A 55,404-nucleotide genomic window follows, 5' to 3' on the forward strand; every position below is an offset into this window, starting at 1 on the left:
AAGTACCAGCTCAAACCCCGCGACTGGGACGCCGCCACCCGCGAGGGCCGCACCATCGCCCCCCTGATCACCCGCCTCAACACCATCCGGCGGGACCACCCCGCGCTGCACCGGCTGCGCAACCTCCGCTTCCACACGACCGACAACGACGCGGTCATCGCCTACAGCAAGCGCACGGGCTCCGACGTGGTGCTGGTGGTCGCCAACCTCGATCCCCATCACACCCAGGAGGCCACGATCTCGCTCGACATGCCGCAACTCGGGCTCGACTGGCACGACTCGGTGCCGGTGTGCGACGAACTCACGGGTGAGGGTTACCACTGGGGCAGGGCGAACTACGTGCGGCTGGAGCCCGGCCGGGCGCCCGCGCACGTCTTCCACGTCCGGCGGCCGTCCGCCGCCGGGTCGCCGAACGGAGGGCCGGCAGCGCCATGACCGTCAACGAGCCAGTGCCGGACACCTTCGAGGACACCCCGGCCAAGGACCGCGACCCCGACTGGTTCAAACGAGCCGTCTTCTACGAGGTCCTCGTCCGCTCCTTCCAGGACAGCAACGGCGACGGCGTCGGCGACCTCAAGGGCCTCACCGCCAAGCTGGACTACCTGCAATGGCTGGGCGTGGACTGCCTCTGGCTGCCCCCGTTCTTCAATTCGCCGCTGCGCGACGGCGGCTACGACGTCTCCGACTACACCGCCGTGCTGCCCGAGTTCGGCGACCTCGCCGACTTCGTGGAGTTCGTCGACGCCGCCCACCAGCGCGGCATGCGCGTCATCATCGACTTCGTCATGAACCACACCAGCGACGAGCACCCGTGGTTCCAGGAGTCGCGCAAGAACCCCGACGGCCCGTACGGCGACTACTACGTCTGGGCCGACGACGACAAGCAGTACCAGGACGCCCGGATCATCTTCGTGGACACCGAGGCGTCCAACTGGACCCACGACCCGGTCCGGGGGCAGTACTACTGGCACCGCTTCTTCTCCCACCAGCCGGACCTCAACTACGAGAACCCGGCCGTGCAGGAGGAGATCCTGGCGGCCCTGCGCTTCTGGCTGGACCTCGGCATCGACGGCTACCGCCTCGACGCCGTGCCCTACCTGTACGCCGAGGAGGGCACCAACTGCGAGAACCTGCCGGCCAGCCACGAGTTCCTGAAGCGGGTGCGCCGGGAGATCGACGCGCAGTACCCGGACACGGTGCTGCTGGCCGAGGCGAACCAGTGGCCGGAGGACGTGGTCGACTACTTCGGGGACTACCCGAGCGGTGGCGACGAGTGCCACATGGCGTTCCACTTCCCGGTGATGCCCCGCATCTTCATGGCCGTGCGCCGGGAGTCGCGCTACCCGGTCTCCGAGATCCTCGCCAAGACCCCGGCCATCCCGTCCAACTGCCAGTGGGGCATCTTCCTGCGCAACCACGACGAGCTGACCCTGGAGATGGTCACCGACGAGGAACGCGACTACATGTGGGCGGAGTACGCCAAGGACCCCCGCATGCGGGCCAACATCGGCATCCGCCGCCGCCTCGCGCCCCTGCTCGACAACGACCGCAGCCAGACCGAGCTGTTCACCGCCCTGCTGCTCTCGCTGCCTGGCTCGCCGATCCTCTACTACGGCGACGAGATCGGCATGGGCGACAACATCTGGCTCGGCGACCGCGACGCGGTGCGCACCCCGATGCAGTGGACCCCCGACCGCAACGCCGGCTTCTCGACCGGTGACCCCGGGCGGCTCTACCTCCCGACGATCATGGACCCGGTCTACGGCTACCAGGTGACCAACGTCGAGGCGTCCATGGCCTCGCCGTCCTCGCTGCTGCACTGGACCCGCCGGATGATCGAGATCCGCAAGCAGAACCCCGCCTTCGGCCTGGGCACCTTCACCGAGCTGCCCTCCTCGAATCCCGCCGTCCTCGCCTTCCTCCGCGAGTACGAGGACGACCTGGTGCTCTGCGTGAACAACTTCGCGCGGTTCGCGCAGCCCACCGAGCTGGACCTGCGCGAGTTCGCGGGGCGCCACCCGGTGGAGCTGTTCGGCGGGGTGCGCTTCCCCGCCATCGGCGAGCTGCCGTATCTGCTGACTCTCGGAGGCCACGGCTTCTACTGGTTCCGGCTCACCCGAGTCGCATCCCGCATCGGCCGCCGCGTGTGACGTCGGGCCGAGGAAAGGACGCGTCACCATGCCGAAGACCGCATCCCTGCGCACCAGACGCGGACGGCTCGCCGAGCCGATGGCGTCGCTCGGCGAGCTGCTGCGGGAGTGGCTGCCGCGGCAGCGCTGGTTCGCGGGCAAGGACCGGCCCGTGGCCGAACTCGGCCTGCTGTCCCTGACCGAGCTGTTCCCTGGCTGTCTGCACCTGCTGGTGCACACCGGGGACGGTCCGGCGTCCGCCCCCGGCGGCGCCCCGCAGGCCGGCGACTGCTACCAGTTGCTGCTCGGCGTGCGCGAGCAGCACTCGTCGCGGCTCGGCCGGGCGCTCATCGGACAGGTGCAGGACGGCCCGCTGGCCGGGCGGACGGTCTACGACGCGCTGCACGACCCGCGCACCGCGCAGCTGCTCCTGGAACGGCTGCGCACTCCGGGCAAGGCGGGCCCGCTGCGCTTCGAGTGCGACCCGTCCCGGCCGGTGCCCGCCGGGCTCGCGCCGCGGCTGCTCGACGCCGAGCAGTCCAACTCGTCCCTGGTCTACGGCGACGAGTTCATCCTGAAGCTGTTCCGCCGGGTCCAGCCGGGCGTCAACCCCGACCTGGAGGTGCCGGACGCGCTGGCCCGGCAGGGCTGCGGCCGGGTGCCGGCGCCGGTGGCGTGGCTGCGCACGACGAGCCCGTACGAGGCGACCCTCGGGGTGCTCCAGCCCTTCCTGCCCGGTGCCTCCGACGGCTGGACCCTGGCGCAGAACGCGCTCGCCGCGGCGGACGACTTCACCGCCGAGGCGCACGAGCTGGGCCGGGCCACCGCCGACGTGCACCTCGCCCTGGCCTCGGCCTTCCCGACCGGTCCCGCCGGCGAGAACGACCGTACGGCGAGCGCGATGACCGAGCGGCTGACCACCGCCGCGCACCACGTGCCGGCGCTCCAGCCGTTCGTGCCCGGCCTGCGCTCCGCCTTCGCGGCCCTGGCGACCTGCGACTCGGGGCCGCCCGCCCAGCGCATCCACGGCGACCTGCACCTGGGTCAGGTGCTGCGGGCCGGCCGGGACTGGTTCGTCATCGACTTCGAGGGCGAGCCGTCCCGTCCGCTCGCCGAACGGCGCAGTGCCCACTCCCCCGTGCGGGACATCGCGGGCATGCTGCGCTCCTTCGACTACGCCGCCCGGCAGCGCCGCCCGTGGCGCCCGGAGTGGGCCCGCCGCTGCCGGGAGGCGTTCTGCGCCGGGTACGCCGCGCGGGCCGGCTGGGACCCGCGCAAGAAGCACGGCCTGCTGCGCGCCTACGAGACGGACCGCGCGGTGTACGAGGTGCTGTACGAGGCCCGGCACCGCCCCGACTGGCTTCCCGTACCCATGGCGGCGATCGAACGACTCGCCGTGAGAGGAGACTGACATGGTGGCCCTGCGCGACACGTCGCTCCCGGAGCCGTCGGGGCCCGCCCCCGCGGTCACCGCGCCGGCCGGCACCGCCCCGCCGCTGGACCCGCACGATCGCGGCCGTCTCCTGGCGGGCGCCCACCACGACCCGCACGCGCTGCTCGGCGCCCACCCCGTGCCAGGCGGTGTCGCCTTCCGGGCGCTGCGCCCCTTCGCGCGCGAGGTGAGCGTGGTCACCGGCGGCGAGCGGCACGCCCTGGTCTCGGAGGGCGACGGCCTCTTCTCCGCCGTCCTGCCGCTGACGGAGATCCCCGCCTACACCCTGGCCGTGGCCTACGAGCAGGGCGAGCACGTCACGGACGACCCGTACCGCTTCCTGCCCGCGCTGGGCGAGCTCGACCTGCACCTGATCGGCGAGGGCCGGCACGAGGAGCTGTGGCAGGCGCTCGGCGCGCACCCCATGGAGCACGAGGGCGTGGCCGGCACCCGCTTCACCGTCTGGGCGCCGAACGCGCAGGGCGTGCGGGTGGCCGGGGACTTCACCCACTGGGACGGCACCGCGTTCCCGATGCGCTCCCTGGGCTCGTCCGGGGTGTGGGAGCTGTTCCTGCCGGGCATCGGCGAGGGCGCCCGGTACAAGTTCGAGATCCACTCCCGCCACGGCCACCGCTTCCTGAAGGCCGACCCGATGGCCCGCGCGGCGGAGGAGCCGCCGAACACGGCGTCCGTCGTGACGGCCTCGCACTACACGTGGGACGACGCCGAGTGGATGCGCACCCGCGGCGACACCCCCGTGCACGAGGCGCCGTTCTCGGTCTACGAGGTCCACCTGCCGTCCTGGCGCCCGGGCCTCACCTACCGCGAGCTGGCCGACGTGCTGCCGGCCTACGTGACCGACCTGGGCTTCACCCACGTGGAGCTGATGCCGGTCGCCGAGCACCCCTACGGGCCGTCCTGGGGCTACCAGGTCACCGGCTTCTACGCGCCGACCGCGCGCCTGGGCTCGCCGGACGACTTCAAGTACCTGGTCGACGCGCTGCACCGGGCCGGGATCGGCGTGATCATGGACTGGGTGCCGGCCCACTTCCCGAAGGACGACTGGGCGCTGGGCCGGTTCGACGGGGAGCCGCTGTACGAGCCCGGCGACTCCCGGCGCGCGGAGCACCCGGACTGGGGCACGTACACCTTCGACTTCGCGCGCACCGAGGTGCGCAACTTCCTGGTCGCCAACGCGGTGTACTGGTGCGAGGAGTTCCACATCGACGGCCTGCGCGTCGACGCGGTCGCCTCGATGCTCTACCTGGACTACTCGCGCGAGGACGGCGGGTGGGAGCCGAACGCCCACGGCGGCCGGGAGGACCTGGCGGCCATGGCCTTCCTCCAGGAGATGAACGCCACCGTCTACCGGCGCTGCCCCGGCGTGGTGACCATCGCCGAGGAGTCCACCGCGTGGGGCGGGGTGACCCGGCCCACCGACACCGGGGGCCTGGGCTTCGGCCTGAAGTGGAACATGGGCTGGATGCACGACTCGCTGGAGTACGTCGCCCACGAGCCGGTGCACCGCAAGTACCACCACCACGAGATGACGTTCTCGATGGTGTACGCGTACAGCGAGAACTACGTGCTGCCGATCTCCCACGACGAGGTCGTGCACGGCAAGCAGGCGCTGGTGTCGAAGATGCCGGGCGACTGGTGGCAGCGGCGCGCCAACGTCCGCGCCTACCTCGCCTACATGTGGGCCCACCCCGGCAAGCAGCTCCTCTTCATGGGCCAGGAGTTCGCGCAGGGCGCCGAGTGGTCGGAGAAGCAGGGCCCTGAGTGGTGGCTCCTTGACGAGGGCTACCACTCGGCGGGTGACCACCGGGGCGTCCAGGACCTGGTGCGCGACCTCAACGACCGCTATCGGCGCACCCCGGCGCTGTGGCAGCGCGACACGGACCCGGCGGGCTTCCGGTGGGTGTCCGTGGACGCGGCCGAGGACAACGTCTTCGGTTTCCTGCGCCTGGACGCGGAGGGCACGCCGCTGCTCGCGGTGTCCAACATGTCCCCCGTGGTCCGGCACGACTACCGGCTCGCCGTGCCGGACGACGTGGTCGCCTGGCAGGAGGTCCTCAACACGGACGCCGCGCGGTACGGCGGCGGGGACGTGCGCAACCCGGATCCGGTGAAGCCGGAGGACGGCTGTGTGCGGATCACGCTGCCGCCGCTGGCCACGGTGTGGCTGATGCCGTCCGGTCTGTGAGCCGCCGTTCGTGAGTCGCCGTCCGGCCGCCGCCGCGGCGGCGGCCAGGTGTCCGGGAGCCCTCAGCGGGGCATCCGGGCACCGACGACCGCGTGTCAGGTCGTCGCCGCGAGCGGACTCACAGGAAGGGCGGCACCAGGTGCGCACCGTCGGAGTGGAGGAGGAACTCCTCCTGGTGGACCCCGTGACCGGCGAGCCGCGGGCGCAGTCCGCCGCCGTGCTCGCCCGGGCCGCCCGGGACGACGCCGAGGGCGACGTCTTCGAGAAGGAACTGCACGAGCAGATGCTGGAGTTCGCCACGCATCCGCAGTCGGACATGAACCGGTTGCACGAGGAGATCGCGCGCTGCCGCAAGGAGGCCGCCGGGCACGCCGACTCCATCGGCTGCGCCGTCGCCGCGCTCGCCACCTCGCCGCTGCGGGTCGCGCCCGCCGTCACCATGAACCGCCGCTACCGCTGGATGGAAGAGCAGTACGGCGTGGTGGTCCAGGAGCAGCTGGTGATGGGCTGCCACGTCCACGTGTCGGTGGACTCCGACGAGGAGGGCGTCGCGGTGATCGACCGGGTGCGGCCCTGGCTGCCGGTGCTCACCGCGCTCAGCGCGAACTCGCCGTTCTGGCAGGGCCAGGACTCCGCCTACAGCAGCTACCGCAGCCGCGTGTGGAGCCGCTGGCCGTCGGCCGGGCCGACGGAGCTGTTCGGCTCGGCGGAGTGCTACCACCGGCGGGTCGCCGACATGGTCGCCACCGGCACCATCCTCGACGAGGGGATGATCTACTTCGACGTCCGGCTCTCCCGGCGGTATCCGACGGTGGAGTTCCGGGTCGCCGACGTGTGTCTGGACGCCCGGACGGCCGCCCTGCTCGCCGCCCTGGCCCGCGCCCTGGTGGACACCGCGGCCCGTGAGTGGCGGGACGGCGTCGAGCCGGCCGCGCCCAGTGTCAGTTTGCTGCGCCTGGCCGCCTGGCGGGCCGCCCGGTCGGGGCTGACCGAGGAGCTGCTGCACCCGGCGACGCTGCGGCGGATGCCGGCGACGGCCGTGGTGGAGGCCCTCCTCGATCATCTCGGCGAGGCACTCGCCGCGAGCGGCGATCTCGACCGGGTGCGCGAGAGTGTGGCCGCGCTGCTGCGGGACGGCAACGGCGCCCGGATCCAGCGCGAGCTGTTCGAGCGCACCGGCAGTCTGCGGGACGTGGTCGCGGAGTGCGTGCGCCGCACCCTGGCCACCTGACCGGCGTTCGCGCGCGAAGGGCGCCCCGGCGTTTCGCCGGGGCGCCCTTCGCGTCGGTCCGTGCCGTGCCGCGGGTCAGCCGCCCACGGACCAGGTGAAGCCGCCACCGGAGGCGCTGACGGCGATCAGGATGCCCATCAGGACCAGATCGGCGATGCCGAGGATGATGCCCGCCTTGGCCATCCCCCCACCACCCTTGGCGCCGGACTGGCGCAGGCCCACGGCGCCGAAGATGATCGCGAGCGGACCCAGGATGATGGGCAGGATGAGCAGGCCGGGGATACCGCAGCACAGACTCGCGATGGCCAGACCGTTCGTGCGCGACCTGGACGACGCGGCCGAGGAACTGCCGTAACTGGTCATCAGACTCTCCATGTGAGGTTGTCGACACGGACGCCCCCTTGCGGAGCGCTCCCTGATGTGTTGTGTCCATCGTGTGCCCGGCCGTTTCCCCGGTATTCCGGCCCACGGCCCGCATTCCGGGGCGCGTAGGCTCGGCCGGCACGGGAACCCACCTGTGGAGGAAAGGCAAGGAGAGGACGTCGACGCCCGGCACCGGCCGGGCCGGGAAGGCGACATGGCAGCCGAGCCGCGTTGGGACAGGACACTGACTTCCGAGGAGATCACGAACCGCACCGCCAGCTTCACCGGGGAGCTGCACAACGTGACCGGTGCGCGCCTGGTGGCGGAGGACTTCCTCTGCGACCTCGCGCGGGTGGCGACGCCCTCGGCGCCCGAGCACTGGGACGACATCCTCCTCGTGGTCACCGAGCTGGCGGCCAACGCCGTGCAGTACGCACCGGGCCCCTTCCAGCTGCGGCTGCGCCGCACCTTCGACGGCGTGCACGTGGTGATGCACGACACCAGCACGGTCGAGCCCGCGCCGCGCCCCTTCCATCCCAGCCAGGGCGGCGGCGGCATCGGGTGGCATCTCATCCACACCCTGTCTGACCAGGTGAGCGTGGTGGCGGGCGAGCGGGGCAAGGACATCCACGTCTTCCTGCCCTGGTGACGCCCCGCGGAAGGGTCGGCCGGCGGGGGTTCAGCCGGCCTCCGCCGCGCGCAGCGGCACCAGCGCGCTGATCGTCTTGCCCCCGCCGGGCCTGAGGCCGACGGCGACCTCCCGGGCCAGCCGGACCACGAGCGGCCAGCCGTACCCGCTGCCGTGGTGCCGGGTGGGGAAGGCGGCCCCGCTGCGGGGCAGCACCTCGCTGTGGTCGTGGACCGCGATCCGTATGCCCTCGGGGACGGCTTGGGCCTCGAAACCGGCCAGTCCCTCACCGTGCCGGATGGCGTTGGTGACCAGCTCGGAGACGACCAGGAGCAGGTCGACGACGTCCTCGTCGCGGGCCCTGCGGCCGGGACCGTCCCAGCTGTCGCGGACCACTGACTCGGTGTGCGCGCGGGCCGCCGCCGCGCTGTGCACCCGGCCCGGCGCCGCAGGGGGCGCGGCGGTCTCCGAGGCGGCCGTGGTGATCCCGTCGGTTGGTTCCATGTCTGTGGTTTCCCTGGATTCCCTGGGTTTCCGCGGTGCAGTCGTCCGGCACCGGGTCAGCTCGCGGAGGTCTCCCGCGGCGGCAGCCGGTGGTAGTAGTCACCGACGGCGGCCAGGTACGCGCGGTCCATGGTCTCGCTGTCGGTGCGGAACCGGGGGGCGGCCTTGACCTCGCTCCGGGTGCAGGCGACCGTGACCGTGCGGGCCGTGAGGTCGACGGCGTGCACCATGCCGACCGGGATCAGCACACTGCGGCCGAACACCCAGACGCCGGTGTCGACGACGAGGTGCGGCATGCCGAAGTGCTCGGCCTGGCGGTCCACCTGGCCGATGGTGCCGTCGCTCGCGGCGACGGTGCAGCCCGTCAGGTCCGCTCCCGCCGCGAGCCCGCTGTCCACCGTGTATGCCCAGATGCTCTCCATCGGCATCGTGCCCTTCCTCCCGTGTCACCGGCGACTTCTCGGGCCGGTCGCACGCCCTGGGCCGGACCGGCTCCACAGCAGCGGATACCCGGCCCGGCGCGCGGCATTCGGCCCGGTCCGTACCGGCGGCCCACCACCGCCGACGGCTCTTTGTCCCCACCGGCCGCCTGGGTTAGCCTCTGACGTATTTTCTCATCGAGCGTCTCCGTGACATGCGGAAATGCCCGAATGGAACGAGGATGCGCATGACCAGCGACACCACCGGGACCGTCGACGCGGTTCCGGCAGATCAGGAGCTGCGGCGCCTCCTCGCGGGCCTGACCGCCGTGCGGGACGGGGACTTCGGCCGGCGCCTGCCGGACGACGCGGACGGCCTGATGGGCGACATCGCCAAGGTCTTCAACGGCATGGTCGACCAGCTGTCGGTGTTCACCTCCGAGGTCACCCGGGTGGCCCGGGAGGTCGGCACCGAGGGCACCCTCGGCGGCCAGGCCAAGGTCCCCGGGGTGTCGGGCACCTGGGCCGACCTGACCGACTCGGTCAACGCCATGGCGGGCAACCTGACCACCCAGGTCCGCGACATCGCCCAGGTGGCCACCGCGGTGGCCAGGGGCGACCTCTCCCAGAAGATCACCGTGGACGCGCGCGGCGAGATCCTGGAGCTGAAGAACACCATCAACACGATGGTCGACCAGCTCTCCGCCTTCGCCGACGAGGTCACCCGCGTCGCCCGCGAGGTCGGCACCGAGGGCAACCTCGGCGGGCGCGCCCAGGTGCGGGGCGTGTCGGGCACCTGGAAGGACCTCACCGACAACGTCAACTCCATGGCCAACAACCTCACCGGCCAGGTCCGCTCCATCGCCCAGGTGGCCACCGCGGTGGCCCGGGGCGACCTGTCGCAGCGGATCACCGTGGAGGCCAAGGGCGAGGTGGCCGCGCTCGCCGAGGTCATCAACACGATGGTCGACACCCTCTCGGCCTTCGCCGACGAGGTCACCCGCGTCGCCCGCGAGGTCGGCACCGAGGGGCGCCTCGGCGGCCAGGCGCACGTGCCGAACGTGGCCGGCACCTGGAAGGACCTCACCGACAACGTCAACTCGATGGCCAACAACCTCACCGGCCAGGTGCGCAACATCGCGCTGGTGACGACCGCGGTGGCCCGGGGCGACCTGTCGAAGAAGATCGACGTCGACGCGCGCGGCGAGATCCTCGAACTCAAGACGACCATCAACACGATGGTCGACCAGCTCTCGGCCTTCGCCGACGAGGTCACCCGCGTCGCCCGCGAGGTCGGCACCGAGGGGCGGCTCGGCGGCCAGGCCGAGGTGGAGGGCGTCTCCGGCACCTGGAAGCGGCTCACCGAGAACGTCAACGAGCTGGCCGGGAACCTCACCCGCCAGGTCCGCGCGATCGCGGAGGTCACCAGCGCCGTCGCCGAGGGCGACCTGACCCGCTCCATCAACGTGGAGGCGTCCGGCGAGGTCGCCGAGCTGAAGGACAACATCAACGCGATGGTGCAGTCCCTGCGCGAGACCACCCGGGCCAACCAGGAGCAGGACTGGCTCAAGACCAACCTCGCCAAGATCTCCGGCTTGATGCAGGGGCACCGGGACCTCCCGGTCGTCGCCGAGCTGATCATGGACGAGCTGGTGCCGCTGGTCTCCGCCCAGTACGGCGCCTTCTACCTCGCCGAGGAGGGCGAGCAGGGCCCGGAGCTGCGCCTGGTCGGCTCCTACGGCTACCCGGACGACGCCTCCCGGCCGACCCGGATCGCCTTCGGCCGCACCCTGGTCGGGCAGGCCGCCCGCAGCCGGCGCACCATCGTCGTGGACGAGCTGCCGCCCGGGTACGTGACGATCTCCTCCGGGCTCGGCCGGGTGGAGCCGACCGCGCTGGTGCTGGTGCCGATGGTGGTCGAGGGCCAGGTGCTCGGCGTGATCGAGCTGGCCTCGGTCGTGCCGTTCACCCAGATCCACCGGGACTTCCTCGCCCAGCTGATGGAGACCATCGGCGTCAACGTCAACACCATCGTCGCCAACGCCCGCACCGACGAGCTGCTCGTGGAGTCGCAGCGGCTCACCGCCGAGCTGCAGGCCCGCTCCGAGGAGCTCCAGGTCCAGCAGGAGGAGCTGCAGCGCTCCAACGCCGAGCTGGGCGACAAGGCGTCGCTGCTCGCCACGCAGAACCGGGACATCGAGGCGAAGAACCTCCAGATCGAGCAGGCCCGCCAGGAACTGGAGGCCCGCGCCCAGCAGCTCTCGCTGGCGTCGAAGTACAAGTCGGAGTTCCTGGCCAACATGAGCCACGAGCTGCGCACCCCGCTCAACAGCCTGCTCATCCTGGCCCAGCTGCTCGCCCAGAACCCCTCCCGCAACCTCACCCCCAAGCAGGTGGAGTACGCGGGCATCATCCACTCCGCCGGCTCGGACCTGCTCCAGCTGATCAACGACATCCTGGACCTGTCCAAGGTCGAGGCCGGGAAGATGGACGTCTCCCCGGAGCGGGTGACGCTGCGCCAGCTCATCGAGTACGTCGAGGCCACCTTCCGGCCGATGACCACGCAGAAGGGCCTGGAGTTCACGGTGCGCACCACCACCGGCGCGCCGGCCGACCTGCTCACCGACGACTCCCGGCTGCGCCAGGTGCTGCGCAACCTGCTCTCCAACGCGGTGAAGTTCACCGAGCGCGGCGGCGTGGAGCTGGCCGTCGAGCCGGCCTCGGACGACGAGGTGCCCGGCGGCGTGGTGCGGGGCGGCGCGGTGGTGGCCTTCCGGGTCAAGGACACCGGCATCGGCATCTCGGAGCAGAACCTGGAGTCGATCTTCGGCGCCTTCCAGCAGGCGGACGGCACCACCAGCCGCAAGTACGGCGGCACCGGGCTCGGCCTGTCCATCACCCGGGAGATCGCCCAGCTGCTCGGCGGCGCCGTCACGGTGGACAGCCTCCCGGACCGGGGCAGCACCTTCACGCTGTACCTGCCGGTGGCCCGGCCCGACTTCGAGGAGCTGCTCGGCCGGGGTCTGGAGCGGCACGCCCCCGTCGAACTGGCCGCCGACGTGCTCAGCCGCCCGCTGCCTGCGCCCGAGCCGGCCGGCGGGCACCGGCAGCGTCCGCGCCGCCTGCTGGTGGTGGAGGAGCGCCCGCGGGGCCTGCTGACCCTGGTCGCGGAGAGCGTGGTCGCCGACCTCTCGCACGGCCGCGACGACGCCGGCGCCCGGCCCCCGCTCGACGTGATCACGGCGGTGGAGGCGCAGGAGGCGGCCGGCGCCCTGGCCGCCGAGCCGTGCCACTGCGTGGTCCTTGAGCTGGGCATGCCGGACGGCGAGGCTTCCCGCTTCCTCGACGCGCTGGCCGGCGATTCCGCGCTGGCCAGCGTGCCGGTGCTGGTGCACAGCGGGCACCGCGCGGACACGGTCCTGGAGGAGAGCCTGCGGGCCGGCGCCAAGGGCGGCACGCTGGAGTTCCTGTCCAGTCTGGACGAGCTGCGCGAGCGGATCGCGCTGCACCTGGCCGCCGAGGAGCCCGGCGACGTGCTGCCGCTGGTGCGCCCCGAGGAGCCGCTGCGCCTCGCGCCGCCGCTCCCGGTGGACCACGCGTCCTCGGGCCGCACGGTCCTGGTCGTGGACGACGACGCCCGCAACCTCTTCGCGCTCAGCGGCATCCTGGAGCTGCACGGCTTCCGGGTGCTGCACGCGGAGAACGGCCGCCGGGGCATCGAGACGCTGGTGGACCACCCGGAGGTGGCGCTGGTGCTGATGGACGTGATGATGCCGGAGATGGACGGCTACACGGCGACGGCGGAGATCCGCCGGATGCCCGGGTACGCCGAGCTGCCGATCATCGCGGTCACGGCGAAGGCGATGCCCGGCGACCGGGAGAAGTCCCTCGCCTCGGGCGCCAGCGACTATGTGACCAAGCCGGTCGACACCCAGGACCTCATCGCCTGCGTCCGCCGCTGGCTGCCCGCATGAGCACGGCTGCCCCCGACGGCCGCGACCTGTGTGACCGAGGAGCATGGTGAAGGTGAGCATGGACGAACAGCCGGCCGGCGGCGGGCTGCCGCTGTCGCCCGTGGGCCGGCTGGCGGCCACGGTGGACCGGCTCAGCAGCGAGGTGCGGGCCGCCCAGGCCGAGGCCGAGGGGCGGGCCCTGATCGAGCTGGCCAAGGGCGTCCTGGTGGCGCGGCTCGGCTGCGGCCCGGCCGAGGCGGCCCGGCAGCTGACCGAACTGGCGGAGCAGTCGCGGGCGACGCTCCTGGAGTTCGCCGTGGACGTCATCAACCAGGCCGCCCGCGACCGGATGTCGGAGATCACGGACGCCTTCCTCGCGGCCACCGCCGCCGCGCAGGAGGCGGGCGGTCCGGAGGGCGGCGAGACGCGGGGCGGGTCGGCCGCGGTGCGGCTGCGGGCGGCGGAGAGCGGCGCGCTGGCGGCCGACGACGCCCAGGCCGCCGCCGACGCCCTTCTCGAACAGGCGCTGCGCCCGATCGGCGCGGTCGCCGTGGCCGTCTGGGCGGTCGCCCCGGACGGGTCCCTCACCCTGGCGGGCAGCGCCGGCTTCTCCCCCGCCGAGGCGGCCCGCTGGCGGTACGTGCCGCCGGACGTGGCGACGGTGGCCCGTGTGGGGCTGACCGAGCGGACGGGGCGGTGGATCACCTCCCTCGCCGAGACCGGGCTGCCGAGCCTCGGCCGGCACCAGTACCCCGAGGGCGGCCGGGTCGCGGTGCCCGCCGGGACCGGCGGCCGGATCCACGGCGTGCTGGAGATCGCCTGGCCCGAGCCGCTGGCGCCGCAGCCGCGCGCGGTGGTGCGCCAGGTGGAGGCGCTGGCCGAGCTGTGCGCGCACACCCTGGAGACGCACACCCCGGCGCCCGGCAACGGGCAGGAGCCGCGCGTGCTGCCGGACGCGGCGGAGCTGATGGACCTGGCCGACGGGCTGTACGACCCGGCGCTGGTCCTGGTCCCGCACCTGGACGCGGCCGGGAACCTCGCGGACTTCCGCATCCAGCACGTCAACAAGCGCTTCCTCGACCCGGCGGGCCGGCCGCGGGCCGTCGTCGGCGGCGCGCTGCTCCTGGAGGCCTATCCGATGGCCGCCGGGGACAGCGAGCTGTTCCGCAGCGTGGAGCGGGTCTACGCCACCGGGGAGCCGTTCCGGGCCCGGCGGATGAACCTCACCGCCCTGGTCGACCAGGTGCCGCTGTCGGCGACCGCGGACATCAGCGTCAGCCGGCACGGCAACGCGGTGCTGCTCATCTGGCGCATCGAGGACGAGACGGCCCGCCTCGCCAGCCTCCTCCAGCACGCCCAGCGGCTCGGCCGGATCGGCGGCTTCGAGGAGAACCTGCTCACCGCGGAGATCACCTGGAACGGCCAGCTCTTCGACCTCTACGGCCGCCCGCGCACCAGCACCCCGGTGCCGCTGGAGGAGCTGGCGGCGCACGCCCACCCGGACGACGCGGTCGTCATCGGCCGCTTCCGGCGCACCCTGCTGCACCACCGGCGCCCGGCGTCGGCGGCCTTCCGCCTCCAGCGGCCCGACGGGGTGACCCGGCACGTGCGGGTGGTGGCCGAGCCGGTGCTCGACACCGACGGCCGGCTGCTCCTCGTACGCGGTGCCTACCAGGACATCTCCGCGCAGCACTGGACGGAGGTGGCGCTGGCCGCCACCCGGGATCGGCTGGCGCAGAGCGAGCAGCAGGCCATCGAGCGCAACCGGCTCACCCTCCAGCTCCAGCACGCCATCATGCCGCCCTCGCACACCCCGCTGAGCACGCCGGACCTCCAGGTGGCGGTGCGCTACCGGCCGGCCGAGACCGAGCAGCTGGTCGGCGGCGACTGGTACGACGTGGTCCGGCTGCCGGGCGGGCGGGTGCTGCTGTGCGTGGGCGACGTGGCGGGGCACGGCATCGAGGCCGCGACCAGCATGGTGGTGCTGCGCAACGCGCTGCGCGGCCTCGCGGTGACCGGCGCCGGGCCCGGGCAGCTGCTGTCCTGGCTGAACATGGTGGCGCACCATCTGACCGGCGGGGTGACCGCGACGGCGGTGTGCGGCCTGTACGACCCGGAGCGGCGCACCCTGCGCTGGGCGAGGGCGGGCCATCTGCCGCCGGTCCTGGTGCGGGGCGCGGAGGCCGCGCCGCTGCCGCTGGTGCGGGGCCTGCTGCTCGGCGCGGTGGCCGAGACGCCGTACGAGGAGGACGAGGTGCAGCTGGCCCCCGAGGACACGCTGCTGATGTACACCGACGGGCTGATCGAGCGCCGCGACCGCTCCGTGGAGGAGTCCCTGGACCAGCTGCTGAGCACCGCCCGGGCGACGCCGGCCGGCCTGGACCAGCACCTGGACCGGCTGCTGACGTACAGCCGCTCGGACACCGACGACGACACGTGCCTGGTGGGCATCCGGGTGGCCTGACGGCGGGCCGCGGGGCCGTCCCGAAAGAGGCAGGTGTGCGGTTCCGGATCACGGGTAGGCGCTTCGCGCGGTGAGACAGGTCCGCGGGCCTCGACGTCGCGCACAGGGATGGGGATCCAGCCCTGGCCGTCAGCTTTGTTGGAGGATCACGTGCCCATTGCCCAGAACCCGCTGTCCGTCGAGGTGACGCTGCCCCGGGAGGATGTCGCGCTGCTCAAGGTGGAGGGCTACCTGGACGTCGACACGGCGACCGAGTTCCAGCACCATCTGGCCAACCAGCTGCACCACGGCCGGCGGCACTTCCTCCTGGACCTGTCGGACGTGCCCTTCATGGACTCCTCCGGCATGAACATCATCCTGCGCGTCTACCAGGAGACCCGTGGCCTGCCCGGCAGCGTGCACATCATCTCCCCGGCGCCCGCGGTGCGGCGAATACTGGACCTCACGGGCGTCAGCATCACCGTGCCGGTGTCGCAGGACGTGGACGAGGCGCTCGCCCGCGTCGACGCGGGCGTCCAGGCGCCGCCGGACGCGGACGCCTGACCGGCGGACCGTACCCCTGTTCCCCCGGTGGGGCGGCGGGTGTCGTACGCGCCCGGTGGATGATTACAGTTGTCGCCCGGCAGAGACACAACGCCGTCTCGCTGCCTCCTGGGTTCGAAGCGGCGCGACGCGGATGAGGAGTGGAGCAGGTGCCGGAACTGTCGGAGGGGACAGCGGGATCGCCGGCGCGGGACGTCGGGGACTTCCTGCGGCGCCGCCGGGAGCAGATCGCCCAGCGGTGGGCGGACGAGCCGCTGTTCCGCACCGTGTTCACCGTCTCGCGGGACGAGGCGGTCGAGGCGGGCCGGGCCGTGGTGGACGCGCTGGCGCTGGTCGCGGACTCGGCGCGGGTCGAGGACCCGGACGCCGAGGGGTTCACGGCGGTGCGCGAGCAGCTGGCCCGGATGGCCGCGGCCCGCGCCAGGACCGGCCTGAGCACCGCTCGGGTCTCGGGCGAGCTGGCGGCGCTCCAGGCGCCGGTGGAGACGCTGCTGCTGGCCGACCTCGCGGGCGCGCCGGCCGACGACACCCTGGCCAGGGCCGGCACCCTGGGCGTGCTGATGGGCACCCTGCGGGTGGTCGTGACCGAGACCGCGCTGAGCGAGGGCCAGGAGGTCATCGACCGGCAGCGGCTGCAGCTGCTGGAGACCGCCACGCCCGTGATCAGGCTCTGGCAGGGGATCGTGGCGGTGCCGCTGATCGGCACCCTGGACAGCGCCCGCAGCCAGGTGGTGATGGAGACGCTGCTGGAGGCGATCGTCGACCAGCAGGCGCGGTTCGCGATCCTGGACATCACCGGCGTCCCGACGGTGGACTCGCTGGTGGCCCAGCACCTGATGAAGACGGTCGCCGCGGCCCGGCTGATGGGCGCGGAGTGCATCGTCTCCGGCATCCGGCCGGCGATCGCGCAGACGATGGTCCAGCTCGGCCTGGACCTGGGCACCGTGGCCACCCGGGCGAGCCTGGCCGACGCGCTGGAGTACGTCCTGGAGCGACTGGGCGTGGGCATCGTCGCCGCCGGCCCGGCCGCCGCCCCCGCGGTGAAGGGCGCGGTCGCGCGGTGAGCCAGGCGTCACCGGGGCCCCTGGCGGGTCCCGGGCAGGGGCATGTGCCCGTGCTGCGGCTCGGGGAGGTTCTCCTCGTCACGCTTCCGGGCGAACTGCACGACGGCACCGCGCACCAGCTCCAGCAGGACGTCGCCGCCTCCGTCGCCCGCAGCGGGGCGGCCGGCGTGGTCATCGACATCTCCGGTGTGGAGATCGTCGACTCCTTCCTCGGCCGGGTGCTGGCCGAGATCGCCGGGCAGGCCGCGCTGCTCGCCGCCCGGACCGTCGTGGTCGGCATGCGCCCGGCGGTCGCCATCACCCTGGTCGAACTGGGGCTGACGCTGCCGGGGCTGCACACCGCGCTCAGCACCGAGCGGGCCATGGAGCTGCTCACCGGGCGGGCCCCGGTCGTCGGCGGCCCGGGCGGCCCACGTCCGGGGAGCGCGTGATGCGCACCGCCGCGGGCGCCCGTGCCCGCCTGCCGATCCGCTCCGACCTGGATCTGGTGTGGGTGCGCCAGCACGTGCGCCAGGCCGCGGCCGAGCTGGGCTTCGGCCTGGTGGACCAGACCAAGCTGGTCACGGCCGCCAGCGAACTGGCCCGCAACACCCTGATCTACGGCGGTGGCGGGACGATGGAGACCGAGCGGCTCGCCGACGGCACCGCGCCGGGGCTGCGTCTCACCTTCCGCGACGAGGGCCCGGGCATCGCGGACGTGGAGCAGGCGCTCAGCGACGGCTTCACCTCGGGGCAGGGGCTCGGCATGGGCCTGGGCGGTGCCCGCCGCCTGGTGCACGACTTCGCCATCGAGAGCGGCCCGGGGGCCGGCACCACGGTGCGGGTGGCCTCCTGGGTGGGGCGCACCCCGCGGCCCCGCGGGGAGAGCTGATGCCGCGCGTGTGGGACGTGCCGGTGCGCGACACCACCCGGGTGCGGGACGCCCGGGTGGCGACCGAGCACGCGGCGAGCCGGGCCGGTCTGGACGAGCAGCGCACGGCCACGGCGGCGCTGGTCGCCACCGAGCTGGCCACCAACCTGCTGAAGCACGCCGGCGGCGGCCGGCTCCTGATCGACGTGGTGGCGCCGCCGGTGCTCGCGGCCGGCCGGGAGACGGACCGGATGGTGCAGATCGTCACCGTCGACCACGGCCCGGGCATCGCGGACGTGGCCGCGGCCCTCGGCGACGGGTTCACCACCACCGGCTCGCTCGGCGCGGGGCTCGGCACCTGCGCGCGCCTCGCCGACGACTTCGACCTGCACAGCGCGCCAGGGCGGGGCACCGTCGTGGTCGCCCGGGTGGCCGCCGGGGACTCCCCCACCGCGGGGGACTCCCCCACCGCCGAGGGCCTCCCCCCGGTCGGGGGCTTCCCCGCCGCGGCTCCCGACCCGGCGGCGCGGGTGCGGGCCGGCGGCGTGAACCTGCCGCTCGGCGGCGCGGAGTACTCCGGCGACGCCTGGGGCTGGGTCCGCGTCGGCGACCTGGTGACGCTGATGCTCGCCGACGGCCTCGGGCACGGCCCGGAGGCGGCCCGGGCCTCCACCGCCGCCGTGGAAGCCCTGCGCACCGCCGCCCACCTGCGCCCGACGGCGGTCCTCGGCGCGCTCGGCACCGCCCTGGCCGGTACCCGCGGCGCGGCCGTGGCGGTCGCCCAGGTCGACACCCGGGCCGGGGTGCTGCGCTTCGCCGGCGTCGGCAACATCGGCGCCCGGGTCTACGAGGGCGGCTCCTGGCGGCACCTCGTCTCGCGCCCCGGCATCGTGGGCGTGCACCGCCCCGCCACCCTGCGCGAGGACGAGGCGGCCTGGGCGGACGACCGGGTGCTCGTGCTGCACAGCGACGGGCTGCCGAGCCGCTGGTCCCCCGCCCCCGACACCTGCCGCACCTCGCCCGACCCGGCCGTGACGGCCGCCGTGACCCTGCGCGACGCCAGCAGTTCCGCCCGCCCGGTGCGGGACGACACCGCCGTGGCCGTCCTTGCCTCGATCCCCCCGGACCGCCCATGACCCGTACCTGGCAGATCTCGGACGTCACCGACGCGGCGCTGGCCCGCATCGCGACCGCCCGCCTGGCCGCCGCCCACGGCGTGCCGTCCCTGGAGCGCACCCGGCTCGCCGTCTCGCTCGGCACGCAACTGCGGCAGTGCCTGACCAAGGGCGGCGTCTGGCGGCTCACCCTGGAGACGGACACGGCGCCGGACACCGGCAAGGGGCGGCTGCGCGCCGTCCTCGCGCCCGAGCACGACGCGGACGCGGGCGGGGAGCCGCCGTGGCAGCTGACCGTGCGCTCCTCCGAGACGGTGCCGCCGCCGGCCAGCCAGGCGGGCGCGGCCGATCCGGCGTCGCTCGCCGAGGCGCTGCTGGGCGCCGACGAGGACACCGCGCTGGTCCTCGACCGGCTGGCCGAGCAGGAGGACCTGGTCGCCTTCCACCGCGAGGAGCTGCAGCAGACCAACCAGGGCGTGGTGGCCCTGCACGCCGAGCTGGACGCCGCCGACCGGGCCCAGCGCGAGGCGTTCGCCGCGGAGCGCGAGGCGCGCACCGAGGCGGAGAGCGCCCGCCGGCGGCTGACCTTCCTGGCCGACGCGAGCGCCGTCCTGACGGCCTCCCTCGACCACCACGAGATCGTGCGCCGCCTGCCCGACCTGCTGGTGCCCAAGTACGCCGCCGAGCTGGACGTCTGGCTGTTCGACCAGGACACCGACGCCGGCCGCGAACCCGCCCACCCGCACGCCGCCGTGGTCGCCGCCCGCACCGGCCGACCGCAGTACGCCGCCGCGCACCCGGGCGGGCTGCCCGGCGTGGACGACCAGCCGCCCTCGGCGCTGCACCCCGACCGGCCGGTACTGTGCGTCCCGCTGCCCACCCGGCATTCGCCGCTCGGCGTGCTCACGCTCTGCCCGCCCGGCGAGCGTTGGGACCCGGACGACGCGGTGATGCTGATCGAGCTGACCCGGCGGGCCAGCATCGCCATCGACCACGCCCGGCGCTACGAGCACAACCGGGACATCGCCGAGACGCTCCAGCGCGCCCTGCTCACCGAGCTGCCCGCCACGCCGGGCCTCGACCTGGCCGCCCGCTATCTGCCGGCCACCCACGGGCTGAACATCGGCGGCGACTGGTACGACGCGTTCCGCCAGCCCGACGGCGCGGTGATCGCCGTGGTCGGCGACGTGACCGGGCACGGGCTGCGCGCGGCGGTGATGATGAGCCAGCTGCGCACGGCGCTGCGGGCGTACGCGGTCGACGGCGGCAGCCCGGGACGGCTGCTTACCCGGCTGCACACCTTCCTGCACGACCTGCAGCCCGACCTGTTCGCCACCGCCGTGATCGCCCGGTTCCACCCGGACGAGTCGGCCATGACCTGGGCCGCGGCCGGCCATCCGCCGCCGGTGCTGCGCATGGCGGACGGTCGGGTGCGGACCCTGGACGACAAGCCGGGGGCGATGCTGGGCATCCCGCTGGTCCAGGAGATCGCCGACCACACGGTGGAGATGGCGCCCGGCTCGACGCTGGCGCTGTACACCGACGGCCTGGTGGAGCGGCGCGCGCTGGGCATCGACCCGGGCATCGAGCGGCTGGCGGCGGCGCTGGGCACGTTCGACCCGGACGCGCTCGCCTCCGACCTGGACGGCTCGGCGGACGGCATTCTGCGGCCCCTGCTGAGCGACTCCGAACGCGACGACGACGTCTGCCTGCTGCTCTGCCACCGACGGGTCTGACGGACTCCCGCGGCGGCGTGTCGCCCGGCTGCCGCGTCCGGCTGGCCGGGCGGGCGTCCACGCTGTGGGATGGGTGAGGTGCGAAGCGGCGATCCAGGGGCAGGTGAAGGGCGTTCGCGGCAGACCGCCTCCCGCCGCGGACAGATCAGCCGCAGAAAGGGATGAACACCGTGACACGACCCAGGATCCTGGTGGTCGGCGCAGGCTTCGCCGGCGTGGAGTGCGTCCGCCGGCTCGAGCGCAAGCTCGGCCCCCACGAGGCGGACGTCACCCTGGTGACGCCGTTCTCCTACCAGCTCTACCTGCCGCTGCTGCCCCAGGTCGCCTCCGGCGTGCTGACGCCCCAGTCGATCGCCCTCTCCCTGCGGCGCAGCAGCAAGTACCGCACCCGGATCATCCCGGGCGGTGCCATCGGTGTGGATCTGAAGGCCAAGGTCTGCGTCGTCCGCACCATCACCGACGAGATCGTCAACGAGCCCTACGACTACATCGTGCTGGCGCCCGGCTCCATCACCCGGACCTTCGACATCCCGGGCCTGACCGAGCACGCGTTCGGCATGAAGACGCTCGCGGAGGCCGCGTACGTCCGCGACCACGTGATCTCCCAGCTCGACCTCGCCGACGCCAGCCAGGACCCGGCGGAGCGGGAGTCGCGGCTGCAGTTCGTGGTGGTGGGCGGCGGGTACGCCGGCACCGAGACCGCGGCCTGCCTGCAGCGGCTCACGCACGCCGCGGTGCGGCGCTACCCGCGCCTGGACCCGGGGCTGATCAAGTGGCACCTGATCGACATCGCGCCGAAGCTGATGCCCGAGCTGGGCGAGAAGCTGGGGCGCAGCGCGCAGGAGGTGCTGTCCCGGCGGGGCATCGAGGTCTCGCTCGGCGTCTCCATCGGCAAGGCAGGACCGGAGGAGGTCACCTTCACCGACGGCCGGGTGGTGCCGACCCGCACCCTGATCTGGACCGCCGGGGTGGTGGCGAGCCCGCTGATCGCGACGCTCGGCGCGGAGACGGTCAAGGGCCGCCTCGCGGTGACCGCCGACATGTGCCTGCCGGACAACGACGGCGTGTTCGCCCTCGGCGACTCCGCAGCCGTCCCGGACCTGGCCAAGGGCACGGAGGGCGCGGTCTGCCCGCCCACCGCGCAGCACGCGATGCGCCAGGGCCGGCACGTCGCGGAGAACGTCATCGCGGCGCTGCGCAACCAGCCGATGCGGCCGTACGAGCACAAGGACCTCGGTCTGGTCGTCGACCTCGGCGGCAAGGACGCGGTCTCCAAGCCGCTCGGCATCGAGCTGCGCGGGGTGCCTGCCCAGGCGGTGGCCCGCGGCTACCACTGGTCGGCGCTGCGCACCGGCGTGGCGAAGGCCCGGGTGGCGACGAACTGGGTGCTCAACGCGGTGGCCGGCGACGATTTCGTGCGCACCGGCTTCCAGGCCCGCAAGCCCGCCAAACTGAAGGACTTCGAGTACACCGACGCCTACCTGGACCCGGAGCAGGTGCGCAAGCAGGTCGAGGGAGCGGGCAGGTCCTAGGCTCCCCCCGGCGCATCCGGTCCGGCCGGGACGTGGCAGGCTGAGAAGTGGATCTCGGTGCGGACCCGGAGCGGGAGGGTGTACGGCGGCGTGAGGGCAGTGGGGCGCTCGGTGCGGACACGGCTGCGGGATCGGGTCGCCGCGTCCGATCCCGGTCTGCTGCGGCTGACGGCGGGGCTGCGGACGGTCGGCGCCATCGCGCTGGCCCTCGCGGTGCTCGCCCTGGCGGTCGGGGCCGACGTCACCCATCTGGTGGCCGGCGCGATGGCGGCGATGGTCGCCACCTTCGCCATCCGCGAGAAGCAGCCCGGCCGGCAGGCCGTCACCCTGGCCCTGGGCCTGCCGGTGGCGCTGGCGTCGGTGTCGCTGAGCGCGCTGCTGAACTCGCGGGTGGTCGTCGGCGACGCCTTCTTCGTGGTGCTGATCTTCTGCGCCGTCTACGGCCGCCGGTTCGGCGACCGGGGCACGGCACTGGGCCTGATCGGCTTCCAGGTCTACTTCATCTCCCTGTTCGTGGGCGTCAAGGTGTCCGCGCTGCCGGCGCTGTGGGAGGCCGTCGCGGTGGCGTTCGCGTGCAGCGCGGTGGTCCGCTTCGCGGTGGTGCCGGCCACGCCGGCCGGCGTGCTGCAACGGCTGCGCCAAGCCTTCCGGGCCCGGCTCGGGCAACTGGTCTCGGCGCAGATCGAGCTGCTCGACGCGGGCCCCGACGAGGTCGGCCGGGCGCTGGCCCACCTCAGGGACGGCACGGCGCGGCTGCACGAGACGGCGCTGATGATCCAGTCCCGGCTCGACGAGGGCACGCCCGACCCGGCGACGGCACGGCTGGTGCAGCGCCGGGTGGCGGACGCGGAGATCGCCGCGGAGCGGCTCGGTCTGCTGCTGCTGACGGCACGGAGCGCCGAGCGTGCCGACACCCTGACCCTGCACCTGCCGGGCGCCCCCGTGCCCGCCGTGCGCCGCCCGTCCGGCTCCGGCGAGGCGGGGGCGCTGCTGCGCCGCGACCTCGTCGCGCTGCGCGCCCTGGTGATGAGGCCGCCCGCGGAGGCCAGGGGCACGGCGCTGTCCCAGCTGCGCAACCGGCTGCTCGGCTACCGGGACGAGGAGAACCTGCCCGAGGCCCCGCCGGCCGTCCAGGACGCCTTCCGCGGCGTGGGCGAGACCGCGCGGGCGGTGATGGGCCTGCGCACCGCGCTCGACGGGCCGCAGGACGAGTCGGACGACACCCCGGCGACGGCCCGCTCCCGCGAGGAACTGGACGCCGAGGACGCGGCGATCGAGGCGGAGGCCGCCGAGCCGGGCGCCGAGGAGGAGGAGCAGACCGGGCTGCGCCGGCCGACCACGCGGGCGGCCGTGCAGGTGGCCGTCGGGTCCTCGCTGGCCATCGTCGGCGGGGAGCTGCTGTCCTCGCAGCGCTGGTACTGGGCGGTGCTCACCTGCTGGATCGTCTTCATCAACACCACGTCGACCGGGGAGATCCTGGTCAAGGGCTACCGGCGGCTGCTCGGCACGATGCTCGGCGTGGTGGCGGGCATCGTGCTGGCCGGGCTGGTCGGCAACCACACCTGGACGGCGTTCGCCCTGGTGCTGCTCCTCGTCTTCGCGATGTTCTACTCGGCGCCGCTGTCGTACACGCTGATGTCCTTCTTCGTCACGGCGATGCTCGGGCTGCTGTACACCCTGCTGCACACCTACAGCCTGGCCGTCCTGGTGCTACGGATCGAGGAGACGGCGCTCGGCGCGGCCTGCGGGATCATCGCCGCGGCGCTGGTGCTGCCGATCCACACCGACCGGCGGACCAACGAACTCCTCGAGACCGTGCTGGAGCGGTTGACGGACGTCACCGAGGGCGCGGTGGACCAGCTGAGCGGCGGGTACGCGGCGGATCTGCTGGACAAGGCACGCGATCTGGACCAGGCGCTCGGCGATCTGCGGGCGGCCACCCAGCCGCTCACCCATCCGATCACGCCGCTGCGGGCCCGGCGGGACAGCGCGCGGTACGTGGTGGCGCTCCTGGAGACCTGCGCGTACCACGCCAGGTCGCTGGCGGCGACGGCCGAGCTGCTGCCCACCCATCCCTCGATCGCGGCCGACCCGCGGCTGCGCGGGGCGGTGCGGCGCACGGTGCGCAACATCGGGGCGATCTCCGCCCGCGTCGCCGACGAGCACGCCGGGACGCGGGTGGAGACGGGGCCGAGCATCGCCTCGCTGCTCGGCCACGACACCGCCGGGGTGCCGCGGTACGGCAGGATCACCGACCGGGTGCTGCGGCACCTGGAGCGACTGGACGAGGCGGTGACGGGCCTGGCCCGGCCGCTGGACGTGCCGGTCGAGGCCCCGGGATCGTAGCGGAGCCTAGAAGTCGGTGGGCAGGCCGCTGGCCTCGGCGATGCCGCGGAGTTCCTCGTTCTGGAGGTGGCGTTCCTTGAGGAAGTCGGCGATCTCGCCGAGGCGGTCGGGGTCGGAGGCGGTGACGGCGTCGGTGACGACCCGTACGGGGCCCGTCTCGTCGGTGCTGATCTCGACCACCTCGTTGTCGAGCCGTCCGGTGACGGCGGTGGCGATGACCAGGGCGGCCTCGTCGCGGATCTCTTGCGGCAGGGCCTCGGCGCTGTCGCCGTCCAGGGAGAAGTCGATGGTGGGCATCTGCTGTTCGTCGATGGCCTGGAGGACCGGTTCCACCACGCTGAGCAGCAGCTGGTAGTCGTGGCTCTCCATGCGGACACGGAGCAGGTCGAGGTAGACGTCCACGGGACGTCCGTCCGGCGGAGGAATCTCGTGTTCGTTCATGCGCCCCCGTGTTCCCCGTGTGGCGCGGCTCAGACCCGCCGCCAGCGGGCGAGGGCGAAGGAGAACACCCCGAACAGGGCCAGACCTGCGGCGATGACCACGAGCAACCAGGGCCCGAGGGGGGTGCCGGCGAAGGAGCGCAGGGTGTCGTCGAGCCCCTTGGCCTCCTTCGGGTCGAACTCGATCGCGGCCTTGACGGCGAAGACGCCGGCCGCGGCGAACACGGCCCCGCGGGCCGTTCCCCCGCCGACGCCGGTGACGTCCACCAGCTGCCTGGCCCGGTGGCTCAGCTCGGTGAGCTTGAGCTTCTTGTGGTAGTTGCGGCGGATCGCCTGGACGGCGATGACGACGCCGGCGACGACGATGCCCGCGCCCACGAGTCCCACCAGCCACTGGCCGGCCGGTGCGTCCATCACCCGGGCGCTGACGTCCCGGGACTGCTTGTCGCTCGAGCCGCTGCCGCTGCCCTTGTCACCGGCCGCGAAGGACAGCACGGAGTACGCCACGAAGGCGTAGAAGACGAAGCGGGCGGCGGCCGGCAGGCGCTTCTTGGCCTTGTGGCCGTCCTTGCCGACCGCGCCGAACAGGGCCTCGGACAGGCGCCACAGGGCCATGCCGACGAGGCCGAGGCCGAGCGCCCAGAGCATGGCGGCGCCGAGCGGCTTGTCGGCCAGCGCGGCCAGGGCGCCGCCCCGGTCGGCCTGCTTGCCGCCGTCGCCGAAGGCGACCTGGAGGGCCAGGACGCCGACCAGCAGATAGATGACGCCGCGTGCGGTGAGTCCGGCCCGGGCCGCCCACTCGCGGGCCGACCCGTTGGCCGCCTGCCTGACCCGGCCGCGGTTTGTGTGTGTCATGACACGTGCGTTCACGTGGACCTCCCCTTCCCGGACAGCGGATGCCCCCGCAGGTGCGCCGCACACCAGGCGCACGGGGGCGTACGGGCCCGGACGGTGCGCGGGCAGACGTCTGCCCGCGCACCGTCACGCGGTGCACGGGCAGCGTCACCCACCGGTTCCCGTCGGCCGGTGCGGGTCAGTCCGCGACGGCCATGGCGCCCGCGGTCGCCGGGGCCGGCGCGCCCACCGGCGCCGGCACGGTCACCGGAGCGGCGGCGGCGAGCCAGCGGCGGGCGGCGTCCAGGGCGCGACCCACGTCGCGGGTGCCGGTCGACACGCACAGCGTGTACGCGAGGTCCCGCACGCGGGGGCTCGGCCGGCCCGCGGCGTCGACGGGCTCGGTCAGCGCGGCGGCCTCGTACTCGTCCACGAGCCGGCGCAGTACGGCGGGACTGGGCATCAGCATCTTTCTCGTCCTCCCTGTGGCAACACGGTGGTCAACCCGGCCGGCGCGCCCTCCCCCGGGCCGCCGGACGCCGGGGTCAGTCCTGGGTGGCGCGGCCGGTGTCCCGGCGGCCCGCCCGCTGGTCCAGCGCCTCGTCGCGCACCCGGGCGCAACTGCGGCTGATCAGCCGGGAGACGTGCATCTGGGAGATGCCCAGACGGTCGGCTATCCGGCTCTGCGTCATGTCCTCGAAGAAGCGCATGTAGAGGATGGCCCGCTCGCGCTCGGGCAGCCGGCGCAGGCCCTCCTTGGCGGACTCCCGGTCGATCACCACGTCGTAGGAGCCGTCCGCCGCGCCGAGCGTGTCGGCCAGGCTGTACCCGTCGTCGCCGGCGGACAGCTCGGCGTCCAGGGACAGCGTGCTGAAGCTCTCCAGGGCCTCCATCCCGGCGCCGACCTCGTCCTCGGTCAGTCCGGTGTGGGCGGCGAGGTCGGCCACGGTCGGCTCGGGGCTGCCCGGGCTCTGGGTCAGCTCGCGCCGGGCGACGCGCACCTTGTTGCGCAGTTCCTGGACGCGGCGGGGCACCCGCAGGGCCCACATCCGGTCCCGGAAGTGCCGCTTGACCTCGCCGGTGATGGTGGGCACGGCGTAGCTCTCGAAGGCGCCGCGCTCGGGGTCGAAGCGGTCCACGGCCTTGACCAGGCCGAGCGCCGCGACCTGGCGGAGGTCCTCGATGGACTCGCCGCGGTCGCGGAAGCGGCCGGCGATGCGGTGGGCCATCGGCAGCCAGGCGGCGACCAGTTCGTCACGGAGCGCGTCGCGCTCGGGACCGTCCTCCAGGGCGGCCAGGCGGCCGAAGAGGGCCATGGTGTCCGGGGCGTCGTCATGGCGGCGGCGGGCGGACGCGGTGGTGGCGTCGGTGGGCTCGTGGGGGGTACCGGGACGGGCGGTGGGTGTTTCTGTGAGCATGCGGATTCGCTCCTGAACGGTGGTCTCAGGGGAACATTCCGCGGGAGCGGCATCCTCCGGGTGACGCCACCCGGAGACCGAAGCGGTCATGCCGCTCCCGCTGCTGCGCCTCCGGTCCGAAGCACGACCATGCGACTGCCCCCGACCCGGTGGGTCAAACTCCGCTTTCCCGAAAGTACTCAGAACAGCGGAACGACCACGGTGATGCACTTGCCTCCGGCGGGCAGATCGGCCACGCGGACGTCGCGCGCCAGCCGGCACACGATGGGCCAGCCCCGGCCGCCCACCCGGCGCCGTCCCTGAGGGTCGGTCGAGGGCAGGGCGACGGGGAGGTCCCGGCTGCGGTCGCTGACGGAGAGGCGCAGGGCCGGGCCGTCGACGTCGACGCGGAAGTCGGTGAGGCCGCCGCCGTGCAGGATGGCGTTGCTGGTCAGCTCGGAGGCGACGAGCACCGCGTCCGACAGGGCGAGGGGGTCGCACGGCGGGCCGCCGCCGGCCCCGCGGTGCTCGCCGACCGCGCGTTCCACGGCCCGGCGCGCCTCCGCGGGCCTGCGGGGCCTGCGCGGCCGCTCGGCGACGGTCGGGGTCGGGTGGCTGTACGACATCCGTCGGCTCCCTGGGTCGGTGGGACGGAGTGGCTCCGCCGGGCCCGCGCCGGACGCCCGCCGCGGGTCTGCTTACTTTCGGCTGACCTGTCCGGTATTCCGCAAACCTGTGCCGCCCGCCGTCCCTTCGTGTGGCCCAACGGCCATCCCGGCGCCCGGCGCGGGGTATGTGGACCGTATGAGCGAAGTCGTGGACTCGGACGAACTGCTGCGCCGCATGCACCGCGCCCGCTCCTGCGCGGCCGAGCAGGAGCGGACCTGGCGGGCGCGGACGGAGGAACTGCGCGCGACGGACCCGGACGCCTCCCGGGACGCCTCCGTGCGGACGGTGGCCTACGAGGCGGTGCTGCGGGTGCTGGACGAGATCCTCACGCCGGGGCGGCACTCCGAGGGGTGAGACGGATCACGTGGGCGGGCGGTGGTTTCACGGAACGGGCGGACGTGGTTTAACGTTCATCCATAACGTGGCGACGGGGTCGATACGGCTCCTCCGTCCGCCACCGCTTACGGCCCTGGCTGGCTTCCCCCGTCCAGCCAGGGCTCTTTCACGCCCCGCTTCATGCCCCGCCGAGGTGCCTCGCGGGCCGCGGGGGGCTCCAATGGGCGTAGGGCGTGCGCGCCCCAGGGAAAGCACCGGGTCCGGTCCCCCGCGGTGAGGAGCCCGCCATGACCAAAGCGATCAAGCTGCTGACCGCCCTCCCCCCGCCCCAGCGCGCCCGCCTGACGGCGCTGGCCCGGGAGGTCTCCTTCCCGGAGGACGAGCGGATCTTCGCGGCGGGCGCCCGGGCCGACCGCTTCTGGGTGGTCCGCTCCGGCGCGGTCTCGCTGACCCAGGAGGTGACCCCGGTGCAGCGGGTCACCGTCGCCAGCCTGGGCGCCGGCGACCTGCTCGGCTGGTCGTGGCTCTTCCCGCCCTACGAGTGGGACTTCGGCGCGGAGGCCTTCAGCCCGGTGCGCGCCTACGAGTTCGAGGCGACCTCGGTGCTGGCCCTGTGCGAGGAGGACCCGCAGCTCGGCGTCGTGCTGGTCCGCTCGGTCGCCGAGATCCTGGCCCACCGCCTGGAGACCACCCGCGGGCGCCTGATGGAGCACTACGCCCTGCACGGCCGGGGCGGTTCGCTGTAGCCGCCCGGCTCAGACGCGGTAGCGGCGCAGCGCCGGCGTCGCCGCCGCGAGGGCCAGCATCACCACGACGACCAGCGCGCCACCGCCCGCCGCCGCCTCGCGCGCGCCGAAGGCCGAGCCCGCCGTGCCGTGCAGGACGTCGGCGAGCCGCGGGCCGCCGGCGACGACGACGGTGAAGACGCCCTGCATCCGGCCGCGCATCTCGTCGGTCGCCGCCGACAGCAGGATCGCGCCCCGGAAGACCATGGAGACCATGTCGGCGACACCGGCCACCGCCAGGAACGCCACCGCGAGCCACAGGCTGCCGCTCAGCCCGAAGCCGGCCACGGCCGCGCCCCAGACCACCACCGCGCCGATCACCATCCAGCCGTGCCGCCGCGCCCGCGAGAAGGTGCCGGAGAACAGCCCGCCGGCCACCGCGCCGACGGGGATCGCCGCGAACAGCAGCCCGAGCGCGAGCCCCTCGCCCCACGGCGCGTACGTCTCCGCGGCGAGCTGCGGGAACAGGGCGCGGGGCATGCCGAACACCATGGCGACGATGTCGGCCAGGAAAGACAGCAGCAGCACCTTGTGCGCGGCGATGTAGCGGAAGCCGGCCACCACCTCGCGCACCCCTGCCCGCCGGGCCGCCGTCCCCGTCGGCGGCAGCGCGGGCAGCCGGAAGACCGCCCAGACCGTCACGCACAGGGCCACCGCGTCGATGAGGTACAGCTCACCCAGGCCGATGACCGGGATCAGCGCGCCGGCCAGGAGCGGCCCGACGATCTGGCCGGTCTGCATCACGGTCGAGCCCAGCGCGTTGGCGGCGGGCAGCTGCTCGGCGGGCACCAGACGGGCGATGGAGGCGCTGCGGGCCGGCGCGTTCAGGCCCCAGAAGGCCTGCTGGAGGGCGAGCAGCACCATCAGCACCGCCACCGAGCCGAGGCCGGCCACGGCCTGGGCCCAGAACAGCAGCGAGGTCACCGCGATGCCGGTGTTGGTGATCAGCAGCAGCTTGCGCCGGTCCATCGCGTCGGCGACCGCACCGCCCCACAACGCGAAGACGATCAGCGGCAGCAGCCCGGCCAGGCTGGCGGCGCCGACCCAGGCCGAGGAGCCGGTGATGTCGTAGATCTGCTTGGGCACGGCGACCGCGGTCAGCTGGCTGCCGACGGCCGTGACGACGGTGGAGGACCACAGCCTGCGGTAGGCGGGGATGCGCAGCGGGCGGGTGTCCATGCCCCAGTGCCGCCAGCCGCGCCGCCGGCCCTCGTCCGGGGCGGGGGCCTCGGCCCGGAGTCCCTTGCCGCTGCTCTCGCTCGTCTCGCTGGTGTCCACGCGCTTCCTACATGCTCGATACATCTTTCGACTGCGACGTCCCACTATCGCAGCTCGGGCATGCCCACCTCACGCGCCGGCGACCAGCGTCACACCGAGCACGATCATCGTGGCGGCGACCAGGCCGTCCAGGATCCGCCAGGCGGCCGGCCGGGACAGGAAGCGCCCGAGGAAGCGCGCGCCGAACCCGAGCGCGGCGAACCAGCACAGGCTGGCGCAGGCCGCGCCGAGGCCGAAGGTCCAGCGCAGCGGCCCCCGGTCGGCGGCGACGGAGCCGAGCAGGAAGACGGTGTCGAGGTAGACGTGCGGGTTGAGCCAGGTCAGCGCCAGGCAGGCGAGCACCGCCCGGCGCCGCGACCCGGCCGCCTCACCCTCGGCCCGCAGCGCACCCCCGGCCGGCCGCAGCGCCCGCCGGGCGGCGAGGGCGCCGTAGCAGAGCAGGAAGGCGCCGCCGATCCAGCCGACCGCGGTCACCAGGCCCGGCCAGGCCACCACCACCGCCCCGACCCCGGCGACGCCCGCGGCGATGAGCACGACGTCGGACAGGGCGCAGATGCCGACCACCGCGAGGACGGCGTCGCGGCGGGCGCCCTGGCGCAGGACGAAGGCGTTCTGGGCGCCGATGGCGACGATGAGCGAGAGGCCGGTGCCGAAGCCGGCGGCCGCGGCGGACAGGGCGTTGGTCATGGCCTCGACGCTACGGCGGCGATCACTGGACGTACAGCTAAGGATTCTTACGTATCCTTAGCGCTCGTGAACACGACGGCGCTCGCGGACCTCCCCCTCGACCAGGTGCGCACCCTCCTCGCGGTGGTGGACGAGGGCACCTTCGAGGCGGCCGCCGCCCTGCTGCACCTGACGCCCTCCGCGGTCAGCCAGCGGGTGAAGGCCCTGGAGCAGCGCACCGGCCGGGTGCTGCTGCTGCGCACCAAGCCGGTACGGCCGACGGAGTCGGGGGTGGTGCTGGTGCGGCTGGCCCGGCAGATCGCCCGCCTGGAGCGGGACGCCTTCGCCGACCTGGGTCTGACCGGCGCCGGCGAACCGACCCGGGTGTCCGTCGCCGTCAACGCCGACTCGCTGGCCACCTGGTTCCTGACCGCGCTCTCCCTCGTGCCCGAGGAGTTGTCGCTCTGCTTCGAGCTGCGCCGCGAGGACGAGGCGCACACCGCGGCCCTGCTGCGGGAGGGCGCGGTGATGGCGGCCGTCACCTCCTCGCCGGAACCGGTCCCGGGCTGCTCGGCGCGGCTGCTGGGCCGGATGCGGTATCTGCCGTGCGCCGCCCCGCGGTTCGCGGCGGAGCGGCTGGCCGGCCCGCTCGCCGAGGTGCTCCCGGCGGCGCCGGTGGTGGTCTTCGACCGGCGGGACGATCTGCAGGACGGCTTCGTGCGCGGGCTCGGCGCGGGCGGCGCGAGCGCGACCCGGCACCACGTGCCGGCCTCGGAGGGGTTCGTGGCGGCCGTCGCGGCCGGCCTGGGCTGGGGCATGGTGCCCGCACCGCAGGCGACGCCGCTGCTGGAGACGGGCCGCCTCACCCTGTTCGCCCCGGACCGGCCGGTGGACGTCCCGCTCTACTGGCAGCAGTGGAAGCTCGACTCCCCGGCCCTGGCCGCGGTCGCCGAGGCGGTCGTGACGGCGGCGGGCGGGGTGTTGCGGCCGTAGCGCGCACGGCGTGGAGGAGGTGGATGAGGTGCGGGGGAAACGGAGGGATCGCGCCAGGGCACCCCTCGAATCTCCGTCCGCCGGTTTGATCCCGCCCTAGGCCGGTGACACGACACCGTGCAACCCGAAGCAGTGACCGCAGTGTTGAAGCGCGACCGATTCGATCGCAGGTGACATCAGCATGGACAACTGGCGTGAGCACGCCGCGTGCCGCACGGAGGACCCGGACCTGTTCTTCCCGATCGGCACCACCGGACCCGCTCTGTTGCAGACCGAGCAGGCCAAGGCGGTCTGCCGCGGCTGCCCGGTCCAGGAGACCTGCCTGGAGTGGGCGATGGAGTCCGGGCAGACCCTCGGCGTCTGGGGCGGGACCAGTGAGGACGAGCGTCGGGCGCTCAAGCGCCGCCGCACGACCGCCGCCCGGCGCGGCGCGGGCTGAGGCGGGACGGAGCGGCCGTGCGCGTACGCGTGCGCCGCGTCTACGACCCGCCAAGGGAGGACGACGGGGCGCGGGTGCTGGTGGACCGGCTGTGGCCCCGAGGTGTGTCGAAGGACCCGGCGCACAGCCACGCCGCCGTGCTGCTCGGGCTGCTCGACGGGGCCTGAGCGGCCGGCCGCAGCGGTCAGCCGGTCTGCGCGGCCGCCGCCCGCCCCGCCGCTCGGCCGGAGAACAGGCAGCCGCCGAGGAAGGTGCCCTCGAGGGCGTTGTACCCGTGCACTCCCCCGCCGCCGAAGCCGGCCACCTCGCCGGCCGCGTACAGGCCCTCCACCGGCGTGCCGTCGGCGCCCAGGGCGCGGGAGTCGAGGTCGGTCTGGATGCCGCCGAGCGTCTTGCGGGTCAGGACGTGCAGCTTGACGCCGATCAGCGGGCCGGCCGCCGGGTCGAGCAGCCGGTGCGGCGTGGCGACCCGGCCGAGCCGGTCGCCGAGATAGCGGCGGGCGTTGCGGATGCCCTGGACCTGGGCGTCCTTGGCGTAGGGGTTGGCCAACTGGAGGTCACGGGCCTCGATCTGGCGCCGCAGGGCGGCGGCGTCCAGGAGCGGCTTCTCGGTGAGGCCGTTCATCTTCTCCACCAGGGCTTCGAGACCGGGGGCGGTCACGAAGTCGGCGCCCTCGCGCAGGAAGGCGTCCACCGGGGCGGGGGCGCCCTTGCCGAGGACCCGCTCGCGCAGCACCCCGGCCTTGTCCTTGGCGGTGATGTCCGGGTTCTGCTCGGAGCCGGAGAGCGCGAACTCCTTCTCGATGATCTTCCGGGTGAGGACGAACCAGGAGTGGTCGTGCTCCGCCAGACCCTCCGCGGTGCGCAGATGGCGCAGGGTGCTGAGCGTGTCGTAGCCGGGCAGGCAGGGCTCGGGCAGGCGGCGGCCGAGGGCGTCGAACCACATGGAAGAGGGCCCGGGCAGGATGCGAATGCCGTGGCCCGGCCAGATCGCGTCCCAGTTGCGCACGCCCTCGGTGTAGTGCCACATCCGGTCGCGGTTGACCAGCCGGGCCCCGGCCTCGGCGCCGATGTCGAGCATCCGCCCGTCGACGTAGGCGGGGACGCCGGTGACCATGTGGGCGGGCGGGGTGCCCAAGCGCTCGGGCCAGTGGCGGCGGACGATGTCGTGGTCGGCGCCGATGCCGCCGGAAGTGACGATCACGGCCTGCGCGGTCAGCTCGAACTCGCCCACCGCCTCGCGGTTCGAGGGGACGCCGCGGGGCGCGGAGTCCGGCGCGAGGAGGGTGCCGCGCACGCCGCGGGCGGTGCCGCCCTCGACGACCAGGTGGTCGACGCGGTGGCGGTGGTGGAAGGTGAGCAGCCCGTCGCGGGCCGCCTGGCGGGCGTAGCGCACGAAGGGCTCGACCACGCCGGTGCCGGTGCCCCAGGCGACGTGGAAGCGGGGCACCGAGTTGCCGTGCCCCGCGGCCCGGAGGTCGCCTCGCTCGGCCCAGCCGACGGTGGGCACGAAGGTGATGCCGTGCCCGTTCAGCCAGGACCGCTTCTCCCCCGCCGCGAACTCGACGTACGCCCGGGCCCAGCGCACCGCCCAGGAGTCCTCGTCGGCGAGGCGGTCGAAGGCGGCGCTGCCCTGCCAGTCGTTCCAGGCCAGGTCGAAGGAGTCCTTGACGCCGAGGCGCCGCTGCTCCGGGGAGTCGACCAGGAACAGCCCGCCGAAGGACCAGAAGGCCTGCCCGCCGAGGTTGGCGGCGTTCTCCTGGTCGACCAGGGCGACCCGGCGGCCCCGGCTGGTCAGTTCGTGCGCCGCGACCAGGCCCGACAGGCCCGCTCCGACCACGATGACGTCGGCGTCCATGGTGATGGTCCCTTCACTCGGCTCGTTCGGTTCGTGCGTCCGGCACGCGGCCCGCGCCGGCTTCGGGCAGCAGCGCGCCGAGCAGCTGCCGCAGCCAGGCGCGGGCGCGGCCGGCGTCCTGGTCGAGGAGCAGTTGGACGGTCACGCCGTCGTAGGCGGCGACCACCGCGTGCGCCGCGTCCTCGACGCCGCCGAGGCCGGCCCGGGCCAGCCGCTCGGCGACGGCCTCGCGCAGCCGGGCCCGGTGCGCCAGGAGGGTGCGGGCGACGTCCGGGCGGCGGGCGGCGTGGGTCAGGAAGTCCGTCTTGACCAGCAGCCAGTCCCGGTCCATGAGCAGCACCTCGGTGACGCGGTCCACGGCGGCGGCCAGGTCCAGCTCCGGGCCGTCCAGGGCGAGGGCGCCGGAGACCTGGCCGGCGATCAGGTCGGCGCGCTCGCGGTAGAGGGCGAAGAACAGCTCGTCCAGGCTGGCGAAGTTGGAGTAGAAGGCACCCCGGGTGTAGCCGGCGGCCTGGCAGACCTCCTCGATCGAGACCCGCCCGAAGCCCTTGGCGGCGAACACGGCGAAAGCGGCCTCCAGGAGGTCCGCGCGGGTGCGGACACGGCGCTTGGTCACGCGTCCCGTCGTCGTCGCCATCCCACCGCCTCCGCCCCGCTCATCGGATACGCGAACGTATCGGATGCATCGCCGCATCGGAAGAGGCGGCACAGCATTAGAACGGGTTTTCGAATCGGGAGTACGCTGGCCTCATGACCACGCACCTTCAGGGCTCGCTCTTCGACCAGGCCGACCGGACCCGGCTCGGGCCGCTCGACGGGCTGCGCCGCACGGTGCTGGGTTCCGGGGCCTGGATCGACGTGCTCCCCGGCTGGCTGAGCGGCGCCGACGCGCTGTTCGAGCGGCTGGCCGCCGAGGTGCCCTGGCGCGCGGAGCGGCGGGCGATGTACGACAAGGTGGTCGACGTGCCCCGGCTGCTCGCCTTCTACGGCGCGGCGGACCCGCTGCCCGACCCGCTCCTCGACGAGGCCCGCGACGCGCTCTCCGCGCACTACGCCGGGGAGCTGGGCGAGCCGTTCACCACGGCCGGGCTGTGCCTGTACCGCGACGGCCGGGACAGCGTCGCCTGGCACGGCGACCGGAGCGGGCGCGGCGCGCGGCAGGACACCATGGTCGCCATCCTCTCCGTGGGCGCGCCCCGGGACCTGCTGCTGCGCCCGGCCGGCGGGTCCGGGGCGACGGTTCGCCGCTCGCTGGGCCACGGCGACCTGATCGTGATGGGCGGCTCCTGCCAGCGCACCTGGGAGCACTGCGTCCCGAAGTCCAGCCGCGCCGGGGGCCCCCGCGTCAGCGTCCAGTTCCGGCCGCGCGGCGTGCGCTGATCACGTGCCCGGCTCACATGATCGGCCCATGTGATTGGCTCTGCCCCGGGCCGCCACCCGACGGCGGCCGGGGAGCGGAGGAACGATGCGGGCGGACGTACGGCAGGTCGCGGACGGCACCTACCTGGTGCACGGCGGCGACACCAACTGGGTGATCCTCACCGACGGTGACGCGGTGACCCTGGTGGACACCGGCTATCCGGGCGACCGGGCGCTGCTCCTGGACTCCCTGGCGGCGGTGGGCAGCGCCCCGGAGGCGGTGGCGGCGGTGCTGGTCACCCACGCCCACAACGACCACCTCGGCTCGGCGGAGTACCTGCGCGCCGCCCACGGCACACCGGTCCTGCTGCACGAGGCGGAGGTGCCGCACGCCCGCCGGGAGTATCTCCAGCAGGTGTCCGTGCCCACCGTCGCCCGCAACGCCTGGCGGCCCGGTGTCCTGCCCTGGATCCTGCGCGCGGTGCGCAACGGCGGCACCGAGCAGCACCCGGTGACCGCCCCGGCCCCCTTCCCGGCCGCAGGACCCGACGGCGCCCTCGACCTGCCCGGCCGCCCCGTCCCGGTGCCCACCCCCGGCCACACCGACGGGCACTGCGCCTACCACCTGCCGGCCACCGGCGTGGTGGTCTCCGGGGACGCCCTGGTCACCGGGCACCCGACGTCGCGCCGGCGCGGCCCGCAGCTGCTGCCCGACATGTTCCACCACGAGCGGGCCCGCGCGACCGCCTCCCTCGACGTCCTGGCCGGTCTGGAGGGCGACGTCCTGCTGCCGGGGCACGGGCCGGTCCACCGGGGCCCGGTGGCGACGGCCGCCGCGACGGCCCGGGACCGGGCGCGCTGAACGGGCGTTCTAGAGTCGGGCCATGGCCTTGCAGATCAGCGCCACCAACCCGGAGCACCCCGCGCTCCTGCTCGCCCTGCCCTGGCAGCTGCCGCTGGAGGAGTGGCCCGAGGAGTACCTCGTGCCGCTGCCCCGCGGCATCTCCCGGCACGTGGTGCGCTACGCCCGGGCCGGCGAGGAGATCATCGCCGTCAAGGAGCTGGCCGAGCGGCCCGCGAAGCGCGAGTACGAGCTGCTGCGCGACCTGGACCGGCTCGGCATCCCGGCGGTGGACCCCCTCGGCGTGGTCACCGGCCGCACCGACGCGGCCGGCGGGCCGCTGGAGCCGGTACTGATCACCCGGCACCTCGGCGGCTCGATGCCGTACCGGTCGATGTTCGAGACGACGCTGCGCCCGGCGACCATGCACCGGCTGATGGACGCCCTGGCGGTGCTGCTCGTCCGGCTGCACCTGGCCGGGTTCGCCTGGGGCGACTGCTCGCTCTCCAACACCCTCTTCCGGCGCGACGCGGGCGCCTACGCCGCTTACCTGGTCGACGCCGAGACCGGGGAGCTGCACCCGGCGCTGAGCACCGGGCAGCGGGAGTACGACCTCGACCTGGCCCGGGTCAACATCAGCGGCGAGCTGCTCGACCTGGAGGCGTCCGGGGCGCTGCACCCCTCGGTCGACCCGATCGACTTCGGCACCGAGATAGCCGCCCGCTACCGGCGGCTCTGGGAGGAGCTGACCCGCACCTCCGTCTATCCGGCGGGCAAGTACCACTACATCGAACGCCGGATCCGCCGCCTCAACGACCTCGGCTTCGACGTCGCCGAGATGCAGATCGAGCACGCGGCGGGCGGCGACACCGTGACCTTCGTCCCCAAGGTGGTCGACGCGGGGCACCACCAGCGCCAGCTGCTGCGGCTGACCGGCCTGGACGCCGAGGAGAACCAGGCCCGGCGGCTGCTGACCGACCTGGAGAGCTGGATGGCCACCCAGGACGACTACGCCCCGGGCGGCCCGCCGCTCGGCGCCCGCCCCGAGGTGCTGGCCCACCGCTGGGTGCGGGAGGTGTTCCGGCCCACCGTGCGGGCGGTGCCGGCCGGGGCGCGCGGGGCGATGGACCCGGCCGAGATCTACCACGAGCTCCTCGAGCACCGCTGGTACCTCTCGGAGCGGGCCCAGCACGACATCGGCCTGGACACGGCGGTGGCGGACTTCGTCGCCCACGTCCTGCCCCGGCTCGCCCGGGACGCGCTCGAGCCCGAGGAGACCTCTTAGAAGGGGTCAGTCGTGCGGCACCACCGCCACCGGGCAGCGCGCGTGGTGCAGCACGCCGTGCGCCACCGAGCCGATCCGGGCGCCGACGGCCGTGCGGCGGGCCCGGCGGCCGACGACCAGGAGCTGCGCGCCGGCCGCCGCCGACAGCAGCACCTGGCCCGCGCTGCCCATCTCCACCTGCTCGACCACCGGGACGTCCGGGAAGCGCTCCCGCCAGGGCGCGAGGGCCGCGGCGAGCGCCTTGCGCTCGTACGGCTCCAACCCCCCGGCCTCGTCGGCCAGGCGCAGCGAGCCGGGGCTGTAGGCGAAGACCGGCGGCAGGGTCCAGGCCCGCACCGCGCGCACGGCGGCGCCGCGTGCGGCGGCGGCGCGGAAGGCGAAGCCGAGGGTGTCGGCGCTGTCGTCCGGCTCGCCCTGCTGGCCGACGACGATCTCCCTCCCGGCGGCCTCGGTCGCGGGCTCGTCGTCCGCGCGGACCAGGACCACGGGCCGGGGCGCCTCGGCGATGACCTGCTGGCCGACGGAGCCGAGCAGGAAGCCGACGACCGGGCCCTGCCCGCGCGAGCCGAGCACCAGCCGGTCGGCGTCGGCCGCCGCGCCGAGCAGGGCCGCGACGGTGTCGCCCTCCCGGATCTCGGTGGTCACCGTCAGCCCCGGGTGCCGCTCGCCGACGGCGCGTACCGCCTCGGCGAGCTGCTCCGCCAGGGCGGCCTCCCGGACCGCCCGCTCCCCCGGCTCCGCGTCGCCGTCCCGGGGCTCCTCGTACCGCCAGGCGTGCACCGCGTGCAGCGGTGCCCCGGCGCGAACCGCCTCCCGCGCGGCCCAGCCGAGGGCCGCCAGGCTCTCCTCCGATCCGTCCACCCCTGCCGTGATCGGGCGCGTCATCCCGGTCCTCCCTGAGTCGCGTTCCTGTCGTCGGCGCCCAGTCTTCACTACGCTGCGGTCATGACCTTGCGGTGGGAGCAACTGACCGTGGACGCGGCCGACCCGGTGGCCCTCGGGCGCTGGTGGACCGAGGCGCTCGGCTGGGTGGTGGTCGACGACGACACGGAGGAGTACGAGATCCGGCCGGCCCCCGACCGGCTGCCCGGGCTGCTGTTCATCCGGGTGCCGGAGGCCAAGTCGGTCAAGAACCGGCTGCACATCGACCTCCGCCCGGACGACCGGGACGCCGAGGTCGCCCGCCTGCTCGCGCTGGGCGCCCGCCGTGCCGACGTCGGGCAGGGCGAGCAGACGTGGGTGGTCCTGGCCGATCCCGAGGGCAACGAGTTCTGCGTGCTCAGCGGCCGGGCCGCCGACTGAGCGGGGCGCGCCGAACGCACATACGATGGGCGCGAGGCCGGTGCGGTGCCGGGGACGCCGGGCCGTGAACCCGGCCGTTCCACGTGGGGGACGTATGGCACAGCCCGCTGAGGCGACGCGGACCGTCATCATGACCGTGGACGACGACCCGGGGGTCTCCCGCGCCGTCGCCCGCGACCTCAGGCGCCGGTACGGCGCCTCGTACCGCATCGTCCGCGCGGAGTCCGGCGAGTCGGCCCTCGAGGCGCTGCGCGAGCTGAAGCTGCGCGGTGACCTGGTGGCGGTGCTCCTCGCCGACTACCGGATGCCGCAGATGAACGGCATCGAGTTCCTGGAGCAGGCGCTGGACGTGTACCCGGGCGCCCGGCGGGTGCTGCTGACAGCGTACGCGGACACCAACGCGGCGATCGACGCGATCAACGTGGTGGACCTGGACCACTACCTGCTCAAGCCCTGGGACCCGCCGGAGGAGAAGCTCTACCCGGTCCTGGACGACCTGCTCCAGGCCTGGCGCTCGGGCGACCACCGCCCGGTGCCCAGCACCAAGGTGGTCGGGCACCGCTGGTCGGCGCGGTCCTCGGAGGTCCGGGAGTTCCTGGCCCGCAACCAGGTGCCCTACCGCTGGTACTCCGCCGACGAGCCGGAGGGCCGGCGGCTGCTGACCGCCGCGGAGCAGGACGGGGCGCGGCTGCCGGTGGTGATCACCCCGGACGGCACCCCGATGGTGGAGCCGGAAGCCCCCGACCTCGCGGCGCGGGTCGGCCTGGCCACCACACCGGCGGCCGACTTCTACGACCTGGTCGTGATCGGCGGCGGCCCCGCCGGCCTCGGCGCCGCCGTGTACGGGGCGTCGGAGGGGCTGCGCACGGTGCTGGTGGAGCGGTCGGCCACCGGCGGGCAGGCCGGGCAGAGCAGCCGCATCGAGAACTACCTGGGCTTCCCCGACGGCGTCTCCGGCGGCCAGCTCACCGAGCGGGCCCGGCGGCAGGCGGCGAAGTTCGGCGCCGAGATCCTCACCGCCCGGGAGGTGACCGGCCTGGAGGCCAGTGGCGCGGCCCGCACGGTGCGCTTCTCGGACGGCTCGGCCGTCGCCGCGCACAGCGTGATCCTGGCGACCGGCGTGTCCTACCGGCAGCTGACCGCGCCCGGCACCGAGGACCTGACCGGCTGCGGCGTGTTCTACGGCTCGGCGCTGACCGAGGCCGCCGCCTGCCAGGACCACGACGTGTACATCGTCGGCGGCGCCAACTCGGCCGGGCAGGCGGCGATGTACCTGGCCAGGGGCGCGAAGTCGGTGACGCTGCTGGTGCGCGGGGAGTCGCTGGCGGCGTCGATGTCGCACTACCTGATCCAGCAGATCGAGGAGACGCCCAACATCCGGGTGCGCTGCGGCACCGTCGTGGATACCGCGCACGGCGACGGCCACCTGGAGCACCTGACCCTGCGCGACGCGGAGAGCGGCGCGAGCGAGCGCGTCGAGGCGCAGTGGCTGTTCGTGTTCATCGGCGCGGCCCCGCTCACCGACTGGCTGGACGGCACGGTGCTGCGGGACGAGCGCGGATTCATCCTGGCCGGCCCCGACCTCACGCCGGACGGCCGGCCGCCGGCCGACTGGGAGCTGGACCGGCCGCCGTACCACCTGGAGACCAGCGTGCCGGGCGTGTTCGTGGCGGGCGACGCCCGCGCGGAGTCCGCGAAGCGGGTCGCGTCCGCCGTCGGAGAGGGAGCCATGGCCGTGATGCTCGTCCACCGCTACCTGGAGCAGTCGTGAGCGGCCGGCCGATGCCGTGCAGCCCCGCCGAGATCGGGCGGCTGTTCCTGTTCGAGAAGCTCTCCCCCGAGCAGCTGGGCCGGCTCTGCGCCGAGGGCCGGGTGGAGCGGTTCGAGCCCGGCCCGGTGTACGCCGAGGGCGAGCCGGCCTCCTGCTTCTTCGTGATGATCGAGGGCACGGTGGTGCTCTTCCGCCGGGTCGGCGGCGACGACGTGGAGGTCACCCGCACCTCGCAGCCCGGGGTGTACGCCGGCTCGATGCAGGCGTACGTCGGCGACCGGGTGCCGCAGGTCTACAACAACTCGATGCGGGTGACGGAGCCGACCCGGTTCTTCGTGCTGCCCGCCGAGACGTTCGCGGCCGTGATGCGCGAGTGGTTCCCGATGGCCGTGCATCTGCTCGAGGGCCTGTTCTTCGGGTCGAAGAACACCCAGCAGGCCATCGGCCAGCGCGAGCGGCTGCTGGCCCTCGGCTCACTGTCGGCCGGGCTCACGCACGAGCTGAACAACCCGGCCGCCGCGGCCGTCCGGGCCACCGCCAGCCTGCGCGAGCGGGTGGCGAAGATGCGGCACAAGCTGGGCGTCATCTCCGAGGGCCCGTTCTCCCGGGAGGCGCTGGCCGGGCTGATCGAGATCCAGGAGCGCACCGCCGAGCGGGTCGCCAAGGCGCCGGTGCTCAGCCCGCTGGAGGCCGCCGACCGGGAGGACGCGCTCACCGACTGGCTGGAGGACCACGGCATCCAGCAGCCCTGGCAGCTGGCGCCGACCTTCGTGCAGGCCGGCCTGGACACCGACTGGCTGGACCAGGTGGCGGCGGCGGTGGACCAGGAGATCCTGCCGGGCGCGGTGGGCTGGCTGAACTACACGGTGGAGACCGAGCTGCTGATGGACGAGATCGCGGACTCCACCGCCCGCATCTCGCACCTGGTGGACGCCGCCAAGCAGTACTCCCAGCTCGACCGTGCCCCGTACCGGGTCGTCGACGTGCATGAACTCCTCGACAGCACCCTGCTGATGCTCTCCGCCAAGATCGGCCCCGGCATCCGGGTGGTCAAGGAGTACGACCGCACGGTGCCGGACGTGCCGGGGTACCCGGCGGAGCTGAACCAGGTGTGGACCAACCTGGTCGACAACGCGGTGGCCGCCATGCGGGACGGGGCGGGCCCGAACGGGGACGCTCCGGACGCCACGGGCACGCTGACCGTGCGGACCGCGCTGCGCCACGACCGGCTCCTGGTGGAGTTCCGGGACACCGGGCCCGGGGTGCCGCCGGAGATCCGGGGCCGCATCTTCGACCCGTTCTTCACCACCAAGCCGGTGGGCGAGGGGACCGGCCTCGGCCTGGACATCTCCTGGCGGATCGTGGTCGACAAGCACCACGGCACCCTCCAGGTCGACTCCGAGCCCGGGGACACCCGCTTCCAGGTCCTGCTCCCGCTCACCGCCGACCGGACTGCTTCCCCGAGTGAGGAGTCGGCATGACCAGCGACACCGGCATCGACCCCACCGCCGCGCCCAGCGGCACCGGCTGCGCCGAGTGCGACGCGTCCGGCGGCTGGTGGTTCCATCTACGGCGCTGCGCCGCCTGCGGCCACGTCGGCTGCTGCGACAGCTCACCGGGGCAGCACGCCACCGGCCACTTCCGGGCGACCGGGCACCCGGTGGTGCAGAGCTTCGAACCCGGCGAGGACTGGTTCTGGGACTTCACCAGCGAGGAGGTGGCGGACTCGGGGCCCGAACTGGCCCCGCCCGGCAGCCACCCGGCCGACCAGCCGACCCCCGGCCCCGCGGGCCGGGTGCCGGACGACTGGGCCCGGGCCCTGCGGGGCTGAGCGGCTCCCCCTCGGGCGCCGCCGGCCCCCCGGTCGGTGTCGGCGGCGCATGCCAGGATGGGCGACGTGCCAGAGATCTCGTTCACCAGTCCGCTCGTCGGACGCGCAGCCGAACTGACCCGCCTCACCGGCGTCCTGGAGCGGGCCCGGGGCGGCGAGGCCCGCGCGGTGCTGCTCGCCGGGGACGCGGGGGTGGGCAAGACCCGGACGCTGGACGAGATCACCGCGCGGGCCGCCGCGAGCGGGACCACGGTGCTCACCGGGCACTGCGTGGACCTGGGCGACGTCGGCCTGCCGTATCTGCCGTTCACCGAGATCCTCGGCGCGCTCGCCGCCGACCATCGGTTCGCGGCCGTCGTCGCCGGCCATCCGGTGGCCGAGCAGCTGCTCGGCGGGCGGACGGACGGGGACGTCACGGGGCGCGGCGGCGGCGAGGGCGGGCGGCTGCGGCTCTTCGAGTCGGTGGCCGCCCTGCTGGGCGAGCTGGCGGGCGTCGCCCCGCTGCTGCTCGTCCTGGAGGACCTGCACTGGGCCGACCAGTCCTCGCGCGATCTGCTGCGTTTCCTGCTCACCCGCGGCGCCCTCCAGCGCCCGACGGCCGGCGCGGCGGGGCCCCGCCTCGCGCTGTTCGCCTCCTACCGCACGGACGACCTGCACCGCCGGCACCCGCTGCGCCCGCTCCTCGCCGAGCTGGTGCGGCTGCCCGTGGTGGAGCGCCTGGAGCTGCGTCCGCTGCCCGACGCCGACGTGGCCCGGCTGGTGCGCGCCCAGCGGGAGACGCCGCTGCCGGACGCGACCGTGCGCCGGATCGTGGAGCGCGCCGAGGGCAACGCCTTCTACGCGGAGGAGCTGGTCGCGGCCACCGACAGCACACCGGACGGGGTGCCCAGCGCGCTGGCCGACGTGCTCCTGATCCGCTTCGAGCAGCTGTCGGAGACCGCGCAGCAGGTGCTGCGCACCGCCGCGGTCGCCGGCCGCCGGGTCGGGCACGACCTGCTGCGCGACGCCGTCGCCCTGCCCGAGGAGGAGCTGGAGACGGCACTGCGCGAGGCCGTGGGCCGGCAGCTCTTCGTCCCCGGTGACGGCGACACCTACACCTTCCGGCACGCGCTGGCCCGCGAGGCGGTCTACGCCGATCTGCTGCCCGGCGAACGGGCCCGGCTGCACGGCGCGTTCGCCCGGCTCCTCGCCGCCGGTGACCGCGGTCCCGGCAGCGCCGCCGAGCGCGCCCACCACTACCGCGAGAGCCACGATCTGCGGGAGGCGCTGGCCGCCTCCCTGGAGGCCGCCGACCACGCCCGGCGGGTCGGCGCCCCCGCCGAGGAGCTGCGGCACGTCGAGACGGCCCTGGAGCTGTGGTCGGCCGTCGACGCCGCCGCCCGGCCCGCGGGCGTCGCCCCCGTGACGCTCACCCTGCGCGCCTCGGCCGCCGCCGCGCACGCCGGCGAGCTGCACCGCGCGGTCGCCCTGACCCGGTCCGCGCTCGCGGGCCTCGGCCAGGACGCCGACCTGGAGCTGGCCGCCCGGGTCCGCTACACCCTGGCCGGCAACCTGCTCGGCGTCGACGACCTGCGGGCCGCGCTCACCCACAGTCGCGAGGCGCTGTCCCTGATCCCCGAGGAGCCGCCCTCCGCGACCTGGGTGTGGGCCGCCGCCACCTATGTGATGGCCACCGCCCGCCAGGCCGACCTGGTGCCAGGGGCGCTGCGGATCGGCCGCCGGGCCCTGAAGGCCGCCGAGGAACTGGGCGTCGAGGACGCCCGCGCCGACCTGCTGATCACCATGAACCGCCTGGACGGCACCAACCGGCGCACCCCGCTGGGCCGCGAGCGGCTGCGGGAGGCGCGGGACCTGGCGCGGCGGGCGGGCAACGCGCCGGTGGAAGTGCGCGCGCTCTTCAACCTCTCCCTCGGCTGCTTCGAGTCCGGCGACCTGGAGGAGTGCCTGGACTGGGCCGAGGAGGGCGTGGAGCGGGCCAGGCGCTTCGGGCTGCTGTCCGCGCCCTACCCGCTGGAGCTGCGCTACCTGCGGATGCTGGTGCAGTACACCCTGGGTCACTGGGACGCGTGCCTGCGGGAGGCCGGCGAGAGCGCCGCGAGCGCCGCCTCCCCGGCCGGTGCCTACCTCGTCGGACCCCGCCTGTACGTGACGCTCGCGCGCGGCGGCCTCGAGGCGGCCGAGCGGGCGGCCCTCGACCTGCTGGCGCAGCCCTTCGACTGGATGGGCACGCTGGTCGCGGGCGTGGTGCTCACCGACGCCGCCGGGCTGCGCGGGGACCCCGCCGAGGCCGTCGGCCGGGCGCGGTCGACCGTCGAGGCGCTCACCGACCCCGGGGGCGTGCCCGACGTGACGGTCCGGCTGACCGCGCTGGCCCTGGCGGCGGTCGCCGACGCCGCCGTACGGCTGCGCCTGGCCGGGGACGCGGTGGGCGCCGAGCGCTGGGCGCGGACGGCGACCGACCTCCTCGCCGGAGCGCGGGCCTCGGCGCGGGAGGGCGAGGCGGGGCTGGCGCAGGGCCCGGAGGGGCAGGCGTGGCTGGCCCGCGCGGAGGCGGAGTGGGCGCGGGCGGTGTCCGGGCCCGACCCGGCGGCCTGGGAGAAGGCGGTGGCCGGCTTCGCGTTCGGCGACGCCTACGAGCGGGCGCGGTGCCGGCTGCGGCTGGTGGAGGCGCTGCTGGCGGCGGACCGCGGCGAGGAGGCCGCCGCCGAGGCGGCCGAGGTGCGCCGGGAGGCCGACCGGCTCGGGGCCGCCCCGCTGCGTGAGCGCCTGGACGAGCTGGTGCGGCGCGACCGCCCGGCCGACCGCGCCCCGGGCTCCGACCGGGCGGCGGTGCTGACGGCCCGTGAGCGGGACGTCCTGCGGCTCCTCGCGCTGGGCCGCAGCAACCGGCAGATCGGCGAGGAGCTGTACATCAGCGCCAAGACGGCCAGCGTCCACGTCTCCAACATCCTCGCCAAGCTGGGTGCGGCCGGCCGCACGGAGGCCGTGGCGCTCGCCTACCGGCAGGGCCTGGTCGCCGCGGAACCCACGGCACGCGGCTGACCGCGGCCGGGAACCGCGCGCCGCCCGGCGGGCGTTCTCCCCGACACACCGCACACCCGCACGCCGTACGACCGCACCGCCGTACGACCGCACCTCCCGAGCGCCTACGACGACGACACAGGGCGGCAGGATGAACGAGTTGGTCCCCGGAGGCAACGTCCCCCTGCCCGACGGACCGGTGCGCGTCCGGGTGCCCGGCGCGTTCGACGTGTCGGCGCTGGTCACCGGCGAGGACGGCAAGGTGTCGGGGGACGGCGACTTCGTCTTCTACAACCAGCCGGACGCGCCCGGCGCCCGGCTGCGCGGGGACACCCTCACCGTCGATCCGCCGCGGCTGCGGCCCGGCGCGGCCAGGGTGACGGTCGTGGTCAGTCCCGCCGAGCCGGACGCCGGCCTGGGCGAACTGCCCGCTCCCCTCCTGGAGGTGGCCGACGGGAGCGGCCGTCCCCTCGCCCGGTTCACGCCCCGGCGCCCGGGCCGGGAGACCGTGCTGCTGCTCGCCGAGCTGTACCGGCGCGGTACGGGCTGGAAGCTGCGCGCCCTCGGGCAGGGGTACGCCGACGGACTGGCCGGCCTCGCCCGGGACTTCGGCGTGGAGGTGGTCGACGAGGCGCCGGCCGCGGACCAGGTGCCCGATCCGGACGGCTTCCTCACGGCGGTCGGTTCCGCCCGCGCGAAGGCCGGTGCGCCACCGGTGGCGGCCGACGCCCGGCTGGTGTCCGCGGCCCGGGCGCACGCCGCCGCGATGGCCGAGGCGGGCGCGCTGAGCGTGGAGACCCGGGACGGCGTCTCGGTGCACCAGCGGGTGGTCCGGGCCGGGTACGCGTACCTCACCGTCGGCGAGCACCTGGTCTCGGGGCCGCGCACGCCCGCCGAGTTCGTCGGGTACTGCCTGCACGCGGACGGCACCCGGCGGACCCTGCTGGAGGCCGCCTTCACCCAGGTCGGCTGGGCCCGCGTCACCGCCGGCCCCGGGGGTGACGCGTACTGGACCGTCCTGTGGGCGGTGCCGCTGACCCCCGAGGGGCTGGCCGGGACGACGGCCGAGGTGGGCGAGCTGACCAACCGGGCGCGGCGGCGCGCCGGCCTGCCCCCGCTGGCCCCCGACCCCCGGCTGGCCGCCGCGGCGCAGGCGCACAGCGCGGACATGGTGGCCCGGGACTTCTACGCGCACACCGACCCCGACGGCGGCCGGCCCTGGGACCGGGCCGCCGCGGCGGGCGCCGCCCGGCGCACGATCGGCGAGAACATCGCCTGCGGCCAGCGCTCGGCGGCCGACGTGGTGGAGGGCTGGCTGAACAGCCCCGGGCATCGCGCCAACATCCTGGGCCGGGACTTCACGCACCTCGGGGTGGGCCTGGCCGGCGGCGGCCGGGCCGGCACGTACTGGACCCAGCTCTTCGGCGGCTGACCGGCGCCGGCGCCCTCCGATGCCTCGCGCTCTCCGATGCCTTGCGCTCTCCGGGGCCTTGGCGGAGCGGGGCCCTCCGGGACAGGATGCCCGCATGAAGGGTGATCTTTTCTCCAGCGAGCACATGGTCGCGCCCGCCACCGCGCCGGGCATGACCGTCGAGAACGCCAAGTGCGTCCGCTATGTGGTGAACGGCGAGATGCTGGCCCGGCAGGGCGCGATGGTCGCCTTCCGCGGCGACCTCGGCTTCGAGCGCAAGGGCCAGGGCGTGGGCGGCATGCTGAAGCGGGCCATGACCGGCGAGGGGCTGCCGCTGATGACCGTGCGCGGCCAGGGCGAGGCGTGGTTCGCGCACGAGGCGCAGAACTGCTTCGTGGTGGACATCGAGGCGGGCGACGAGTTCACCGTCAACGGGCGCAACGTGCTGTGCTTCGACGCCACGCTGTCCTACCGCATCGCCACGGTGAAGGGCGCCGGCATCTCCGGCGGCGGCCTGTTCAACAGCGTGTTCAGCGGGCAGGGCCGGCTCGGCCTGGTGTGCGAGGGCAACCCGCTGGTGATCCCGGTCTCCGCCCAGGCCCCGGTGTACGTCGACACGGACGCCGTCGTCGGCTGGACGGCGGCCCTTGAGACCTCCCTGCACCGCTCGCAGTCGCTCGGTTCGATGCTGCGCGGCGGCTCGGGCGAGGCGGTGCAACTCGTCCTGCGCGGCGAGGGGTACGTGGTGGTGCGGCCGAGCGAGGCGACCCCGCAGAAGACGCAGCAGCACTGATGACCGGGCTGACGGGGATCACTCAGATCGAGGCGGCGGCCGGGCGGATCGCCGGCCATGTGGTGCGCACGCCGACGGTGGACAGCCCGGGCCTGACCGCGCTGCTCGGGGTGCCGGTCACCACGAAGCTGGAATTGCTCCAGCGCACCGGCTCCTTCAAGGCGCGCGGCGCCACGGCCAAGCTGCTGTCGCTGTCCGAGGCCGAGCGGGCGGCCGGCGTGGTGGCGGTCAGCGGCGGCAACCACGGGGTGGCCGTGGCGGTCATGGCCGCCGCCCTCGACGTGAAGGCCACCGTGGTCATGCCGCGCACGGCGCCGGCCCGTTCGCTGGCGGCCGCCGAGGAGGCGGGGGCCATGGTCCGGCTCACCGACGGCATGGACAGCGCCTTCTCGCTCGTCACGGAGCTGCGCGACCAAGGCCTCACCCTGGTCCACCCCTTCGACGACCCGGTGGTGGTCGCCGCGCAGGGCACGGTGGGCCTGGAGCTGGCCGCGGACGCCGGGGAGCTGACCGACGTACTGGTGAGCGTCGGGGGCGGCGGGCTGATCGCGGGCGTGGCGGCGGCGCTGCGGGCGCTGCGGCCCGGCGTGCGGGTCTGGGGCGTGGAGACCGAGGGCGCGGAGGCGATGTCGCGAGCCCTTGCGGCGGGCGGCCCGCGCCCGGTGGAGCTGTCCTCCGTGGTGACCACGCTCAGCGCCCCGTCCGTCTCCCGGCTGACCTACGACCATGTCCGGGAACTGGTCACCGAGGTCCTGGTGGTCCCGGACCGGGAGGCGATCGAGGGCTGCCTGGCCCTCGCCGAGCACGCCAAGCTCTGGACGGAGCCGGCGGCCGGCTGCCTGCTCCCCGCGGCCCGCCGGCTGGTGGACCGGATCGGCCGGGACATCCGCGTCGGCCTGGTGGTCTGCGGCGGCAACGCGACCCCCGCCGACATGGCCGCCTGGGCGGACCGCTTCGGCCTGCGCTGACACCCCGCCCGCCGACGTGACCCGTTTCCCCGCCGCCCGGGCGGGGACCCAGCCCCCATGGTGCAGATCGGGTACACGATGATGACGGAGCAGGCCGGTCCCCGGGACCTCGTCGAGCACGTGGTGCGCGCCGAGGAGGTGGGGTTCGACTTCTCGGTGACCTCGGACCACTACTTCCCGTGGCTGCGCTCGCAGGGGCACGCCCCGTACGCGTGGGCGGTGCTCGGCGCGGCGGCCCAGGCAACGTCGCGGATCCCGCTGATGACGTACGTGACGTGTCCGACGGTCCGCTACCACCCGGCGGTGGTGGCGCAGAAGGCGGCGACGCTGCAACTGCTCGCCGAGGGCCGCTTCCGGCTGGGGCTCGGTTCGGGCGAGAACCTGAACGAGCACGTGGTGGGCGCCGGGTGGCCGAGCGCGAACGTGCGGCAGGAGATGCTCGTGGAGGCCGTGGAGATCATCCGGGGGCTCTTCGACGGCGGCCACGTCAACTACCGGGGCGAGCACTTCGAGGTGGAGTCGGCCCGGCTGTGGGACCTGCCCGACAGCCCGCCGCCGATCGGCATCGCCGTCTCCGGCGAGCAGTCCTGCCGGCTGGCCGGCGAGCACGCCGACCTGGTGATCGCCACCGAGCCCAAGCCGGAGCTGATCGAGGCGTTCGACCGGCACGGCGGCCAGGGCAAGCCGCGGGTGGGCCAGCTGCCGGTCTGCTTCGACCAGGACCGGGACGCGGCCATCGCCCGCGCCCACGACCAGTTCCGCTGGTTCGGCAGCGGCTGGAAGGTCAACTCCGAGCTGCCGCACCCGGATTCCTTCGACGCGGCCACCCAGTTCGTCACCCGCGACGACGTCGCCGAGTCGATCCCGTGCGGCGCCGACCCGGAGCCCTTCGTCGAGGCCGTGCGCCCGTACGCGGAGGCCGGGTTCACCGAGGTCGCGCTGGTGCAGATCGGCGGCGAGTCGCAGCACGCCTTCCTGGACTGGTCGGAGAAGACCCTGCTCCCGGCGCTGCGCGGCGCCTTCGGCGACTCCTGAGCGCGGGTCCCGGGCCGGCGCCCGGTGCTCATCACCCGATTGCCCGAGCATCTTGCGGGAGAGCGGGGTAGTAGGGGTCTCTACGCCCTTTCTCCCGGAGGCCCCTGACGTGAACTCCCTCGTGCACAAGTCCCTGGTCGTGCAGCTCCAGGCGGGCGACACCGAGCGTTTCCCGGTGCTCGCCCACCTGAGCTACGACTCGGCGGACCCCTTCGCGCTGACCGTGGTGTTCAGCCACGACGGCCGGGTGCTGGCCCGCTGGACGCTGGACCGGGAGATGGTGGGCGAGGGACTGCTGCGGCCGGTCGGCGTCGGCGACGTGCGGCTGCGGCCTGAGTCGCGGGGCCTGTGGGAGGAGCTGCGCATGGAGTTCCTCGGCGACAGCCGGACCGACGGCGACCGGCACCGGGCCGTGGTCTACGTCTGGGCCGCGGCCGTCGCCGCCTTCCTGCGCGACACGCACGCCGCGGTCCGGCCGGGCGAGGAGCAGGTGTGCGTGGACGACTTCCTCGCGGAGATCATGGCCGAGGGCTGAACGGGCCCCGCCAGGGCCGGGGCGCCGGCCGGAGGCGTCAGCGCGAGGTGTGGCGGTGCCGGGTCCACAGGGGCACCCCGAACCACCACACCAGGTACCAGAGCACCACGCCGGACACCAGGTAGGGCACGAATCCGTCGTGCGTGGCGACCCGCAGGATCAGCAGCAGTGCCGCGGTCATGGTGGCGAGCAGCAGCACGAGTCCGAACAGGGTCATCAGTGAGGCCAGCCGCACCGCCCGCGGCTTGACCCGCCGCCCGGAGACCAGGCGGTGCAGGGAGACGGGGCCGACCAGCGAGCCGGTGGTCAGCGCCCCGAGGACCACCGTGATCAGGTAGATCCGCCGGTCGACGGCGGACAGGTGGTCGTACTTGTCCGTGAACACCACGGTGAGCAGGAAGCCGAAGAGGATCTGCACCCCGGTCTGGGCGACGCGCACCTCCTGGATCAGGTCGGACCACATCCGGTCCGCCCGCTCCTCGGCGCTCTCGTCCCGCCCCGTGCGCCCGCTCGCGTCCCTCGCCGCGTCCGCGCCGTCGGTCACCGTTCCTCCCGCTGCCTCGGTCTCTTCCGTCCCTGGTCCTTACCCGTGTTCCCCGCGCGGACCGGGCCTCCCCAGCGGGCGGCGCGGCCGGTTTGAGCGACCGGCGGGCGGTTACACGGGCCGGGACCAGGACCGGATCAGGAGAAAGGCGAAGGATGTCCGACACTCAGCTCACCGTGACGCTCAGCGGCGGCGACGTCGAGGACGCGCGGACGGTGGTCCGCGCTCTGGAGGGTGTCTTCGGGGCGCCCGCCGACCCGCCGTCCGACGAGCAGGCCACCGTCCGCACCGCCGTGTTCGACGCCCCGGCCGGCGTGGAGTCGGCAGCGGCGCCCGAGGCGACGGGCGGCCGCCTCTCCTCGGCGCTGACGGTCACCCTGCAGGGCACCCCGGGGGCCGTCGAGGCGGCGAGCCGGACGCTCTCCGGCGCCTTCACCGCCCGCGACGAGGGCGCCGCCGCCGGCGACCAGGAGCGGGAGCGGGAGCTGCACCTGGAGCCGTGAGCCCCCTGCTCCGGCCTACCAGCGGCCCTCCACCTGGTCCTTGACGCGCCGTTCGTAGAGGTCGCGGACGGCGGCGAGCGTCTCCTCGGACAGCTCCGGCAGCCGGGCGGCGTCCGTGTTGGCCCGGGCCTGCTCGGGCGAGCGGGCGCCGGGGATCACGGTGGTGACGCCGGGCTGCTGGACGATCCAGCGCAGCGCGAGCTGGGCCGGGGTGAAGCCCTCGGGGGCCAGCGCGGCGAACTCGGCGGCGGCCTCCACGCCGGTGGCGAAGTCGACGCCGGCGAAGGTCTCGCCCTGGTCGAACGCCTCGCCGTGCCGGTTGAAGGTGCGGTGATCGTCGGCGGCGAAGACGGTGTCCTTGGTGTACTTGCCGGACAGCAGCCCCGAGGCCAGCGGCACCCGGGCGATGACACCGACGCCCGCCGCCCGGGCCGCGGGCAGCACCTCGGCGAGGGGCTTCATGCGGAACGGGTTGAGGATGATCTGCACGCCGGCCACATGCGGCCGGGCGATAGCGGTCAGCGCCTCGGCGGCGGTCTCCACGCTGACGCCGTACGCCGTGATCCGCTCCTCCTCGACCAGGGTGTCCAGGGCGTCGAAGACCTCGTCGGAGGAGTAGACCGGGGTCGGCGGGCAGTGCAGCTGCACCAGGTCGAGGACGTCGACGCCGAGGTTGCGCCGGGAGCGGTCGTTCCACTCGCGGAAGTTGGCGAGGACGTAGTTCTGCGGGATCTGCTCGACCCGGCGGCCCATCTTGGTGGCGACCATGACGTGCAGGTCGGGCCGGCCGCTGAGGAAGGAGGCGATGGTCCGCTCGCTGCGGCCGTCGCCGTAGACGTCGGCGGTGTCGAAGAAGGTCACCCCCGACTCGGCCGCTGCCTCCAGGACGGCCAGGGCGTCCTTGTCGTCCACGTCTCCCCAGTCGGCCCCGAGTTGCCAGGTGCCGAGTCCGATCACCGAGGCGTGCTGTCCCGACCTGTCGAAAGTGCGCTCGTCCATGCCGCCCAGTCTGTCACCCGCGCGACGCCGCCCGCGCGATGCGGGGGCCCAGCCACCGCTTGAGCCGGCGCAGCGCCGCCAGCCGCCCGGCGGCGCGGTCGACGCGGTAGTACAGCTGGGGCGGGACGTACGGCAGCAGCGGCGAGTGACGCTGGCCGAGCAACGCGAACATCCGCTCCGGGGGCAGGCCGATGTAGCGGGGCAGGTTCTCGTACCACTGGGCGCTGTGCCGGGCGGCGCTCTGCGCCGGGAGCAGCGCGGCCCGGCGCTCGCGCTCGTAGCGGGCGAGGGCGCCGGGCAGGTCGCCCGGGGACGCCCCCAGCGCGTCGGCCAGGGCCATGGCGTCCTCCAGGGCGAGGGTGGTGCCGGCGCCGATGGAGTAGTGGGTGGTGTGGGCGGCGTCGCCGAGCAGGACCAGGGCGTCCCGGGACCAGGCGCGGTTGGTGAGGGTGCGGAAGGTACCCCAGCGGGCGGGCGGGCCGCCGGGCGCCCGGTCGGTCAGGGGGTGGCCGTCGAGGAGGTCCGCGAAGAGCTTCTCCAGCAGGACCAGCCCCTCGGCCGCGTCGGCGCGGTCCAGGCCGAGGCCGGTGAAGGTGTCCGGGGCGCACTCGACGACGCAGGTGCTGCCCTCGGGTCCGTACGGGTAGCCGTACGCCCAGATCCAGCCGTGCTCGCTCTCCACGAAGGCGAAGGTGAAGGCGTCGAGGACCTTGGGGGTGCCGAGCCAGAGGTAGTGGTTGCGCCCGGGGCGCGCCTCGGCGCCGAAGTGGCCGGCGTGCCGGGTACGCAGGGCGCTGCCGACGCCGTCGGCGGCCACTACCAGGTCGGCGGCGGGCTCTTCGGTGACCTCCTGCCCGAACTCCAGGCGGACGCCGAGCGCGCGGGCCCGGGCGGTGAGGATCTCCAGGAGCCGGTGGCGGCCGATGCCGAAGCCCTGGTCGCCGTGGTGCCGGGTGGTCTCGTCGCGGACCCGGGCGACGCCGTCGGTCCAGCTGACGGAGGCCGCCTCGACGGCGCGCGCCGACTCCGGGTCGCGGGCGTGCAGCCGGTCGAGGAGCCCGCGCCAGTAGGTGACGCCCCAGCCGTAGGTGGAGCCCTCGGGGTCGCGTTCGTGGACCGTGACGTCGTGGGACGGGTCCTGGAGCTTGAGCAGGATCGACAGATACAGGCCGGCGGGCCCGCCGCCGACGCAGACGACCTTCACGGGTGACCCCTGTGGGAACTGAGAGCGATTGACTGACGACGCAGGGTAGCAGTCGCCGCACTCCGTTCCGGGGCTACCCGGTGGTCGCCGTGCGGCACTCCGGGTGGCCCCAGCCCTGGTCGTTCTTGGCGATCGTCTCGCCGGCCGCGTAGGGGCGGCCGCACACGCAGCGGCCGGGGAACTTCGCCTTCAGGGTGCGCGAGGAGCCGCCGCCGGACGTGGAGCGGGCGGCGCCGGGCTTGCCGCGGGGCGCCTTGCGGGCCGCCGGGACGGCCGCCGAGGGCGGGGGCTCCGGGGAGCCGAGGCCGCTGCCGGCGGGTGCCTGCGCGGTGGCGGCCTGGCTGGCGGCGCGGTCGGCGAAGTCGTTGAGCGGGTCGCCGTCGACCTGGTGGGCGGGCACGTAGCGGAACTCGACCGAGCGGCCGTCGAGGAGCGCGTCGATGGCGACGACCAGCTCCTGGTTGGCGACCGGCTTGCCGGCGGACGTCTTCCAGCCGTTGCGCTTCCAGCCGGGCAGCCAGGTGGTGACGGCCTTCATGGCGTACTGGGAGTCCATCCGGACCTCGAGCGGGACGCCGGGGTCGGTCGCGGCGAGGAGCCGTTCCAGGGCGGTCAGTTCGGCCACGTTGTTGGTGGTCCGGCCGAGCGGGCCGGCCTCCCAGCGGGCCGCGCCCGCCGCGGACTCGTCGCCGACCACCCAGGCCCAGCCGGCCGGCCCGGGGTTTCCCTTCGAAGCCCCGTCGCACGCGGCCACCACTCGTTGCTGCATGCGCCCGATCATGCCACGGCCCGTGCGGGCCGCGGCACGCGGTTCAGGCGACGTCGGTGAGCTTCGGGACCTCGCCGGTCGTGCGGGCGACGTCGATCACCGTGAAGCTCGCGCCGTACGGGTCGGCGAGCGTGGCGAACCGGCCGAAGGGGGAGTCCATCGGCCCGAACCGCACCGTGCCGCCGAGCCCGGTCGCCCGCTCCACCGCGGCGTCGCAGTCGGGGACGGCGAAGTAGAGGTTGACGAAGGGCGCCACCTCGGGCGGGAAGTCGCCGCTGGTCATGACCATGCGGCCGAGCACCGGGCCGCCGTCGACCTCCCAGACGCGGAAGTCACCGCCCCCGTCGGCCTCCATCCGCTTGGTCGTGTAGGAGGGGAAGACGGCCGGGAAGAAGGCGTCGGTCCGCCCGGGCTCGCGGGTGTACGCCTCCGCCCAGCAGTAGGCGCCGGGTTCGGCGACCGCCTCGAAGCCCTCGTGGCGGCCGGCCTGCCAGACGCCGAACGCCACGCCGCTCGGGTCGCGGGCGATGCACATCGTGCCCAGGTCGCCGACGGTCATCGGCTCCAGGACGACCTCACCGCCGGCCTGCCGGATCCGGTCGGCCGTCGCGGCGGCGTCCCGGGAGGCGAAGTAGAGGCACCACTGCGACTCCTCCTCCTCCTGGCCGGGCATGGGCGGCACCACGGCGGCCACCGCCTTGCCGTCGGCGAACGCCTGGGTGTAGCCGCCGAACTCGGTCGACGCCTCGCCGAAGGTCCAGCCGAGGACCTCGCCGTAGAAGCGTTTGGCCTCCTCGACGTCCTTGAACATCGCGTCGGCCCAGCAGGGGGTTCCTTCGGGTTGTACGGCCATGGCTGCGGCCCTCCGTGCGAATGCGGTCCCGGTGTGTCTCACGCTAGTCATGCCGGCGAGGTCGCGCGCGGCGGCGTCTCACTCGCCGGCGTACGCCTTCTCCAGGGCGGCGATGTCGAGCTTGTGCATCTGCATCATGGCGCCGAAGACCCGCTTGGCCTTCGCGGGGT

53 protein-coding genes and 1 pseudogene (1 of these 54 only partly in view) are annotated in these 55,404 nt (G+C 74.3%); 35 read left to right on the top strand and 19 right to left on the bottom strand.

The features are described from left to right. The 5 genes from ACGFZL_RS25610 to ACGFZL_RS25630 all read left to right on the top strand — a co-directional run. A partial coding sequence (locus tag ACGFZL_RS25610; RefSeq protein ID WP_355175624.1) for a DUF3459 domain-containing protein occupies nt 1-435 on the top strand: 435 nt, incomplete at its 5' end. Next, on the top strand, nt 432-2,150 hold the full coding sequence (gene treS, locus ACGFZL_RS25615) for a maltose alpha-D-glucosyltransferase (RefSeq protein ID WP_393695084.1): 1,719 nt from the start codon (nt 432-434) through the stop codon (nt 2,148-2,150). The genes ACGFZL_RS25610 and treS, both read left to right, overlap by 4 nt. 28 nt (nt 2,151-2,178) lie before the next feature. Next, nucleotides 2,179-3,540, top strand: coding sequence for a maltokinase N-terminal cap-like domain-containing protein (locus ACGFZL_RS25620; protein WP_393695086.1), 1,362 nt, complete (start codon nt 2,179-2,181; stop codon nt 3,538-3,540). Nucleotides 3,541-3,544: 4 nt separating this feature from the next. Beyond that, the gene (gene glgB, locus ACGFZL_RS25625) at nt 3,545-5,767 is read left to right on the top strand and encodes a 1,4-alpha-glucan branching protein GlgB (RefSeq protein ID WP_393695383.1); all 2,223 of its coding nucleotides are present in this window, start codon (nt 3,545-3,547) and stop codon (nt 5,765-5,767) included. Nucleotides 5,768-5,906: 139 nt separating this feature from the next. Further along, the gene (locus ACGFZL_RS25630; RefSeq protein WP_393695088.1) at nt 5,907-6,998 is read left to right on the top strand and encodes a glutamate--cysteine ligase; all 1,092 of its coding nucleotides are present in this window, start codon (nt 5,907-5,909) and stop codon (nt 6,996-6,998) included. Nucleotides 6,999-7,073: 75 nt separating this feature from the next. Here the strand turns inward: ACGFZL_RS25630 and ACGFZL_RS25635 are convergent, their stop codons facing one another. After that, a complete protein-coding gene (locus ACGFZL_RS25635) occupies nt 7,074-7,361 on the bottom strand; it encodes a DUF4190 domain-containing protein (protein WP_393695090.1) in 288 nt (95 codons plus the stop codon). Between the two features lie 214 nt (nt 7,362-7,575). Between ACGFZL_RS25635 and ACGFZL_RS25640 the strand changes: the two genes are divergently transcribed. Beyond that, nucleotides 7,576-8,010 carry an ATP-binding protein gene (locus ACGFZL_RS25640; protein WP_393695092.1) on the top strand — a complete coding sequence of 145 codons (435 nt, stop codon included), beginning with the start codon at nt 7,576-7,578 and terminating at the stop codon, nt 8,008-8,010. Between the two features lie 30 nt (nt 8,011-8,040). On the opposite strand, the gene ACGFZL_RS25645 is transcribed toward ACGFZL_RS25640, so the two are convergent. Together ACGFZL_RS25645 and ACGFZL_RS25650 are read right to left on the bottom strand one after the other, a co-directional pair. Next, nucleotides 8,041-8,493: an ATP-binding protein gene (locus ACGFZL_RS25645; RefSeq protein ID WP_393695094.1), complete on the bottom strand. Its 453-nt coding sequence runs from the start codon at nt 8,491-8,493 to the stop codon at nt 8,041-8,043. A gap of 56 nt (nt 8,494-8,549) precedes the next feature. Then, nucleotides 8,550-8,921 carry a PRC-barrel domain containing protein gene (locus tag ACGFZL_RS25650; protein ID WP_393695096.1) on the bottom strand — a complete coding sequence of 124 codons (372 nt, stop codon included), beginning with the start codon at nt 8,919-8,921 and terminating at the stop codon, nt 8,550-8,552. Nucleotides 8,922-9,160: 239 nt separating this feature from the next. Here ACGFZL_RS25650 and ACGFZL_RS25655 point away from each other — a divergent pair, with 239 nt between their 5' ends. From ACGFZL_RS25655 to ACGFZL_RS25700, 10 genes are all read left to right on the top strand, one after another. Then, nucleotides 9,161-12,886 carry a HAMP domain-containing protein gene (locus ACGFZL_RS25655; protein WP_393695098.1) on the top strand — a complete coding sequence of 1,242 codons (3,726 nt, stop codon included), beginning with the start codon at nt 9,161-9,163 and terminating at the stop codon, nt 12,884-12,886. 43 nt (nt 12,887-12,929) lie between these two features. Beyond that, entirely contained in the window at nt 12,930-15,329 is a 2,400-nt protein-coding gene (locus ACGFZL_RS25660) for a SpoIIE family protein phosphatase (protein ID WP_393695100.1), read from the top strand. A gap of 150 nt (nt 15,330-15,479) precedes the next feature. Then, nucleotides 15,480-15,872 (top strand): STAS domain-containing protein, encoded by a 393-nt coding sequence (locus ACGFZL_RS25665; RefSeq protein WP_355175633.1) that lies wholly within the window; start codon nt 15,480-15,482, stop codon nt 15,870-15,872. Between the two features lie 149 nt (nt 15,873-16,021). Continuing rightward, nucleotides 16,022-16,936, top strand: a complete 915-nt coding sequence (locus tag ACGFZL_RS25670; protein WP_393695103.1) for an STAS domain-containing protein — start codon at nt 16,022-16,024, stop codon at nt 16,934-16,936. Beyond that, nucleotides 16,933-17,367, top strand: coding sequence for an STAS domain-containing protein (locus tag ACGFZL_RS25675; protein ID WP_393695105.1), 435 nt, complete (start codon nt 16,933-16,935; stop codon nt 17,365-17,367). Before ACGFZL_RS25670 ends, ACGFZL_RS25675 begins: the two co-directional genes overlap by 4 nt. Further along, nucleotides 17,367-17,807: an anti-sigma regulatory factor gene (locus ACGFZL_RS25680; protein ID WP_393695107.1), complete on the top strand. Its 441-nt coding sequence runs from the start codon at nt 17,367-17,369 to the stop codon at nt 17,805-17,807. Before ACGFZL_RS25675 ends, ACGFZL_RS25680 begins: the two co-directional genes overlap by 1 nt. After that, the gene (locus tag ACGFZL_RS25685; protein ID WP_393695109.1) at nt 17,807-18,922 is read left to right on the top strand and encodes a SpoIIE family protein phosphatase; all 1,116 of its coding nucleotides are present in this window, start codon (nt 17,807-17,809) and stop codon (nt 18,920-18,922) included. Before ACGFZL_RS25680 ends, ACGFZL_RS25685 begins: the two co-directional genes overlap by 1 nt. Further along, nucleotides 18,919-20,637, top strand: a complete 1,719-nt coding sequence (locus ACGFZL_RS25690; RefSeq protein WP_393695111.1) for a PP2C family protein-serine/threonine phosphatase — start codon at nt 18,919-18,921, stop codon at nt 20,635-20,637. The genes ACGFZL_RS25685 and ACGFZL_RS25690 overlap by 4 nt, the downstream gene beginning before the upstream one ends. A gap of 161 nt (nt 20,638-20,798) precedes the next feature. Next, on the top strand, nt 20,799-22,169 hold the full coding sequence (locus tag ACGFZL_RS25695; protein ID WP_393695113.1) for an NAD(P)/FAD-dependent oxidoreductase: 1,371 nt from the start codon (nt 20,799-20,801) through the stop codon (nt 22,167-22,169). 90 nt (nt 22,170-22,259) lie between these two features. Next, a complete protein-coding gene (locus ACGFZL_RS25700) occupies nt 22,260-24,515 on the top strand; it encodes an FUSC family protein (RefSeq protein WP_393695115.1) in 2,256 nt (751 codons plus the stop codon). A 6-nt stretch (nt 24,516-24,521) separates the two neighbouring features. On the opposite strand, the gene ACGFZL_RS25705 is transcribed toward ACGFZL_RS25700, so the two are convergent. From ACGFZL_RS25705 to ACGFZL_RS25725, 5 genes are all read right to left on the bottom strand, one after another. Continuing rightward, entirely contained in the window at nt 24,522-24,956 is a 435-nt protein-coding gene (locus tag ACGFZL_RS25705; protein WP_355175641.1) for a hypothetical protein, read from the bottom strand. A gap of 29 nt (nt 24,957-24,985) precedes the next feature. After that, nucleotides 24,986-25,810: a DUF1206 domain-containing protein gene (locus ACGFZL_RS25710; RefSeq protein ID WP_393695118.1), complete on the bottom strand. Its 825-nt coding sequence runs from the start codon at nt 25,808-25,810 to the stop codon at nt 24,986-24,988. 178 nt (nt 25,811-25,988) lie between these two features. Then, the gene (locus ACGFZL_RS25715; RefSeq protein ID WP_355175643.1) at nt 25,989-26,258 is read right to left on the bottom strand and encodes a DUF5133 domain-containing protein; all 270 of its coding nucleotides are present in this window, start codon (nt 26,256-26,258) and stop codon (nt 25,989-25,991) included. A gap of 76 nt (nt 26,259-26,334) precedes the next feature. Continuing rightward, on the bottom strand, nt 26,335-27,207 hold the full coding sequence (locus ACGFZL_RS25720) for a SigB/SigF/SigG family RNA polymerase sigma factor (protein WP_355175644.1): 873 nt from the start codon (nt 27,205-27,207) through the stop codon (nt 26,335-26,337). Between the two features lie 179 nt (nt 27,208-27,386). Further along, nucleotides 27,387-27,812 (bottom strand): ATP-binding protein, encoded by a 426-nt coding sequence (locus ACGFZL_RS25725; RefSeq protein ID WP_355175645.1) that lies wholly within the window; start codon nt 27,810-27,812, stop codon nt 27,387-27,389. A gap of 178 nt (nt 27,813-27,990) precedes the next feature. Between ACGFZL_RS25725 and ACGFZL_RS25730 the strand changes: the two genes are divergently transcribed. Together ACGFZL_RS25730 and ACGFZL_RS25735 are read left to right on the top strand one after the other, a co-directional pair. Further along, complete coding sequence (locus ACGFZL_RS25730) at nt 27,991-28,209, top strand: hypothetical protein (RefSeq protein ID WP_393695121.1); 219 nt, start codon at nt 27,991-27,993, stop codon at nt 28,207-28,209. A gap of 269 nt (nt 28,210-28,478) precedes the next feature. Then, nucleotides 28,479-28,937, top strand: coding sequence for a cyclic nucleotide-binding domain-containing protein (locus ACGFZL_RS25735; RefSeq protein WP_393695123.1), 459 nt, complete (start codon nt 28,479-28,481; stop codon nt 28,935-28,937). Nucleotides 28,938-28,946: 9 nt separating this feature from the next. Here the strand turns inward: ACGFZL_RS25735 and ACGFZL_RS25740 are convergent, their stop codons facing one another. Together ACGFZL_RS25740 and ACGFZL_RS25745 are read right to left on the bottom strand one after the other, a co-directional pair. Then, nucleotides 28,947-30,254 carry an MFS transporter gene (locus ACGFZL_RS25740; RefSeq protein ID WP_355175648.1) on the bottom strand — a complete coding sequence of 436 codons (1,308 nt, stop codon included), beginning with the start codon at nt 30,252-30,254 and terminating at the stop codon, nt 28,947-28,949. Nucleotides 30,255-30,323: 69 nt separating this feature from the next. After that, nucleotides 30,324-30,941, bottom strand: a complete 618-nt coding sequence (locus ACGFZL_RS25745; protein WP_393695125.1) for a LysE/ArgO family amino acid transporter — start codon at nt 30,939-30,941, stop codon at nt 30,324-30,326. A 66-nt stretch (nt 30,942-31,007) separates the two neighbouring features. On the opposite strand from ACGFZL_RS25745, the gene ACGFZL_RS25750 reads away from it, so the two are divergent. The 3 genes and pseudogenes from ACGFZL_RS25750 to ACGFZL_RS25760 all read left to right on the top strand — a co-directional run. Further along, on the top strand, nt 31,008-31,913 hold the full coding sequence (locus ACGFZL_RS25750) for a LysR family transcriptional regulator ArgP (protein WP_393695127.1): 906 nt from the start codon (nt 31,008-31,010) through the stop codon (nt 31,911-31,913). A gap of 181 nt (nt 31,914-32,094) precedes the next feature. Further along, nucleotides 32,095-32,352, top strand: coding sequence for a WhiB family transcriptional regulator (locus ACGFZL_RS25755; protein WP_355175651.1), 258 nt, complete (start codon nt 32,095-32,097; stop codon nt 32,350-32,352). Nucleotides 32,353-32,369: 17 nt separating this feature from the next. Further along, nucleotides 32,370-32,474 (top strand): annotated as a pseudogene (locus ACGFZL_RS25760) (DUF488 family protein); the annotation flags it as partial. A 62-nt stretch (nt 32,475-32,536) separates the two neighbouring features. Here ACGFZL_RS25760 and ACGFZL_RS25765 read toward each other — a convergent pair. Together ACGFZL_RS25765 and ACGFZL_RS25770 are read right to left on the bottom strand one after the other, a co-directional pair. Beyond that, nucleotides 32,537-34,210, bottom strand: coding sequence for an FAD-binding dehydrogenase (locus tag ACGFZL_RS25765; RefSeq protein ID WP_393695130.1), 1,674 nt, complete (start codon nt 34,208-34,210; stop codon nt 32,537-32,539). A gap of 13 nt (nt 34,211-34,223) precedes the next feature. Beyond that, entirely contained in the window at nt 34,224-34,847 is a 624-nt protein-coding gene (locus tag ACGFZL_RS25770; protein ID WP_393695132.1) for a TetR/AcrR family transcriptional regulator, read from the bottom strand. A gap of 113 nt (nt 34,848-34,960) precedes the next feature. Here ACGFZL_RS25770 and ACGFZL_RS25775 point away from each other — a divergent pair, with 113 nt between their 5' ends. From ACGFZL_RS25775 to ACGFZL_RS25785, 3 genes are all read left to right on the top strand, one after another. Continuing rightward, nucleotides 34,961-35,590: an alpha-ketoglutarate-dependent dioxygenase AlkB gene (locus ACGFZL_RS25775; RefSeq protein WP_393695134.1), complete on the top strand. Its 630-nt coding sequence runs from the start codon at nt 34,961-34,963 to the stop codon at nt 35,588-35,590. Nucleotides 35,591-35,675: 85 nt separating this feature from the next. After that, on the top strand, nt 35,676-36,431 hold the full coding sequence (locus ACGFZL_RS25780) for an MBL fold metallo-hydrolase (protein WP_393695136.1): 756 nt from the start codon (nt 35,676-35,678) through the stop codon (nt 36,429-36,431). A gap of 22 nt (nt 36,432-36,453) precedes the next feature. Then, nucleotides 36,454-37,695, top strand: coding sequence for a DUF4032 domain-containing protein (locus tag ACGFZL_RS25785; protein WP_393695138.1), 1,242 nt, complete (start codon nt 36,454-36,456; stop codon nt 37,693-37,695). 6 nt (nt 37,696-37,701) lie between these two features. Here ACGFZL_RS25785 and ACGFZL_RS25790 read toward each other — a convergent pair whose 3' ends face one another. Next, nucleotides 37,702-38,580 carry a universal stress protein gene (locus tag ACGFZL_RS25790; protein ID WP_393695140.1) on the bottom strand — a complete coding sequence of 293 codons (879 nt, stop codon included), beginning with the start codon at nt 38,578-38,580 and terminating at the stop codon, nt 37,702-37,704. A gap of 60 nt (nt 38,581-38,640) precedes the next feature. Between ACGFZL_RS25790 and ACGFZL_RS25795 the strand changes: the two genes are divergently transcribed. The 10 genes from ACGFZL_RS25795 (at nt 38,641) to ACGFZL_RS25840 (ending at nt 50,362) form a co-directional block, all read left to right on the top strand. Then, the gene (locus ACGFZL_RS25795) at nt 38,641-38,997 is read left to right on the top strand and encodes a VOC family protein (RefSeq protein ID WP_393695142.1); all 357 of its coding nucleotides are present in this window, start codon (nt 38,641-38,643) and stop codon (nt 38,995-38,997) included. A 94-nt stretch (nt 38,998-39,091) separates the two neighbouring features. Beyond that, nucleotides 39,092-40,768: an FAD-dependent oxidoreductase gene (locus ACGFZL_RS25800; protein ID WP_393695144.1), complete on the top strand. Its 1,677-nt coding sequence runs from the start codon at nt 39,092-39,094 to the stop codon at nt 40,766-40,768. After that, entirely contained in the window at nt 40,765-42,249 is a 1,485-nt protein-coding gene (locus ACGFZL_RS25805) for an ATP-binding protein (protein WP_393695146.1), read from the top strand. Before ACGFZL_RS25800 ends, ACGFZL_RS25805 begins: the two co-directional genes overlap by 4 nt. Next, nucleotides 42,246-42,599, top strand: coding sequence for a UBP-type zinc finger domain-containing protein (locus tag ACGFZL_RS25810; protein WP_355175661.1), 354 nt, complete (start codon nt 42,246-42,248; stop codon nt 42,597-42,599). The genes ACGFZL_RS25805 and ACGFZL_RS25810 overlap by 4 nt, the downstream gene beginning before the upstream one ends. Nucleotides 42,600-42,656: 57 nt before the next feature. Next, entirely contained in the window at nt 42,657-45,641 is a 2,985-nt protein-coding gene (locus ACGFZL_RS25815) for an AAA family ATPase (protein ID WP_393695148.1), read from the top strand. Between the two features lie 130 nt (nt 45,642-45,771). Next, nucleotides 45,772-47,052, top strand: coding sequence for a CAP domain-containing protein (locus ACGFZL_RS25820; RefSeq protein ID WP_393695150.1), 1,281 nt, complete (start codon nt 45,772-45,774; stop codon nt 47,050-47,052). 94 nt (nt 47,053-47,146) lie between these two features. Beyond that, nucleotides 47,147-47,824 (top strand): AIM24 family protein, encoded by a 678-nt coding sequence (locus ACGFZL_RS25825; RefSeq protein WP_393695152.1) that lies wholly within the window; start codon nt 47,147-47,149, stop codon nt 47,822-47,824. A gap of 8 nt (nt 47,825-47,832) precedes the next feature. Beyond that, nucleotides 47,833-48,792 (top strand): threonine/serine dehydratase, encoded by a 960-nt coding sequence (locus ACGFZL_RS25830; protein ID WP_393695385.1) that lies wholly within the window; start codon nt 47,833-47,835, stop codon nt 48,790-48,792. Between the two features lie 57 nt (nt 48,793-48,849). Continuing rightward, a complete protein-coding gene (locus ACGFZL_RS25835; protein WP_393695154.1) occupies nt 48,850-49,827 on the top strand; it encodes an LLM class F420-dependent oxidoreductase in 978 nt (325 codons plus the stop codon). A gap of 109 nt (nt 49,828-49,936) precedes the next feature. Then, nucleotides 49,937-50,362, top strand: coding sequence for an SsgA family sporulation/cell division regulator (locus tag ACGFZL_RS25840; RefSeq protein ID WP_393695156.1), 426 nt, complete (start codon nt 49,937-49,939; stop codon nt 50,360-50,362). Between the two features lie 37 nt (nt 50,363-50,399). On the opposite strand, the gene ACGFZL_RS25845 is transcribed toward ACGFZL_RS25840, so the two are convergent. Then, nucleotides 50,400-50,825 carry a DUF6328 family protein gene (locus tag ACGFZL_RS25845; RefSeq protein WP_355175718.1) on the bottom strand — a complete coding sequence of 142 codons (426 nt, stop codon included), beginning with the start codon at nt 50,823-50,825 and terminating at the stop codon, nt 50,400-50,402. A 236-nt stretch (nt 50,826-51,061) separates the two neighbouring features. Here ACGFZL_RS25845 and ACGFZL_RS25850 point away from each other — a divergent pair, with 236 nt between their 5' ends. Further along, entirely contained in the window at nt 51,062-51,409 is a 348-nt protein-coding gene (locus ACGFZL_RS25850) for a hypothetical protein (RefSeq protein WP_355175667.1), read from the top strand. Between the two features lie 15 nt (nt 51,410-51,424). On the opposite strand, the gene ACGFZL_RS25855 is transcribed toward ACGFZL_RS25850, so the two are convergent. The 5 genes from ACGFZL_RS25855 to ACGFZL_RS25875 form a co-directional block, all read right to left on the bottom strand. After that, the gene (locus ACGFZL_RS25855; protein ID WP_355175668.1) at nt 51,425-52,408 is read right to left on the bottom strand and encodes an aldo/keto reductase; all 984 of its coding nucleotides are present in this window, start codon (nt 52,406-52,408) and stop codon (nt 51,425-51,427) included. A 13-nt stretch (nt 52,409-52,421) separates the two neighbouring features. After that, entirely contained in the window at nt 52,422-53,612 is a 1,191-nt protein-coding gene (locus tag ACGFZL_RS25860) for an FAD-dependent monooxygenase (RefSeq protein WP_393695159.1), read from the bottom strand. Between the two features lie 73 nt (nt 53,613-53,685). Beyond that, nucleotides 53,686-54,393, bottom strand: a complete 708-nt coding sequence (locus ACGFZL_RS25865; RefSeq protein ID WP_393695161.1) for a ribonuclease H — start codon at nt 54,391-54,393, stop codon at nt 53,686-53,688. Nucleotides 54,394-54,424: 31 nt separating this feature from the next. Then, on the bottom strand, nt 54,425-55,234 hold the full coding sequence (locus ACGFZL_RS25870) for a VOC family protein (protein ID WP_393695163.1): 810 nt from the start codon (nt 55,232-55,234) through the stop codon (nt 54,425-54,427). Nucleotides 55,235-55,312: 78 nt separating this feature from the next. Further along, nucleotides 55,313-55,404, bottom strand: partial view of a VOC family protein gene (locus ACGFZL_RS25875; protein ID WP_393695165.1) — the final stretch only. The gene runs 394 nt beyond the window's last position; the window shows 92 of its 486 coding nt (coding positions 395-486); its start codon lies beyond the right edge, outside the window; the stop codon is at nt 55,313-55,315.

The sequence above is a fragment of the Streptomyces sp. NPDC048182 genome (assembly GCF_043202555.1).
Taxonomy (GTDB): domain Bacteria; phylum Actinomycetota; class Actinomycetes; order Streptomycetales; family Streptomycetaceae; genus Streptomyces.

What these genes read in the sequence shown, in the direction of transcription:
- treS (WP_393695084.1), top strand. Translation starts at nt 432, where the DNA reads ATGACCGTCAACGAGCCAGTGCCGGACACCTTCGAGGACACCCCGGCC.
- ACGFZL_RS25620 (WP_393695086.1), top strand. Translation starts at nt 2,179, where the DNA reads ATGCCGAAGACCGCATCCCTGCGCACCAGACGCGGACGGCTCGCCGAG.
- ACGFZL_RS25635 (WP_393695090.1), bottom strand. Translation starts at nt 7,361, where the DNA reads ATGACCAGTTACGGCAGTTCCTCGGCCGCGTCGTCCAGGTCGCGCACG.
- ACGFZL_RS25640 (WP_393695092.1), top strand. Translation starts at nt 7,576, where the DNA reads ATGGCAGCCGAGCCGCGTTGGGACAGGACACTGACTTCCGAGGAGATC.
- ACGFZL_RS25645 (WP_393695094.1), bottom strand. Translation starts at nt 8,493, where the DNA reads ATGGAACCAACCGACGGGATCACCACGGCCGCCTCGGAGACCGCCGCG.
- ACGFZL_RS25650 (WP_393695096.1), bottom strand. Translation starts at nt 8,921, where the DNA reads ATGCCGATGGAGAGCATCTGGGCATACACGGTGGACAGCGGGCTCGCG.
- ACGFZL_RS25655 (WP_393695098.1), top strand. Translation starts at nt 9,161, where the DNA reads ATGACCAGCGACACCACCGGGACCGTCGACGCGGTTCCGGCAGATCAG.
- ACGFZL_RS25660 (WP_393695100.1), top strand. Translation starts at nt 12,930, where the DNA reads ATGGTGAAGGTGAGCATGGACGAACAGCCGGCCGGCGGCGGGCTGCCG.
- ACGFZL_RS25680 (WP_393695107.1), top strand. Translation starts at nt 17,367, where the DNA reads ATGCGCACCGCCGCGGGCGCCCGTGCCCGCCTGCCGATCCGCTCCGAC.
- ACGFZL_RS25685 (WP_393695109.1), top strand. Translation starts at nt 17,807, where the DNA reads ATGCCGCGCGTGTGGGACGTGCCGGTGCGCGACACCACCCGGGTGCGG.
- ACGFZL_RS25690 (WP_393695111.1), top strand. Translation starts at nt 18,919, where the DNA reads ATGACCCGTACCTGGCAGATCTCGGACGTCACCGACGCGGCGCTGGCC.
- ACGFZL_RS25695 (WP_393695113.1), top strand. Translation starts at nt 20,799, where the DNA reads ATGAACACCGTGACACGACCCAGGATCCTGGTGGTCGGCGCAGGCTTC.
- ACGFZL_RS25705 (WP_355175641.1), bottom strand. Translation starts at nt 24,956, where the DNA reads ATGAACGAACACGAGATTCCTCCGCCGGACGGACGTCCCGTGGACGTC.
- ACGFZL_RS25710 (WP_393695118.1), bottom strand. Translation starts at nt 25,810, where the DNA reads ATGACACACACAAACCGCGGCCGGGTCAGGCAGGCGGCCAACGGGTCG.
- ACGFZL_RS25715 (WP_355175643.1), bottom strand. Translation starts at nt 26,258, where the DNA reads ATGCTGATGCCCAGTCCCGCCGTACTGCGCCGGCTCGTGGACGAGTAC.
- ACGFZL_RS25720 (WP_355175644.1), bottom strand. Translation starts at nt 27,207, where the DNA reads ATGCTCACAGAAACACCCACCGCCCGTCCCGGTACCCCCCACGAGCCC.
- ACGFZL_RS25725 (WP_355175645.1), bottom strand. Translation starts at nt 27,812, where the DNA reads ATGTCGTACAGCCACCCGACCCCGACCGTCGCCGAGCGGCCGCGCAGG.
- ACGFZL_RS25730 (WP_393695121.1), top strand. Translation starts at nt 27,991, where the DNA reads ATGAGCGAAGTCGTGGACTCGGACGAACTGCTGCGCCGCATGCACCGC.
- ACGFZL_RS25735 (WP_393695123.1), top strand. Translation starts at nt 28,479, where the DNA reads ATGACCAAAGCGATCAAGCTGCTGACCGCCCTCCCCCCGCCCCAGCGC.
- ACGFZL_RS25745 (WP_393695125.1), bottom strand. Translation starts at nt 30,941, where the DNA reads ATGACCAACGCCCTGTCCGCCGCGGCCGCCGGCTTCGGCACCGGCCTC.
- ACGFZL_RS25755 (WP_355175651.1), top strand. Translation starts at nt 32,095, where the DNA reads ATGGACAACTGGCGTGAGCACGCCGCGTGCCGCACGGAGGACCCGGAC.
- ACGFZL_RS25765 (WP_393695130.1), bottom strand. Translation starts at nt 34,210, where the DNA reads ATGGACGCCGACGTCATCGTGGTCGGAGCGGGCCTGTCGGGCCTGGTC.
- ACGFZL_RS25770 (WP_393695132.1), bottom strand. Translation starts at nt 34,847, where the DNA reads ATGGCGACGACGACGGGACGCGTGACCAAGCGCCGTGTCCGCACCCGC.
- ACGFZL_RS25775 (WP_393695134.1), top strand. Translation starts at nt 34,961, where the DNA reads ATGACCACGCACCTTCAGGGCTCGCTCTTCGACCAGGCCGACCGGACC.
- ACGFZL_RS25780 (WP_393695136.1), top strand. Translation starts at nt 35,676, where the DNA reads ATGCGGGCGGACGTACGGCAGGTCGCGGACGGCACCTACCTGGTGCAC.
- ACGFZL_RS25785 (WP_393695138.1), top strand. Translation starts at nt 36,454, where the DNA reads ATGGCCTTGCAGATCAGCGCCACCAACCCGGAGCACCCCGCGCTCCTG.
- ACGFZL_RS25790 (WP_393695140.1), bottom strand. Translation starts at nt 38,580, where the DNA reads ATGACGCGCCCGATCACGGCAGGGGTGGACGGATCGGAGGAGAGCCTG.
- ACGFZL_RS25795 (WP_393695142.1), top strand. Translation starts at nt 38,641, where the DNA reads ATGACCTTGCGGTGGGAGCAACTGACCGTGGACGCGGCCGACCCGGTG.
- ACGFZL_RS25800 (WP_393695144.1), top strand. Translation starts at nt 39,092, where the DNA reads ATGGCACAGCCCGCTGAGGCGACGCGGACCGTCATCATGACCGTGGAC.
- ACGFZL_RS25810 (WP_355175661.1), top strand. Translation starts at nt 42,246, where the DNA reads ATGACCAGCGACACCGGCATCGACCCCACCGCCGCGCCCAGCGGCACC.
- ACGFZL_RS25815 (WP_393695148.1), top strand. Translation starts at nt 42,657, where the DNA reads ATGGGCGACGTGCCAGAGATCTCGTTCACCAGTCCGCTCGTCGGACGC.
- ACGFZL_RS25820 (WP_393695150.1), top strand. Translation starts at nt 45,772, where the DNA reads ATGAACGAGTTGGTCCCCGGAGGCAACGTCCCCCTGCCCGACGGACCG.
- ACGFZL_RS25825 (WP_393695152.1), top strand. Translation starts at nt 47,147, where the DNA reads ATGAAGGGTGATCTTTTCTCCAGCGAGCACATGGTCGCGCCCGCCACC.
- ACGFZL_RS25835 (WP_393695154.1), top strand. Translation starts at nt 48,850, where the DNA reads ATGGTGCAGATCGGGTACACGATGATGACGGAGCAGGCCGGTCCCCGG.
- ACGFZL_RS25845 (WP_355175718.1), bottom strand. Translation starts at nt 50,825, where the DNA reads ATGTGGTCCGACCTGATCCAGGAGGTGCGCGTCGCCCAGACCGGGGTG.
- ACGFZL_RS25850 (WP_355175667.1), top strand. Translation starts at nt 51,062, where the DNA reads ATGTCCGACACTCAGCTCACCGTGACGCTCAGCGGCGGCGACGTCGAG.
- ACGFZL_RS25855 (WP_355175668.1), bottom strand. Translation starts at nt 52,408, where the DNA reads ATGGACGAGCGCACTTTCGACAGGTCGGGACAGCACGCCTCGGTGATC.
- ACGFZL_RS25865 (WP_393695161.1), bottom strand. Translation starts at nt 54,393, where the DNA reads ATGATCGGGCGCATGCAGCAACGAGTGGTGGCCGCGTGCGACGGGGCT.
- ACGFZL_RS25870 (WP_393695163.1), bottom strand. Translation starts at nt 55,234, where the DNA reads ATGGCCGTACAACCCGAAGGAACCCCCTGCTGGGCCGACGCGATGTTC.